The organism is Solirubrobacter soli DSM 22325 (assembly GCF_000423665.1).
Lineage (GTDB): Bacteria > Actinomycetota > Thermoleophilia > Solirubrobacterales > Solirubrobacteraceae > Solirubrobacter > Solirubrobacter soli.
On sequence record NZ_KE384069.1, the window covers coordinates 530274 to 585948 of the forward strand.

Below are 55675 nucleotides of genomic sequence, written 5' to 3' on the forward strand. Positions count from 1 at the left end.
CTCGGGTTGACGTCGGCCGATCGCGGGTTGTGCGCGCTCTCGCTCGCGCTTCCCGCCGCCCGGGTGGTCGATCTCTACGCGCCGCTCAGCGCGGGCGCGCAGGTCTCGATCCCGGAGTCGCCGGCGACGTTCCTCGACGACCTCGCCGAGGTCCAGCCGACCGTGCTGTGCGCCTCGCCGCGCGCGCTGGAGTTGCTGCGCAAGGCGTCCGATCGGCGGGCGAACGAGGCCAGCCGTATGCGAAGGCGTGCGTACGAGCGCGCGATGGGCAAGCTCGGCGCGCGGCTCGACAAGAACGATCGCGCGCGGAGCGTCGACGGCGCAAGGCGCGGGCGCGGGCCGGCGTATCTGCTCGTCGGCCGCTTCGTCGCCGGCAAGCTCGGCGTGCATCGTCTCCGCCGCATCGTCGTCACCGGTGGCCCGGTCGCGGCCCGCGACGCGCGGTTCTTCTGGTCGCTCGGCCTGCCGGTGCTGGAGACGTACGGGCAGGCGGAGACCGCGGGACCCGTCTTCGCGCAGGACTCGCTCGACGATGCCGGGACGGTCGGTCGCGCGCTGCCGGGCGTCGAGTGGCGGATCGAGCCCGACGGCGGGCTCGCGGTCCGCAACCCGGCGGTGGAGTGGCATCAGACCGGCGACCTCGCGGAGGACGCCGGCGACGGCCGCATCCGGGTGCGCGGGCGCCGCGACGACGTCGTGCGCTCCGGCGGCGAGGAGGTCATCGTCGCCGGGCTCGAGGCGGCGCTGTGCGACAGCGCGTTCATCCGCCGCTCGGTGGTCGCGCCGCTCAAGGGCGACGCGCTGACGGCGATCGTAGAGGTCGACCAGGACGAGGCCGCCCGCTGGGCCGCCGAGCGCGAGATCCACTTCTCCACCTACGGCTCGCTCGTCGCGCGGCCCGAGATCCACGACCTGATCTCCGACGAGGTCGCGGCGGCCAACGAGCGGATCGGGTCGCGCACCGCGATCGCCGACTTCATCGTGCTGCAACAGCAGCTCAGCGTCGCCGCCGGAGAGCTCACCTCCGGTCTCTCCGTGCGGCGGCGCGTGGTCATCGAGCGAACGTGCGGGTCGGCTACCTGATCGACACCAACGTCCTCGGCGGCGGCTCGCTGGAGGACATCGTCGAGGAAGGCCTGCTCGCGGAGCGGGCGGGCTTTCACTCGGTGCAGGTCCCCGATCGCCACGGGCGCCCTGAGTGCGCGTGGCCCGGGCCGGAGCAGCTGCTGACGATCCTCGCGCGCGAGACCTCGCGGGTGATGCTCGGCTCGTTCACGTTCGTCGGCACGCTCGTGCACCCGATGAAGGCCGCCGAGCAGTTCTCGGTGATCGACAACCTGTCCGGCGGGCGGCTGGTGACGACCGTGTCACGCGGCTTCCTGCCCGCGTTCTGGGACCAGTTCGGCGTGCCGCAGGAGCGGCTGCTCGGACGCTTGCAGGAGACGCTGCGGATCTGGCGATCGGCGCTCGCAGTGGAGCACGTCGAGCTCGAGGGCGAGTTCTGGGGTCACACGCGCGGCCGGCTCGCGCCGCCGCCGTACCAACCGGGTGGCTGGCCGATCTGGGGCGGCGGCAACGCGTCCCCGGCCGCGATCAGGCGGTCGGCCGAATACGGCGCGGCCTGGACGTGCGACCCGATGCCGATGACGCGCGACGCGTGGGACGAGGCCGCCGGGGCGTATCGAGAGCGGGCGGCCGACCTGGGCAAGCGGCCGTTCGTCGTCTTGATGCGCGACGGCTGGGTGGCGGACACGTTCGAGGAGGCCGCCGACGTGTTTGGCGAGCACTTCGTCCGGATCGCGCGCTTCTACCGGAAGACCGGCAACCTCGCGCGGCACCCCGGGATGGCCACCGACGCGGACATCACCGTGCGCAGCGTCGCGCCGCACCTGGTGATGGGCGACGCCGAGACCTGCATCGAGCGGCTGGTCGAGCTGCATGAGGAGCTGGGCGTCGACTACGTGGTCTTCTGCTGCCGGCTGACCACCGGCCCGTCGATGGAGGCCGCGCGCGAGCAGATCCTGCGCTTCGGCGAGGAGGTCGTCGCGCCGATCCACGCGCGCTACCCGGCACCCGACCACCCCGCGATCCCGGAGGCGTGCCGATGGTAGGTCGCGTCGCACTGGTGACCGGCGCCGCGGGTGGCATCGGCCGCGCGATCGTCGCCCGGCTCGCCGCCGAGGGCGCGATCGTGATCGCCACCGACCTCGTCGAGGCGGACGTCGAGGGTGCGGCGCGGTTCGTCCGCGGCAGCGTGGTCGAGGACGCCGAGGCGATCGTCGCCGCCGTCGGCGACCGCCTCGACATCCTCATAAACAACGCCGGCGTCGTCCGCGACGCGCCGCTGCACCGAATGAGCGACGACGACTGGCGGGCCGTCCACGACGTCGGGCTCTACGGCGCGTTCGCGATGTCACGCGCCGCCGCCCCGCTGCTGCGCGAGCCCGCCGAGCACCATCGCAAGGTCGTCAACATGGCGTCCAATGTCGCCCTGCACGGCGCGCCCGGCACCGCCAACTACGCGGCGGCCAAGGCGGGCCTGATCGGCTTCACGCGCTCGCTCGCCCGCGAATGGGCTCCCCGCCGCGTCAACGTCAACGCGGTCGCGCCGGGCCTGATCGCCGGGACCGCGATGACCGGCGCCAAGCCGGCGGAGCTGATCGCGCGCGTCGAGGCGCAGATCCCACTCGGCCGCGCCGGCACGCCCGAGGACGTCGCCGCGACCGTCGCCTTCCTCGCTTCACCGGACTCGGACTTCATGACCGGCCAGGTGCTCGAGCTCAGCGGCGGGCTCGAAGTCCCTAGCTGACCGCCGTCCCGCGCCCGATCTGCTCGCGCCACTCGTCCGACGGCCCGTTGTCGTCGTAGGCGTCGTGCCAGTTCTGCCACTCGTACGTCGGCGTCTGCGGGTAGCCCTCGGGCGAGTCCTCCCACGTCTCCTGGCGGCCGAGCGCGGTGATGTCGAGGTAGCTCCAGGTACTGCCCATCGCCTCGTCGCCGCGCTTCTCGACGAAGTAGGTGCGGAACACGCGGTCGCCGTCGCCGATGAACGCGTTCGTGCCATGCCACTCGTCGACGCCGAAGTCCGCGTCGAAGTCGTCGGTGAGCGTGAACCACGGGATGTGCTCCCAGCCCATCCGCGCCTTCAAGCGTGCGATCTCCTCCTGCGGCGCCCGCGAGACGAACACGAGCGTCGTGTCGCGGGCGTTGAGGTGCGCCGGGTGGGCGACCTGGTCGGCGACGTTCGAGCAGCCGACGCACGCGTGCTCCGGCCAGCCCATGACGCCGGGCTCGAAGAACGCGCGGTAGACGATCAGCTGCCGCCGGCCGGCGAACAGCCCGGCCAGGTCGGTCCGGCCTTCCGGGCCGATGAAGGCGTAGTCCTTCTCGACGGCCAGCCACGGCATGCGGCGGCGCTCGGCGGCCAGGGCGTCGCGCGCCCGCGTGTGCCGCTTCTCGTTGACCAGCAGCGCCTGGCGCGCCGCTTCCCACTCCTGGGATGAGACGATCTGAGGTGTGTGCATGTGTTACCCAAGGGTTACACAAGGGCACGTGAGATGCAACCTCTTGGTTACTCCTCGGTCAGCATCCTGAACGCGAGCCGGCGCGGGTGGCCCTGCCGGAACACCAGCGTGAGCCACAGCCGGCCGACGCCGTCGACGACGTCGATCGCGTCGATGTCACCGACGCGCACCGGCCGCAGGCCGACGTCGGCCAGCAGCGGCTCGGCGTCCTCCGGGCCACACCAGAAGAGGTCCGCGACCGCCCCGCCGATCGCCGGCTCGGCGAACAACTCGTATCCCAGCGAGTTGAACGCCCGAACGAACCGCGCGCCCGGCGCGTGCGCGTAGGCGTCCGGGTGGCTCAGGCGGCCCCCGCCGGTGTCGTTGGTCGCGTCGATCACGAGCCGCCCGTCGAGCGCGGCGCCGTATTCGGCGAGCAGGCCGGGGACGGCATCGCCGGGGGTGGAGAGCAGGACGGCCTCGGCGTGGGCGATCGTGTCGGCGACCGAGAGGGTCGCCGGCGGCTCCGGCGAGCGTGAGCTGTAGCGCACGTCGTGCCCGGCGCGCTCCCACGCCGCCCCGACGGTCCTGCCGATGTTGCCGCCACCGATCACGCCGATCCTGGTCATGACCCGACGATACGCCCGAGCCAGCGCGCGAGGATCGCCTCGAGCGCCTCGGCGTCGTCGGGGGCGAGCACCTCGAGGAGGCGGTGCTCGTTCGCCATGTGTTCGGTGAACGCGTCGTCGATGACGCGGCGGCCGGCGGCGGTCAGGCCGACGACCCGGCCGCGGCCGTCCTGGTCGTCGGCGCGGCGGGCCACGAGGCCGTCGCGCTCGAGGCGGTCGAGGCGCTTGCTGATCGCGCCGGTGGTGACCATCGTGTGCCGCGCGAGCTCGCCGGGCGCGCGCTCGAAGGGCTCGCCTGCCCGCCGCAGCGCCGCGAGCACGTCGAACTCGCCCTCGGAGAGCCCGTGGCGCCGGTAGACGATCTCGAGCTCCGCCGTCAGGTGGGCGGCGAGCCGGTGCAGGCGACCGATCACGCCCTGCGGGCGGACGTCGAGGTCGGGACGCTCGCGCGCCCACGCCGCCTGGATCTCGGCGACGCGATCGACGATCTCTTCCATGGAAGCTATATTACCTTCCATGGAAGCTAGTTGGCGCTGGCCGCTGATCACCGCGATCGCCCCGATCGCCTGGGGGTCGAACTACTGGGTCACGCGGCACGCCCTTCCGGCCGACTTCCCGCTCTACGGCGCGCTGATCCGCGCGCTCCCGGCGGGCCTGCTCCTGCTCGCGCTGCGGCCGCGGCTTCCTCGTGGCGCGTGGTGGTGGCGCAGCGCGCTGCTCGGCGCGCTCAACGTCGGCGCGTTCTTCGCGCTGATCTACGTCGCCGCGCAGCTGCTGCCGACCAGCGTTGCCTCGATGATCATGGCCACGTCGCCGCTCGGGCTGATGCTGTTCGCGTGGCTGATCGTCGCCGAGCGCCCGCGGGGCCCGGCGATCCTCGGCGCCGCGGTCGGCATCGCCGGCGTCGTGACGATGCTCGCGGGCGGCGCGGGCGCGATCGACCCGCTCGGCGTGCTCGCGTCGGTGGCGGCGATGACCATGTCCTCGGTGGGGTACCTGCTGGCCAAGCGCTGGGGTGGGGACGTCGACGTCCTGACGCTCACCGCGTGGCAGCTCGTCGCGGGAGGCGCGCTGCTGGCCGTGGCGGCAGTCGCGTTCGAGGGCGGTCCGCCACCCGTCGATGCCACTGCTTCGCTCGGCTTCGCCTACGTCTCCCTCGTCGCCACCGCGCTCGCCTTCGCGTGCTGGTTCGCCGGCCTGCGCCACCTCGACGCCGGGACGGTCGGCCTTGTCGGCCTCCTGAACCCGGTCACCGGCGTCCTGCTCGGCACCGTGCTGGCGGGCGAGGCGCTCGGCGTCCGGCAGGTCGCCGGCATCGCGCTCGTCTTCGCCGGCATCCTCACCGCTTCAACTTCACGGAGAGCGTCTTCGTGGTCCGGTTCCCGGCCGCGTCGGTGGCGACGACGGTCAGCTTTGCCTTCACGGGCTTCTTGAGCGCCTTCCGCGCCTTCGCGGAGAGCTTCAGCGTCAGCTTCGTGGCGCCGTTCTTGAGCTTCGCGCTCGCGGTCGACGTGTTCTTGCGGGTCGTCAGCGTGAGCTTCGCCGTGCCCGGCTCGTCCGACGTGAGGGTGAGCGCGACGCCCCTGCGGATGCTCGCCTTGCCGGCCTTGACGGTCAGTTTGGGCGCCGTCGTGTCCGCGGCGGCAGGCGGCGTCGGGGCGGCTGTCGCCGAAGGGGTGGGCGTTGCCGTGGGCGTCGGTGTCGCGGTCGCTGTCGCGGCGGGAGTGACGGTGATCGTCAGCGTCCGCTCGGCGGTCACGAACGCACCATCCATCCCGACGAACTTGATCTCGTCCGTGCCCACGTAGCCCGGGTCCGGCGTGTACGTCAGCTGCGTCCCGACGTGCGGGTCCACGACGCCGTGCACTCCGTCCTCGGCCTTGACCAGCACCGAGCCACCGTCGGGGTCGGTGCACGGGAACCCCAGCTTGACCGGCGTGTTCACCTCCGTCGTAGCCGTGCCGTCGGCGCAGCTCGGCAGGCTGTTGACGACGATGTTGATCGTCGTCTCCTGCGAGGTCTCGGCGCCCCCGTTGGTCACGGTGTAGCGGAGGTGGTCGACGCCGTTGAACGCCGGGGCCGGCGTGTACGTGCCCGGCAGGCCCGGGAGCGTGCCCGCGGTCGGCGCCGTCGTGATCGTGGCCGTACCGGGCTGGTCGCAGTTGGTCTGCAACTGGATCGGCACGCCCGGGGTCGTGTGCACGGTGGCGGGCAGGCAGACCGGGGGAGCCGCGGGCGCGCCGAAGGCGGCGAAGACGGCGGCCAAGGTCGCGATCATGTGGCGCTCCTGACGGGTTCGGGGGTCTCGGTGACGAGCTCCTCGACGGCGCGCACCAGCCCGACCCATCCGGAGAACGCGCGCGGCTCGTCGCTCGCCTCCAAACGGATCTGCCCGGTGGGAGCGGCGCCGTCGAAGCGGAGCTCGAGGCGGATCTGGTGGACTGGGCCTGGAATTGTCATCGGTACGGCGAAACGTTCGCCGTCCCGCGCCCTGGGGACATCTAGGTGGACCCGAGACGTGCACCCTAGGATTTGGTCCGTTGCCGTCGGAGCGCGACGCGGAGTCGTCGGGCATCGTCCTTGCGACGGAGGCGTCATCTGTCGTTCGGCGGAGGCGCGTCGCGGGGCAGTGGAGTACGTTCGACACGTGAGCCGCTTGTGGCCGCTCGTGCGCGGGCATGCCTTCGACCTGCTGGTCGTGATCGGCGCGATCGAGGCCGCGCTCGAGGCCGCCAGGTGGCACGAGCAGGCGCCGGCCCCTGCCACCTCGCTGTGGTTCGCCGCGCCCGCGCTCGCGAGCATCGTGCTGGTCCTGCTCGGCCGCCGGCGCTTCCCGTTCGCCGCTCCGGTCGCCGCCTGGGTGCTCGCGGCCGCGGTCTCGTTCGTCGACGGGGCGCTGACCGTCGACAACTTCGCCATCTTCGCCGCGGCGATGGCCGCGTCGTTCCTGCTCGGCAACGCCGCCGACGTGCGTCAGGGCCGGATCGGGCTGGCGGTCGTGGCCGGCGCGGCCGCGATCATCGTCTACAACGACCCGGACCACGTCGCCGGCGACTTCATCTTCGTCCCCGCGCTGTTCGCGATCGCCTGGCTCGGTGGCTTCGCCCTGCGTGCGGGCGCGACCCAGGCCGAGGCGGCCGAGCTGCGGGCGACGGAGGCCGAGCGCGCGGTGTTCGAGGAGCGGGTACGGATCGCCCGCGAGCTGCACGACGTCGTCGCGCACCACGTCAGCATGATGGGCGTTCAGGCCGGCGCCGCGCGGCTCGTCATCGATCGCGATCCCGACAAGGCGAAGGGCGCGCTGTCGGCCATCGAGACCTCGAGCCGGCAGGCCGTGGCGGAACTGCACAACCTGCTCGGGTTCCTGCGCCAGGCCGGCGACCGTGACGACGTCGCTCCGCGGCCCGGCCTCGGTGAGCTCGAACGGCTGGCGGCGAGCATGCGCGATTCGCGCCTGCTCGTGGACGTCACGATCCAGGGCGAGGAGCGGTCGCTGCCACCGACCGTCGACGTCTCGGCGTACCGGATCGTGCAGGAGGCGTTGACGAACACCGTCAAGCACTCGGTCGCCTCGCGCGCCGACGTCCATGTGCGCTACTGGCCGGATGCGGTGGAGGTCGAGATCGTCGACGACGGCCGCCCGAAGGCCGAAGCGTCACCCGCATCGACGGGCCTGGGGCTGATCGGCATGCGCGAGCGCGCCGCGCTGCACGGTGGGCAGCTCACCGTCGGGCCCGCGTCCGGCGGCGGCTTCGTCGTCAAGGCCAGGCTTCCCATCCCGGGAGGCGCGCGATGAGCACCACGGTGCTGCTGGCGGACGACCAGTCGCTCGTCCGCGTGGGGTTCAGGATGATCCTCGAGTCCGACCCCGAGATCGTCGTCGTCGGCGATGCGGCGACCGGCGAGCAGGCCGTGGCGTCGACGCGCCGCCTGCGTCCCGACGTCGTGCTGATGGACATCCAGATGCCCGGTGGCGACGGCTTGCAGGCGACCCGCGAGATCGTCGAGACGCCAGGGCTGGCCACCCGCGTGGTCATCCTCACCACGTTCGAGCGCGACGAGTACGTCTTCGAGGCGCTCCACGCGGGCGCCAGCGGCTTCCTGCTCAAGAACGCGCCGCCCGAGCAGTTGGTCGAGGCGGTGCGCGTGGTGGCCGCCGGCGACGCGCTGTTGGCACCGTCGGTCACGCGCCGCATCATCGAGGAGTTCGGTCGCCGACCCGTGGAGCCCGAGGTGCGTGCCCGGGTCGAGTCGCTGACGCAGCGCGAGCGCGAGGTGCTGATCCTGCTGGCGCGGGGGAAGAGCAACGCGGAGCTGGCCGCCGAGCTGTTCGTGAGCGAGGGCACGATCAAGACGCACCTGTCGAGCCTGCTCGCCAAGCTCGGCCTGCGCGACCGCGTCCAGGCCGTCGTGCTGGCCTACGAGAGCGGCCTCGTCACCCCGGGCCGGTAGCGGGCGCCTCCGTCGTCCGGCTGAGGCGGGGGCGACGAAGATCGGCCCTACGGCAGACCAGTGACGTGTCGTGTCGGCGATGACAGGACGGCGTCGCGGCCGGAGACTCAGGGCATGGCTCCAGTAGAGATTCGTGAACTCACCAAGCGCTTCCGCGGCGTCGCTGCCGTCGAAGCGCTCTCCTTCGACATCGAGGCCGGTCGTGTGACCGGCTTCCTCGGTCCCAACGGTGCCGGCAAGAGCACCACGCTGCGCGCGCTGCTCGGCCTCGTCCGGCCGACCGCGGGGACGGCCACGTTCGGCGGCCGGCGCTATGACCAGCTCGAGCGGCCCGCGGCCAGCGTCGGCGCGGTGCTGGAGGACGCCTCCTTCCACCCGGGGCGCAGCGGCCGCGATCACCTCCGGGTCCTCGCCGCCACCGGCCAGCTTCCGCCGCGCCGCGTCGACGAGGTGCTGTCGGCGGTCGAGCTCGACCACGCGGCGGACCGGCGGGTGAAGGGCTACTCGATGGGCATGCGCCAGCGCCTGGCCATCGCCGCCGCGCTGCTCGGTGACCCGAAGGTCCTGATCCTCGACGAGCCGACGAACGGTCTCGACCCGCCCGGGATCAGCTGGCTCCGCGGCCTGCTGCGCGAGCAGGCGGCAGGCGGGCGGGCGGTGCTGATCTCCAGCCACGTCCTCGCCGAGGTCGCGCAATCCGTCGACGACGTCGTGGTCGTCGCCCGCGGGCGCCTTCGCGCCCAGGGGACCCTCGAGAAGGTGCTGGGCGGCGACGACGGGCCGGCGACCGAGGTCCGCGCGCAGGACCCGGGGCGGCTGGCGGGCGCGCTCGCACGTCGCGGCCACCGCGTCGAGCGCGACGGTGACGTGCTGCACGTGCTCGGGGCGACCCCGGCCGAGGTCGGCGAGGTCGCCGTCTTCGAGCGGGTGCCGGTCCTCGGTCTCGCACCGCTCAGGCGGTCCCTGGAAGACGCGTTCCTCGCGCTGACGGGAGCTGCGGCATGATCGCCCTGCTGAAGGCCGAGCTGCTCAAGCTCCGCACCACCCGCACGTTCGCCGCGGTCGTCGGTACCGCGGCCGCGCTCTCGCTGATCCTCGTCGCGCTCGGGACGATCCTCGGCAAGGAGACCGACCCCGAAGCGCTGTTCACCAACGACTCGATCACCTACATCATCGTCCTGCTCGGAGCGATCGGCATGACCGGCGAGTGGCGCCATCGCACGATCACCGGCAGCGTGCTCGCGGCGCCGAACCGGCTCCGTCTGCTCATCGCCAAGGCCCTCGCCTACGGGTTGGCCGGCGTCGTGCTGACGCTGCTGGTGACCGTGGCGACCATGGCCGTCGGCACGGCGATCCTCGACGCGCGCGGCGACGCGACCCTCGGCGCCGGCGGCCTCGCCGACGTGCTCTGGCGCAACCTGGCCGTCGCCGCCGTTCTCGGCCCGCTCGGCGTCTGCGTCGGCGCCCTCGTGCGCAACCAGATCGTCACCGTGGTCGGGCTGGTCGCGCTGGCCGCGATGCTCGAGCCGGCGATCGCCCAGGTCGCCCCGGACGTGGGCCGCTTCGGTCCTCTGGCCGGCGCACCCGGCGGCATCCTCGGCGGCCCCGACGCCGCCGCGGGCGGACTGCTGGCGCCGGGTCTCGCCGCCGCGGTCCTGATCGGCTGGGCGGGCCTGGCGTTCGCGGCGGCCGCCTGGCGGCTGCAGCGCCGCGACCTCGTCTGACTCCTCCCCGAAACGAAAGTCATCCCCATGTCCTGCTTCCCAGCCAGACGGGCGGCCGCCGCATGCGCGGCCCTCCTCGGCGGCCTCGCGTTCGCCACAGCCACCGCCCGCGCCGACACTCCGTGTCCGGACGGCGCGCGCTGCGGCAAGCTGACCGTGCCACTCGACCGTGCCAACCCATCCGCGGGCACCGTCGACATCGCCTACGCGCTCGTGCCGCGGACCGACACGAGCCGTCCGGCGCTCGGCACGATCGTCCCGAACCCCGGCGGGCCCGGCAGCGGCGCGCTCGCCGAGGCCGGCGCATACGAGCAGCTGCTCGCACCGCTGCGCAAGCGCCGCGACCTGCTGCTGATCGACCCGCGGGGAACCGGCGAGTCCGGGGCCCTCGCGTGCCCGTCGCTCGCCGGCGTGAACCCGCTCACGGCCGGATTGGCGGACGTCGTGACGGCCTGCGGCGCCGACCTCGGGCCTCGTGCCGGCCTCTACGGCGCGGCCGCCACGGCCGACGACTTCGATGCCGTTCGGGCCGCGCTCGGCATCGACAAGCTCGACCTCTGGGGCGAGTCCTACGGCACCTTCCTGATGCCCGTCTACGCCGCCCGCCACCCCGAGCACGTCCGCTCGATCGTCCTCAGCGGGGCCTACCCGATCGCCTTCGACCCGTGGGGGCGCGATCTGGCCCGGGGCGCGCAGCAGGCCATCGACACCGTCTGCACCCGCACGCGTTCCTGCGATGGCCGGCGCGTGATCGCCGACATCGGCCGGCTCGCTCGGCGCCTGCGACGCCACCCGGTGCGGTTCACCGCTCCGACCTCCGGCGGGCCCGTCCGCCTCAGCCTCGGAGAGGCCGAATTGGCGATGGTCACGTACGCCCGGCTCGGCCCGGCGGTCTACGGCCTGCTGCCCGCCGCCGTCAGCGCCGCGCTGGACCACGACTACGCGCCGCTGAAGCGCCTGGCGGCGATGGCACGCCTGTTCCAAGGCGCGATCGTCACGCTGGACCCCGCGACCGTCAGCTTCGGCGAGCTCGCCGCGACCACGTGCCACGACTACCCGATGCCGTTCGACCTCGCCGATCCGCCCGCGAAGCGCCGCGCCGACTACGACCGTGCGCTCGCGGCGATCGACCCGGGCGCGTTCGGGCCGTTCTCCGCTTCCGCGTGGTCGCAGTCCGGGATCTGGGCGGGGGACGCGTGCCTGGGCTGGCCGGCGGACGCCACAGCGGGGTCACCGCTGCAGGGGCTGTCCTTCCCGGACGTCCCGGTCCTCGTGCAGTCCGGCGACCTCGACACGAACACGCCGATCGAGCAGGGTCGTGGGGCCGCGGCGCAGTTCGCGCACGCGACGTTCGCCGTCATCGCCAACGCCGGCCACACGCCTGACAAGACGCCCTGCGGGGCGGCGATGGCGGTCGACTTCGTCGAGCATCTGCGGACCGATCCGGATCGCTGCCGTCGCGCCGGCCGCCCGCCGGTCGTGAGTTCTCGCCCGGCGAGTCGCGCGGCGGAGCTGCCCGCGGCCGGCCGGGGCCCGGAGGGCCGAGCGGTCGCCGTGGCGCTCGCCACGATCGCCGACGCCCGCTCGATGGCCGAAGCGCTGCCGCTCTTCGGGACCGTCGGCGCACTGCGCGGCGGGGCCTACGTGCTCGCCGGCGACGCGGTCCGGTTCGACGCCGCGCGCGTCGTGACCGACGCCGTCGCCGACGGCACCTATGACGTTCGCTCCGGCCGCGCGCGGCTGCGGTTGCGCGGGCGCGGGGTGCCGTCCGCCCGGCTGACGATCTCCTCGACGCGCATCACCGGGACGGTGGCCGGCCGGCGCGTGACCCTTCGGGTCCCGCGTGCCGGTCGACCAGCCGCGTGAGCGTCGCGAGGAACGCGCGCTGCTCCGCATCTGGCAGCGGGGCGAGGAACGCCGACTGCGCGTTCTGCACGTCGCCGTCGGCTCTGGCCAGGACGCGCTTTCCGTGTGCTGTCAGCGCTACGAGGTTGCGGCGCCGGTCGCGCTCGTCGCGCACCCGCGTCGTCAAGCCGTCCGCGTCCAATTCGGCCAGCAGGCCGTGGAGGTCGCTGCGGTCGAGCCAGAGCCGGCGGCCGAGGTCGGCCTGCGTCGCCTCACCGTCCTCGGCGAGGGCGATGAGCACGCGGTAGTGGTGGCGCTTGAGGCCGTGGCCGGCGAGCGCGTCGGCGACGAGCCTGTCGGCGGCGTGCGACGCCTGGCCCAGCAGCCAGCTCGGCAGCGTGCGCAGTCGTTCCGGCGCGCGGTGGTCCACGCGGTCAAGCGTAGCCGTTGGACATCCCAACGTTCTCATGATACGTTGGTCACACCAACGTTGGATACACCAACGAATAAGGAGAACGCCATGACGCTCGCAGCCCTGTACGACCGCAACGAGATCACCGATGTGCTCGCCGGCCTCGGCCGCTGGCTCGACGACAAGCGCTGGGACCATGCCGACGAGGTGCTGACCGCCGACGTCCGCGCCACCACGCCGGGAGGGACCGCGGAAGGGCGCGAGGCGGTCGTCGCGCAGGCCCGTCGCAACCACGACGAGGTGACCCAGCATCTGTTCAGCAACGTCGTCGTCGACCTCGACGGCGACCGCGCGGACGTCAGCGCCGAGTCGCTGATCGCGCTCGGGCCGGAACGCCGGGTCGGGTCCCGCTACGCGCTCGCCTTCGTGCGGACGGCGGCGGGGTGGCGCATCGACGCCCTCACGGTGACGCCGGTGTGGTCCACGCCCGCCTGAGCCCCGTCAGAGGGTGATCCGCAGGCGCCGCACCTTCGCTCCCTCGCGAAGCGTCAGCGTGTAGGCGCCGCGGACGAGCGCACGCCGCGGCGTGAGCACGAGTTGCTTGCGCGTGGTGATCGAGCCGGTCGCGTACAGCACGCTGCCGTGGGTGAGGCGGGCGGTGCCCGTCGCGACGTACCTCAAGGTGCCGGTGACGGTCTTGGTCGTGCACTTCTGGCGGTTCTTCGCGCCCTTGACCGCCTTGCACGTCACGACCTGCACCGCGCCCGGGGCGCCCTGGGCGCCGGTCGCCCCCGTCGCTCCGGTCGCGCCGGTCGCCCCCGTCGGACCGGCGGGACCTGGCGGGCCCTGCACGCTCTGCGGCAGCGAGCCGCCCGTGCCGCTCAACGTCACCGGAGTCGTCGCGGCGTTCGCGTGCACCTGCAGCGTCGCCCGGCTCGGGCCGCCCGCGACGGGGAGGAACCGCACGCCGAACTCGCAGCTCGCGGCCGGGGCGACGGGCGCCTGGCAGCGGTCGCTGACGAGATAGTCCGCGCGGCCGTCGCCCGCCAGCGAGCTGCCGTCGACGAGCAGCGGCGCCGTGCCGGTGTTGGTGATCTTCAGCACCTGCTCGGCGCTGCCCTGCCCCAGCGTCTGGACGCCGGCGAAGTCGATCGCCTGCGTGCTCAGCGCGACCGTCGGGACCGCGTAGGTGAGCGCGACGCTCGCCGCGGCGGCGGTGGGCGTCGCGACGAGCGCGCCCTGGGCGACGAAGCTCGAGCCGCCACCGCCGCCGGCGCCGCTGCTGCCGGCGCAGGAGCCGCCGCCACCGCCGCCGCCGAAGGAGCCGCCGCCACCGCCGCCGCCCCCGTTGCCATTCGTGGGGCCCTGCCCTGTGCCGCCGTTGCCGCCGATGCCGGCTGAGCCGCCCGTGCCGGCCGTCGATCCGGCGCAGCCGCCGTTCGGTGCGCCGCCGGTTCCGCCGGCGGTGGCCGTGCCGGCGCCGCCGCCGACGGCGGCGACCGTCTGGCCGGGCGCGCCGGCGTCGCCCCCGTTGGAGCTGAGCAGCCCGCCCGCTCCGCCGCCGCCACCGGCGACGACCAGCAGCCCCGGGAAGCCGGGTGACAGCGTGGGTCGCCCGACGGTCGAGGCCCCGCCTCCGCCGGCCCCGGGCGCGGCGCCGACGGCCATCACGCCGGTGCCTCCGGCTCCGCCGCCGCCGATGCCTCCGGCGCCGCCGCTGGGCTGGCCGCACGATCCCGGCCCGCCGACGCCTCCGACGCCGATCAGGAGATGCTCGCCCGGCACGACCGTGATCGTCGAGCTGACCGATGCGCCGCGACCGCCGACGCCGGTGCAGCTGAAGAGGTCGCTGCCGCCCTTGGCGCCGATCGCTGTCACATCGATGCTCGTGACGCCGGCGGGCACGGCGAACGAGGTGACGCCGGGTGTCGTGAAGCTCACGGTGGTCGTCGCCGCGGACGCGACGCCGGGAGACGCGAGGGCGACCGCGACCGACAGGGGGAGTGACCAGGATCGAACCATGCGGGCGACCCTATCCAGGGCCGCCCGTGGTTACTGCTGGACGTCCGTTCAGTGGTCGGCGGCCGCCGCGGCCCCCGCGCGCAAGCCGAACGTGAGGATCGGGCCGAGCGTCCCGCCGGCGCCGGGATACGCGAATCCGAACAGCGAGGCGGCGACATTGCCCGCGGCGTACAGCCCGGGGATCGGCCCGGTGCCGTCGGCCGCGTGCACCCGCCCGTCGGCGTCGGTCCTCGGCCCGCCCTTGGTCGACAAGGCGCCCGGCAGCAGCTCGAGGGCGAAGTAGGGGCCGCCGTTCAACGGGCCGAGCTCGCCGATGAAGCGGTCATAGGGAAACGAGCCGCGGCCGAAGTCCGGGTCCTCGCCGCGCTCGGCGCCGTCATTGAAGCGGGCGATCGTGGCCTCGAGCGCGTCGGCGGGCACGCCGATCTCCGCCGCCAGCTCGGCGGGCGTCTCGCCGCGCGCGAGCCACGACGGGTCGGGATCGCGGCGGCCGAGCGGGCCGAGCCGGTAGCGCGAGCGGTACGCGCCGTCGAAGACCAGCCACGCGGGGATGTGCGGGAACGAGAACGTCGTCGCCTCGAAGTTGAGCATCGTGCGCCCGAAGTCGCTGTAGTTCTGGGCCTCGTCGATGAAGCGCCTGCCGGTCCCGTCGACGATCAGCGAGCCGGGGCGTGCGCGCTCGGTGAGGATCAGGCGCGCCATCGGCGTCCCGTCGATCGTCTCGCCCGGGAGCATGTACGCGGGGCACCACCAGGCCTCGCTCATGTTCCCCAAGGCCGCGCCCGCGGCCATCGCCATCCGCAGCCCGTCACCCTCGGCGGTCGGCGCGCCCACCGGCGCGAGCAGCGGTCCACGCAGGAAGGCCTTCGAGAGCTCGGGGTCGCGCTCGAAGCCGCCGGTGGCGAGGATGACGGCGTCGGCGTCGGGCCGCGTCCTGACCCGCACGCCGGTCCGGATCGTCACGCCGGCCTCCAGGCAGGCCTCGAGCAGGCCGGCGAGCAGCCCGCGGCCCATCGTCACGATGCCCTGCTCGATGCGGGCGCGCAGGGCGTCGCGGTCGATGTCACCCCCGGCGAGCTCGGCGTAGGTGATCGGCGCGGACACGTTGGGCGCGTCGCGCAGCAGGTCGGCGACCCGGGGCGTGGGGAGGAGCGGCTGCGGCTCCAGCGTGCGCCCGCCCTCCTCGCGCCCGCCCTCGAGGTGGGCGTGGTAGTCGGCGTACGGGATCGGCTGCCATTCGATCGGCGTGTGCTCGGAGAGGAAGTCGACCGCGACCCGCGCCTGCTGCACGAACACCTCGAGCAGCGCGTCGTTGGCATCGCCGAGCGAGATCGCCCGCAGGTACTTCAGTGCGAGCTCGGGCGTGTCGTCCTCGAGGAAGCGGTTGGCGGGGAACCAGCCGTTGCCACCGGACAGCGCGGTCGTGCCGCCGAGCTTCTCCGCGCGCTCGTACACCGTCACCTCGGCACCACCCAGGCGGGCGGCCAGCGCGGCGCTGAGACCCGCGGCGCCTGATCCGACCACTGCAACCGTTCGCATGCCGAAAACCTAACGTACGTTTGGTTGAAAGACAAGCCGCGATCTGGTTCACTGCGCGCCATGGGGAGACTGCCGCTCAGCGCGTGCTGGACGCTGCCCGACCATGTCGACCAGGCCGCGGAACGCTGGCCGGACCTCGAAGCGCTCGTGTACGGCGACGACCGCGCGACGTTCGCGGGCTTCGCCGAGCGGACGCTGACGTTCGCCGCCGCGTTGCAGGCGCGCGGCATCGTCCACGGCGACCGTGTCGGCGTCCTGATGGGGAACCTCCTCGACACGCTGGTGGCGATCTACGGCACGTCGCGCCTCGGCGCGATCCCCGTGCCGATCAACAACCGCTTCCGCGCGACGGAGCTCGAGCACGTCTTCGGCCACTCGGGCATGAAGCTCCTGATCACCGCCGCGGGCACGCTGCACGCCGAGGCGCGCAAGGCGTCCGACGACCTCCCGGCGGTCGTTCACGGCGAGCCCTCGTGGGACGCGTTCCTCGTCGGGGCGGGCGACGTGCCGAACGTGCTCGCGCGTCAGCGAAGGGTCGCCGTCGCCGACGTCGCGATGCTGATGTACACGTCGGGCACGACCGCGCACCCGAAGGGCTGCCGGTTGACCCACGAAGGGCTCGTGCGCACCGGTCGCGTCTTCGGCGAGGACCGGTTCCCGATGGTCGCCGGCGACCGCCAGTTCAACCCGCTGCCGCTCTTCCACCTGGCCACGATCCTGCCGTTCAACGGCTGCCTCGCGGTGGGGGCGGCGATGATCGGCATGGAGCACTTCGAGCCGGGTGCGGCGCTGCGGCTCCTCCGTGAGGAGCGCTGCACGGTCGCGTTCCCGGCGTTCACGCTGATCTGGCAGGCGATGCTCGACCACCCCGACTTCGCCGCTGCCGACCTGTCGGGGCTCCGGCTGGTCAATGTCAACGGCGACCCCGAGGTGACGCGGACCTTCGCGCCCCGCACGCCGGACACGGTCCAGATCTCGCCGTACGGCGCGACCGAGGGCGGCGGCGTGATCGCGCTCAGTCATCCCGGCGACACGCTCCAGGAGCGGATCGGCACCGCCGGGCGCCCGTTCGAGGGCGTCGAAGCGCGGATCGTCGACCCTGAGACCGGCGCGCCGGTGCCGCCTGGCGTGCAGGGCGAGATCACCTACCGCGGCTGGTCACTGTTCGCGGGCTACCACGAGGACCCGGCGGCGACCGCGGCCGCGATCGACGCCGACGGCTACTTCCATTCCGGCGACCTCGGCCGGCTGGACGAGCAGGGGCGCCTGAGCTACGACGGCCGCATCAAGGACATGCTCAAGGTGGGCGGCGAGAACGTCGCCGCGGCGGAGATCGAAGGGCTGCTCTCGCGGCACCCGGCGGTGTTCACCGTGCAGGTCGTGGCCGCGCCCGACGCCCGCTACCACGAGGTGCCGGCCGCGTTCGTCGAGCTCCGGCCGGGGGCGAGCGCGACCGAGCAGGAGCTGATCGATCACTGCCTCGGGGCGATCGCGACCTTCAAGGTGCCGCGCTACGTGCGCTTCGTCTCCGAGTGGCCGATGTCGGGGACGAAGATCCAGAAGTTCGTGTTGCGCGAGTGGATCGCGGGCGAGTTGCGCGACGCGGGGATCACGCAGGCGGCGAAGGTGCCGTCCGCGCGGGTCTGATCACGAAGGAGCCGATCGCGGTCGCCAGCAGGCGGCCCTCGTGGCGGATCTCGCACGCGGTCGCCGCGGTCCGGCGCGTCCGGCGCTCCAGCCGCGACCGGCAGACGACCTCGCCGGCCGCCGCCGAGTCGATGAAGTTGATCGCGACGTTCGTCGTCGCGCACATCTCGTCGGGCTGCAGTTGCGGCAGCAGCACCGAGGTCATGCCGTAGTCGGCGAGCGCGAACACGACCGGCCCGAGCAGCAGCCCGACGGCGTTGATGTGCTCGGGGCGGATCGTCAACCGCAGGTCGTCGGCCGACTCCCAGCGCAGGCCGAGCAACTGGGCGAACGCGTCGTCGATCATCCGGTGGGTGAGGCGTCGACGCCGCCGTCGACGACGATCCGCTGGCCGGTGACCATCGCGGCGCCGCACAGGAACCGCACGACCCTCGCCACGTCCGCCGGCTGCACCAGGCGCCCGAGCGGCTGCGTGGCATCGAGCGCGGACATGTCGTCGAGGCCGAGCTTGGCCTTGACCAGCTTCGCGCCCATGTCGGTGACGACCAGGCCCGGCGCGACGATGTTGACGCGCACGCCGTTGGCCACCTCCTCGTTGGCCAGCGAGAGCGCGAGCGCCTCGAGCGCCGCCTTGGCCATGTTGTACGGCGCGCCGTTGGCCTTCATCTTGTTCAGCTCGGAGCTGGAGATCGCGATGACGTCGGCGCGCTCGGCGGCGCGCATCCCGGGCAGCAGGCGCTGGACGAGCCGGTGCGTGGCGAACGTGTGCGTCGCCATCACCTTGGTGACCTCGGCGGGGTCGGTGTCGGCGACCGGCAGGCCGCGGGAGGCGATCCCGGCGTTGGCGACGAGGAGGTCGACGGCGCCGAAGTGGGCGAGCGCCTCATCGGCGAGGCGGTCGACGTCGGCCGGCTCGGACATCGACGCCTGGATCGCGATCGCGCCGTTGCCGGCTTGGGCGACCACGTCCTGCGCGGCCTCCTCATCGCGGCGGTAGTTGACGATCACGCTCGCGCCCGCGCCCGCCAGCTCGAGGGCGATCCCACGCCCGATCCCGCGGCTGGCGCCGGTGACGAGCGCGACCCGCCCGGCGAGCTCAGACATGCGCCGTTTCGAGCAGCTGCCGGACCTCGCGCATCGCCTTGAACGAGTAGACGGAGAGGTTCGCGTCGGCGAACGGCGTGATGTTCCAGAGCACGACGTCGCGCAGCCCCGCCTGCTGGTAGGCGCGGATCTGCTCGGCGATCATCTCCGGCGTGCCCGCGAGCGTGTGCTCGCGCACGATGCCGCCGGGGATGTGGGAGACGATCCGCAACGCCTCCTCGCGGGTGACGGTCGTCGGCATGAAGCTGTGGAAGCCCGTACCGCCCTCGAAGGGCGAGGTGGAGCCGTGGCGCGCGTAGGTCTCCGCGGGCAGGTCGACGGCGGCGAAGAGCATGCGGGTCATCGGCTCGTCGCAGAGTCGTTCGAGCGTCTCCTCGTCGGGGGCGCAGATGACGTAGGCGAGCATCGACGGCGTGATCGCGTCGGGGTCGCGCCCAGCGGTCTCGGCCGCCTCCCGGATCGCGGCCAGCTTGGTCGCGTAGGCGTCGGGCTTGATGTTCGTGGGCAGCCAGCCGTCAGCCAGACGGCCGGTGATCTTGAGCATCCGCGGCCCGTGCGCGGCGACCCACACCTGCGGCGGGACGCCCTCGTAGGGCTCGAGGCCCAGCACCGCGTTCTCGAGGTCGAAGAACTTGCCGTGGAAGTCGACCGGCTTGGTCGTGCTCCACAGCAGGCGCATGACCTTGATCGCCTCCTCGAGCACGCCGACCGGCTTGTCGAAGGAGAGTCCGTACGGTTCGATGTTCATCCGCTCGCCCGACCCGAGGCCGAGGATCGCTCGGCCCCGGGAGAGGTGGTCGGCGGTCAGCGCTGCCTGCGCGAGCATCGCCGGGTGCCGGCGGATGGTGTCCGTCACGCATACGCCGACCTTGATCGTCGAGGTCGCCGCGCCCGCCGCGCCCATCATCATCAGCGGGTCGAAGTGCACATGCGGGTTCTCCTGGTACTTCGCCAGCTCCGTCATGTCCTCGGTCCACACCGAGTCCGGGATCCACCCCATCAGGTGACACGGCCACCAGATCGCGTCGAAACCGTCCGCCTCCGCCCGCTGGGCGAACTCGATCGCCTTTGCGGCCGGCGGCATGATCCGTCCCGGAGCCCCAAGAGTCACGCGCATAACGAGAGACTACCAACCAACCGACTGTTTGGATATGCTGCCGTCATGGAGCGCGTCTCGGTCATCACCGGAGGGGCTGGAGGGATCGCGTCGGCGTGTGCCCGCCGCCTCGCGGACCGCGGCCCCGTGCTGCTCGCCGACGTCGACGCGGCCCGGCTCGAAGCGGCCGCCGCCGCGCTGCGCGGCCACGGCGCGACGGGGGGCGGCGACGACGCGCCCGCCCGCGGCGGCGACGCGCCCGCCCGCGGCGACGCGCCCGCCCGCGACGACGCGCCGGCCCGCGGCGCGGTCGTCCACACCGCGCTCTGCGACGTCTCCGACCCGGCTTCGGTCGCGGCCCTCGCCGCGCGGGCCGCGGTGCTCGGGCCGCTCGGCGCGCTCGTCCACACCGCGGGGCTCGCGCCGCCCGGCCCGCACGACCCGCGGCGGGTGCTCGACGTCAACCTCGCCGGCACCGCGCGCGTGCTCGACGCGTTCCTCGATCTCGCCACGCAGGGAAGTGTCGCGGTCTGCATCGCGTCGCTCGCCGGTCATCGCGCGTTCGCGGCCGAATACGACGACGTCCTCGCCGACCCGCTCGCGCCCGACCTCTACGACCAGCTCGACGGCGCCGACGTCCTGCGCACGTACTCGATCTCCAAGCGCGGGGTGATGCTCGAGTGCCGCCGCCGCGCCGCCGCCTGGGGCGCGAAGGGCGCGCGGATCATCTCGATCTCGCCCGGACTCGTCGTCGACACCTCGATCGGGCAGGCCGCGGCGACGATCCACGCCGGCGCCTACGCCGACCAGGCGGCGATGAAGCGGGCGGGCGTCGCCGCCGACATCGCGGGCGCGGTCGCGTTCCTCACGTCCGCCGACGCGAGCTACGTCACCGGCTGCGACCTGCTGGTCGACGGCGGCGTCGTCGCGCACACGCTGCACCATGCCGAGGTCTCCGACCGCGAGCGGTGGAACCGTGCCGGTCACTGAGGTCCGGACGCTGTTCGAGCCGGTCGCGCTCGGCCCGCTGCGGCTCCGCAACCGGCTCGTGATGGCGCCGATGGGGACGTGCCTGGACAACGGCGGGCACATCACCGACGAGGCGATCGCCTACTACGTCCGCCGCGCCCGCGGCGGCGTCGGGACGATCACCGTCGAGGGCTGTCTCGTCTCGCAGGAGACCGTCGGCCCGGAGCCGAAGATCAGCGGGCCCGAGTACCTGCCGGGCCTGAAGAAGCTCGTCGCCGCGCTCAAGAGCTACGACGTCACGGTCGGCGTCCAGCTGATGCACCCGGGTCGCCAGGTCGTCGCCGGCCCGGCGGTCGCGCCCTCGCCGGTCCCGCTGAACTCGCACGCGCCGGTCCCGCACGAGCTCAGCGCGGCCGAGATCGCGGTGATCGTCGACGACTACGCGCGTGCGGCGGACCTCGCGCTCGAGGCCGGTTTCGAGTTCGTGGAGGTCCACGGCGCCCACGGGTACCTGCCGTCGACCTTCCTCTCGCCGCTCGACAACCAGCGCCGCGACGACTACGGCGGCTCGCCGGCGAACCGCGCCCGCTTCAGCCTCGAGGTCGCGCGGGCGATCGTCGCCACCGGCGCGCCGCTCGTCTGGCGCATCAACGGCGAGGACGCCGTGCCGGGCGGCTTCACGCTCGACGAGTGCGTGCAGGTGTCGCACTGGCTCCAGGAGGCGGGTGCGATCGCGATCAGCGTCTCCGCCGGCACGTGGCACACGTTGCACGTGACGCTCGCGCCGATGTTCGTCCCCCGCGGCCACATGCGCCACTACGCGGCCGCGGTCAAGGCGGCCGTCGACGTGCCGGTGATCGCGGTCGGGCGCCTCGACGACCCCGACCTCGCCGCCGACGTGATCGCGTCCGGCGACGCCGACCTCATCCTCCTCGGCCGCACGCTGATCGCCGAGCCGGACTGGCCGCGCAAGGTCGAAGCGGCGCGCTTGAACGAGCTGCGGCCGTGCATCGCCTGCAACGCGTGCGTGGACCTCGTCGGCCGCGGCGAGATCGCCCGCTGCGCGGTCAACCCCGAGGCGGGGCGGGAGCTCACGTGGGCGGTGCCGCCGGCCGAGACGCCGCGCCGCGTGATGGTCGTCGGCAGCGGGCCGGCGGGGATGGAGGCGGCTCGGATCGCCCGGCTCCGCGGCCACGCGGTCTCGATCTGGGAGCGCGACGACCGCCTCGGCGGCAAGCTTCAGGTCGCCGGTCTGGCGCCGAGCAAGCGCGAGGTGCTGCGCTTCCGCGACTTCCAAGCTCGCCGGCTGGCGGAGGTGGGCGTCGAGATCCACCTGAACGCGGATGTCACCGCGGACGTCGTCGCCACGGAGCGCCCGGACGCGGTCCTGGTCGCGACCGGCGCCGAGCCGCTGATCCCGCCGATCCCGGGGATCGGATCGGCGCTCGTCGACGACGCCCAGCGCTTCCTGCGCGACGAGCTGCGGCCGGCCGAGGGCGAGCGCGTCGTCGTCGTCGGCGGGAGCGCCACGGGGTGCGAGACCGCCGAGCACCTCGCCGCCCTCGGCGTGCCGGTGACGATCCTCGAGATGCGCAAGGGCGTCGGGTTCGGGATCGAGGCGATCACGCGCCGTCACCTGATCCGCGCATTGAAGAAGCAGGGGGTGGAGATCGTCACGGGCGCGAAGGTGGTGATGATCGAGCACGACCACGTGCTCTACGAGGACCCCGACGGCGTCCAGCACGCCGTCGGAGCCGATCACGTCGCGCTGGCGATCGGCTGGCGCCCGGTCGGCAACCAGCTCGCCGACGAGCTCCACGACGTCGAGGTGGTGGTGCTCGGCGACGCATCGCGACCGTCGGACTTCGTCAGCGCGATCAATGCCGGTGCCGACGCGGGGCTCGCGCTGTGACCGGGCCGCTCGAAGGCATCAAGGTCATCGACCTCACGCGGCTCCTCCCCGGCGCGTTCGCGACCGCGTTGCTCGCGGACCTCGGCGCCGACGTGCTCAAGGTCGAGCAGCCCGGCATCGGCGACCCGATGCGGGCCTACGACCCGCGCTTGGGCGACTCGTCGGCGTTCAGCTGGGTCGCGGACCGCAACAAGCGCTCGATCGCGCTCAACCTGCGCGACCCGCGTGGGGTGGAGGTCGTCCACCGGCTCGCGCGCGACGCGGATGTCGTCATCGAGGGCTTCCGGCCGGGCGTCGCCGACCGGCTCGGCGTCGGTTACGACGCGCTGAAGGCGACCAACACACGGATCGTGTTCTGCTCGCTGTCCGGCTACGGCGCGGGCGGGCCGCTCGAGCGTGAGGCCGGGCACGACATCAACTACCTCGGCCGCGCGGGGGTGCTCAACGGCGCGCCGCCGCGCGTCCAGATCGGCGACCTGTCCGGCTCGCTGATGGCGGTCGCCGGGCTGCTGGCCGCGCTCGTCCGCGCGCAGCGGACGGGGGAGGGCGACCACGTCGACATCTCGATCACCGACGCCGCGTTCGCGCTGCACTCGATCCACCTCGGCGCGCAGTTCGCCGCCGGCGCGCCGTCGGACCTGCTCAACGGCGACTACCCCTGCTACCGCGCCTACGCCTGCGCCGACGGCAAGCGCCTGTCGGTCGGCGCGCTCGAGCCGCCGTTCTTCGCCGAGCTGTGCGCGGCGCTCGGCCGTCCCGACCTGGTCGCGACCCAGTACGACCCGACCGCGAACGATCTCTGGGAGAAGCTGTTCGCCGGCCGCTCCCGCGACGCGTGGCTGGCGCTGCTGGCCGGGCGCGACACGTGCGTCGGGCCCGTCAACGACCTCGGCGAGGCGAGCGCGGACCCGCAGCTCAACCACCGCGGGATGGTCGTCGAGCTCGACCACCCGGAGCTCGGCCCGCTCAAGCAGGTCGGCCTGCCGATCAAGCTGCGCGAGCGGCCCGGGTCGGTGCGCACGCCCGCTCCCGCGCTGGGCGAGGCGACCCGCGAGCGGCTCGCCGCCGCCGGGTATGCCGAGGAGGAGATCGAGGAGCTGCTGGCCGACGGCGTCGCCGCCGCGCCGCCCGAGAGGATGCCCGCGCCGCAATGATCACCTTGACCGACGACCTCCTCGGGCCGGAGATCACCCGCGACCCGTACCCGTACTTCGCGGCCCTGCGCGAGCACGACCCGGTCCACTACTCCGAGGCCCACCGCGCGTGGCTCGTCACCCGCTATGACGACAACGTCGCCGCGTTCGCCGATCCCGCGCTGTCCTCGAACCGCGTCCGCCCGCTGCTGGAGAAGATGACGCCGGAGAAGCGGGCGGCGGTCGGGCCGGTGTTCGAGATGATGGCCGACTGGATGGTCGTCTCGGACCCGCCGGTCCACACGCGGCTGCGGCGTCTGGCCACGGTCGCCTTCCACCCGAAGAAGTTCGTCGCGATGGAGGGGCGGATCCGCGAGCTCGTCGACCGCTACATCGACGACTACGTGGCCTCCGGCCAGGAAGACCTGATCGCGAACTTCTCCTTCCCGCTGCCGGCGACGATCATCTGCGAGCTGATCGGCGCGCCGGTCTCGGACGCGGAGAAGATCAAGGCGTGGTCGGAGGACCTCTCGCAGGTCGCCTTCGGCGCGGGCGGCGAGGCGCGCGGAGACCGCCACGCGCGGGCGACCCGCGGGCTCGAGGAGATGCTCGCCTACTTCGAGGGTCTGCTCGAACGCGCGAAGGCGGACCCGTCGGGCGAGGACATGATCTCGAGCATCCTGCGCGGCGACGGCTCGGGCGACCACCTCACCGACGACGAGATGAAGGGCATGTGCGCCCTGATGATCTTCGCCGGGCACGAGACGACGATGAACACGATCGCCGCCACCGTGTACCAGCTGCTGACCCACCCGGACCAGCTCGCGCTGCTCAAGGCCGACCCCAAGATGGCCGGCAAGTCGGTCGAGGAAGGCCTGCGCACCGAGGGCGCGATCAAGGTCCTCCAGCGCTGGGTCGTGCGCGACACCGAGCTGCGCGGCACTCCGATAAGGGCCGGACAGCGGGTCTTCCTGGTGATCGGGTCGGCCAACCGCGACCCCGCGAAGTTCGACCGCCCGAACGAGTACGACATCACCCGCATGCCGAATCCGCACATCGCGTTCGGCAAGGGCGTCCACACCTGCATCGGCGCGATGCTGGCGCGGATCGAGCTGCGGGTCGCGGTCGCGCGGCTCTTCGAACGGCTCCCGAACCTCCGCCTCGCCGACCCGGCGTTCACCCCGGAGTGGAACCCGAGCGTGGCCTCAAGGTCGATGCGCGAACTGCCGCTGAGTTTCGACCAAACTTAAAGACGGCCTGGCCCGCTTTAGGTTGACGCGGCCTGAAGCGTCGTGACGATGTCGGGCGCGTTCGGCGCCTTCTGGTAGCACTCGACGTGGTAGCCGTCGGGGTCGATCAGGTAGGCGACCTTCGAGCCCGCGTGCGGGCCGTCCTCGATCGTCACGACCTCGCCCGCGCGGCTCGTGAAGCCCTTGTCGAGCATGCGGGCGTGCAGGCCGTCGAGGTCCTCGACGAACAGGCACATGTGCCCCGCGCCGTAGTCCGACGGCCGCGCGCTCGCGCCGTGGCGCTCCAGGCCCTGGAACTCGAACAGCTCGACGAAGCTCTCGGTCCCGGGCACCTTCAGGAACGCGACCCGCACGCGCGACGGGTCCTGGTTCCAGATCCGGCGGGCGTACTGGATCGCGCTCTCGCCCAGGAACGCGACCTCGAGGCCGAGTCCGTCGCGGTAGAAGCCGAGCGCGACGTCCATGTCCTTGACCGTCACGCCGGCGTGGAAGAAGCCGGTCACGCCCATGTCGATCCTCCGTTGCGGTAGCGGTACGTGCCGTCGTCCTCGGTCACGCGGGTGACGTGGCCGGACCCACGCAGGAAGCGCAGGTACGAGAGCATCTCGGTCATGTGGCCGGTGGCCGGCAGGTCGGCCTCCTCGCCCCAGATCCGCGTGGTGATCTCGTACGCGCCGGCGGGACCTTGCTCGACCGCCTTGCGGGTCGCGTCGAGGCGCTGGGCGAAGCCCTCGCGGGTCAGCTCGATCGTCGCGCCGACCTCGGTGATCGGGCGGCCGTGGCCGGGGAGCGCGAGCCGCGCGTCGATCGCGTCGAGCGCCTCCAGCGAGGCGAACGTCTCGGCCAGCGGGTCGGGCGTGTAGCCGTAATCGAGCCACGGGACGAACGCGGGGCAGATGAGGTCGCCGACGATCGCGACGTCGTCGCGGATCAGGCACACGTGGCTCGGCGAGTGACCGGGGGTCTCGAGGACCGTGAACCCGCTGACGGTCACGCCGTCGGTCAGGTCGTGCGTGCGCGTGACCGGGCCGAGCGCGCCCTCGAGCTCCTCGTCCGCGGTCCGGTAGACCTCGAGCCGCTCCTCCGGCACGCCCTCCTGACGAGCGCGGCGCTCGCGGGCGGCGATGATCCGGTCGGTCTCATTGACCGCCTCGTAGAAGTGGGCGTCGTTCGGGTGCGACCACACCTCGGCGCCGCTGCGTTCGACCACCAGCTGGGCGAGGCCCATGTGGTCGGAGTGCACGTGGGTGAAGAGCAGCCGGCCGACCTCGTCGAGCGAGTGGCCGGTCGCCCGCATCGCCACCTCGAGCGCCTCGGCGCAGGTCGGATGGCCGGCGGTGCCGCAGTCGACCAGCGTCAGCTCGCCGCCCTCGACCACGTACGCGTTGACGTGGCTGATCTGCTCCCAGGCGAGCGGGATCCGCAGCCGCCACAGGCCCGGCAGGATCTCGCGCGCGCCGGCGCTCGCCGGGTCGACCTCCCAGTCCGGGGGCGGCGGCCCGGCCATCTACGGCGTCGCCTCGGGGAACCAGCGCAGGAGCGCGGCGGCGATGTCGGCGGGCGGCTTGTCCAGCAGCTCGACGACGTTGCCGTCCGGGTCCTGCACGTAGATCACCCGCGCGCGTCCGAAGCGGTCGACCTCGGGCCAGATGCGTTTGCCGCCCGCGGCCTCGACGCGCGTCAGCGTCGCGTCGGTGTCCTCGACCAGGACGGCGAGGTGGGGGAGGCGGGCGTCACGCGCCCGCCTCGCCCAGTCCGGCACTTCGTCCCCGGTGAATTCGAAGAGCTCGAGCATCGCGTCGCCCACCGCGAGCATCGCGAGCCGCAGCTTCACGCCCTCGTGGCCCATCGCCTGGACCGCCCCTGGACCCTCGAACGCCAGGGGCATGACCATCCAGCGCGCGCCGAGCGCCGCGGCGTAGAACGCGCCCGCCCGGTCGAGGTCGGAGACCTGCAGGCCGACGTGGTGGACCGACGCGGACATGCGATTTAGTCTACCGAATGTTTGGTCGAATCACTGCCGTGCCTTCGACGACCCGCCCGCGGCCTTCGACGTCGAGCCAGACGCGGCACTCGATCGCTTCGGCGCTCTCCGAGAGCACCTCGCCACCCGCCACCGCTCGATCCTCCGCGAAGACGTTGCCCAGCAGGCGGAAGCTGAGCGTGGTGATCGTCGCGTCCGGGAACTCGGCGCGCAGCAGGTTGACGACGTAGCTGCAGTTCGCCGGGCCCTGATTGACCTCGCGCTCGCCCATTCCGAGCCGCCTGACGAGCTCGCGGTCGAGGTGGATCGGTTCGGGTCCTCGAGCACCTCGGCCAGGTCGGCCATGCGCCCGGCGCTGACGGACTCGACGACGAACGGCTTCATCGCACCGGGAGGATGTAGGTGGTCGTCGCCGCGGCGGCCTCGCCCGCGTCGTCGGAGAGCGCGACCCGCATCCGCATCAGGTCGAACGCGCCGGTCCTGCGGCCCGTCTTGCGCTCGACGCCGAGGATCGCGCCGGTGGCGATGTACGTGCGGCCGACCTCGATCGGCCGCGTGAGCTCGAACTCGATCCCGCCGAGCATCGGCCCGTCGTCGACCATGCTGCACCCGACCGAGGCGAAGACCTCCGTGAGGTCCATCCCCATCCCGTGCAGCCCGGACGTGAAGATCCACAGGGCGTCCACGGACGGGTCCGCGTCGGGATCGCCGAGCACGGCGCCGGCGAACCGGCGACGCTTGTCCTCGGTCAGCACGAAGGTGCCCGGCGCGAGCTCGGTCATTTGACCAGTCGCCAGAGACCCGGCGCCAGCGCGCCGGCGAGGATCGCCTTCACGATGCCGCCCACGATGAAGATCGTGAAGCCGTAGTGGATCGCGTCGCCCCAGCTCATGCCGGTCGCGACCTTCAGCCACGGCACCCCGATCGCGAAGATCGCCAGCTGCCCGCCGGCGAACGCCAGGAACGCCATCACCGGGCGGCGGTCGGCGCCGCGTTCTGCCAGCGCGCCGACGATGTACGCCGCGAGGATGAACCCGACGATGTAGCCGCCGGTCGCGCCCCAGATCACGTCGACGCCCTGTGCGCCGTCGCTATAGACCGGCAGGAACAGCCCGAGCACGAGGTAGAGCGCCTGCGAGGCCGCCCCGCGGCGCGCGCCCAGCGCTCCACCGGCGAGCACGACGGCCAGCGTCTGCCCGGTGATCGGCACCGGCGACGGCGGGACCGCGATCGAGATCTGCGCGCCGAGGACGGTCAGCAGCGCACCACAGAGGATCAAGGCCGCGTCGCGGACGCGCGCACCGGGAATCGCATCGGCAAGAACCGCCCGCGGGGCGGGCGGGGCGTAGACGGTGGAGCTCATGCCGCGCGAGTCTACCAACCGTTTGGTCATCAGAAAACGTCAGATCATAAAGCCGGCCTGCTCCCTTTTAACCGACGTTTAAGGTAAAGCCCACCTAAGGGGTCTGACCCTTTAGGTGGGGTTTAGGTTCGCGGGTGGATCGCCTCGAGCTCCGTGAGGGCGTGGGCGGCGCCTTCGAGGAACTGCCAGGCGTCGTCGATCTGCTCGCGGTCGCCGACGATCCCGAAGTCGACGCGGTCCTTGTACGACACCACCGTGATGTTCAGGCCGACGCCGTCGACGATCACGCTGACGGGGAAGTTGGACAGCAGCTCGGCGCCCGCGCAGTAGAGCGAGGACCGCGGGCCGGGGACGTTGGAGATCACGAGGTTCAGCGGCGGGCGGGTGCGGCTGAGGATGTCGACCGTGTTGCGCGCGGCCAAGGAGGCGACGGTGGGCGGGATGAACGCGGTCGCGTCGGTCAGGAGCGAGGCGGGCAGCGCGGAGTGGCGCTCCTTCGCGCTGCGCAGGTACTCGTGGGTGCGGCGCAGGCGGGTGGCCGGGTCCGGCTCGTTGGTCGGGATCGGCACGATCATCATCGAGATCCGGTTGCCCCAGGCGCCGCGCTCGTCGCGGCGGCGGACCGACATCGGGATCATCGCCACCAGCGGGTCCTCCGGCAGCGCGTCGCGCTCCATCAGCCAGTCGCGAACCGCGCCCGCGCACAGCGTCACCACGACGTCGTTGACGGTGGTGCCGAACTCGCGCCGGACCTGGCGGACGGAATCCAGCGACAGCGAGCCGAACGCGAACCGCCGGTGCGCCGACACCGGGCCGTTGAACGGCGTCTTCGGCGGGCGCGCCTTGGTCACCTCGAGCACACCCGCGCTCTCGTCGGACCCGAGCGTCCGCCGCACCCGCGAGTAGACATGCGAGAGCGTCGGCACGCCCGGCAGCGCGTTGGCGCCCGGGAGGTCGGTGAACCCCGCGATCGTGGTCGGGAGCGAGCGCAGCGCCCGCAACGGCTGGCGGGGAATGCCCCGCAGGCCGCGCGCGAGCATCTCGCGGTCCCGCGGCAGCGGGGCCGCCGGCCGAGGATTCGCCGGCGGCGGGTCGAGGACGCGCCCGGTCGGCTCCGGGTCCAGCAGCACGGCCATGATCTCGTTGCCCGAGATCCCGTCGACCGCGGAGTGGTGGATCTTGGTCAGAAGCGCGACCCGCCCGCCCGAGAGCCCGTGGATCACGTACAGCTCCCAGAGCGGCCGGCGACGGTCGAGCGGCCGCCCGAACACCCGCTGCACGGTCTCGGCGAGCTGCTTGTCGTCACCCGGCTCAGGCAGCGCGGTCTCGCGGATGTGGAACTCGAGGTCGAAGTCCGGATCGTCGACCCAGTACGGCAGGTCCAGCCCCAGCGGAACCTGCACCAGCCGCCACCGCAGCGGCGGCAGGAGGTGCAGCCGCTCCTCGAGCAGTTGCTTGACCTCCGCCTCGCCGAGCTTCCCGCCCGGCGCGGTCGACGGGTCGTAGATCCCCAAGAACGCCACGTGCCCGTAGATCCGGGCCGACTCGACATTGAGGAACTGCGCGTCGAGGCTGGTGAGCTGCCGCATCGGAGTCAGCTTACGAGTGATCCGAAGACGGGGCGGTACCCGAAGAAGAGGGCGTGAGGATCGCGATCGTCGGCGCCGGCATCTCCGGCCTCGCCACTGCTCATCTGCTGCACCCGCGGCATGAGATCACCGTTTTCGAGGCCGGGCCGCGGCCTGGCGGGCACGCCAACACGGTGCGGGTGGACACCGAACACGCCACGCACCACGTGGACACGGGCTTCATCGTCTTCAACGACCGCAACTACCCGAGCTTCGAACGGCTGCTGACGGCGCTCGACGTCCCCTCGCAGCCGTCGGACATGAGCTTCGGGGTCTCCGACGGCGGCGACTTCGAGTACAACGGCGCGTCGCCGAACGGGCTGTTCGCCAAGCGTTCGCACCTGATCACGCCGTGGTTTCACCGCATGATCGCGGACCTCGTGCGCTTCAACGCCAACGCGCGGCGGCTTCTGGCGCGCGGGGAGGAGGACCCGTCGCTCGGCCACTGGCTCGACCGCGGCGGGTACTCGCGGGCGTTCATCGACCGGCTGATCGTGCCGCAGGCGTCCGCGGTGTGGTCGGCGGATCCGCGCCAGATGTGGACGTTCCCGGCGCGCTTCCTCGTCGAGTTCTTCGCCAACCACGGGATGCTCGGGTTCGCCGAGCGCCCGCAGTGGCGGACGGTCGTGGGCGGCTCGCGCACCTACGTCGACGCGGTCACGCGACCGTTCGCCGAGCGGCTGCGCGTCAACTCGCCGATCGCGGCGATCGCCCGCGACGAGGACGGCGTGACCGTCACGCCCCAAGGGCAGGCGCCCGAGCGCTTCGACGAGGTCGTCCTCGCCACCCACTCCGACCAGGCGCTGCGGATGCTCACGGACGCGACCGACCGCGAGCACGAGATCCTCTCCGCGATCCCGTATCAGCCCAACGAGGCGGTCCTGCACACCGACCGCTCGCTGCTGCCTCGCCGCCGCCGCGCGTGGGCGAGCTGGAACTACCACCTCCTGCACGAGCCAAAGCCGGTGACAACGGTCACGTACCACATGAACCGCCTGCAGGCGCTCACCGCCGACCGCGAGTTCTGCGTGACGCTCAACCGGTCAGAAGCGATCGATCCGGCCAAGATCCTGCGCACGATCTCCTACGCGCACCCCGTGTTCACGCCCGCCGGCGCCCGCGCGCAGGCCCGCCATAACGAGATCAGCGGGCGAAACCGGACGCACTACGCGGGCGCGTACTGGCACTGGGGCTTCCACGAGGACGGCGTCGTCAGCGCGGAGCGCGTGGCCGAGCGCTTCGGAGGGCGCCTGTGAGGACGATGTACGCCGGGACGATCCGGCACCGGCGTTTCGCCGTCGCAAAACACGAGTTCCGCCACCGGATCGCCTTCGCCTACGTCGACCTCGACGCCCTGCCGGAGCGCTTCGGCGTCGACGCGCCGATCGCCTCGGTCACGCACCTGGCGATGCCGCGCTCGCTCGGCGTCGGCTTCAACCCGGTGTCCTTCTACTACTGCTTCGACGACGCAGGCGAGCTCACCCACGTCGTCGCCGAGGTGACCAACACGCCCTGGGGCGAGCGGCACGCGTACGTCCTTCCCCACGGCCAAGGCCACCCCGAGAAGGCGCTGCACGTGTCCCCCTTCATGGCGATGGACCACGAGTACGCGGTCCGGGCGACGGTCCCGGGCGAGACCCTCTCGGTGCACATCGAGAGCCGCCGCGCGGGGGAGCTCGCCTTCGACGCCACGCTCAACTTGAGGCGGCGGCCGTACAGCCGCCGCCTCCTCGTCGGCGCCTCGATCCGCACTCTGACCCTGATCTACGCCCACGCGGTCGCGCTCAAGCTCAAGGGCGCGCCGTACTTCCCGCATCCGGAGGCCTCGTGAAGCCGTTCGCCCACGCCCTTGCGACCGCCCTGCTCGAGCGCATCGAGGACGGCCAGTTGACCGTCGTCGAGGACGGCATCCGCCGCACGTACGGCGCCGGCCCGCCGCAGGCGACCGTGGTCGTGCGCGACCCGCGCACGTGGGCGGCGCTGCGCAAGGGCGGGAAGGGCCTCGCGGAGTCCTACGTCGACGGCTGGTGGGACTCGCCCGACGTGACCGCAGTGATCGAGGTCGCCGCCCGCAACCTCGGGGGCATCGACGCGCTGCGCCGCCGGCTCACGCCCGTGCGCGAGCCGTGGCAGCGCGCCCGCGCGTTCCTGCGCCGCAACACCCCGCACCGTTCGCGCGACGACATCGCCGCCCACTACGACCTCGGCAACGACCTCTTCGAGCTGATGCTCGACGAGACGATGATGTACTCGTCGGCGATCTTCGCCCGCCGCGACCAGCCGCTGGAGGAAGCGTCGCGCGCGAAGCTCGACCGGATCTGCGACAAGCTCGACCTGCAGCCGTCCGACCACGTGCTCGAGATCGGCACCGGGTGGGGTGGCTTCGCCGTGCACGCGGCGCGGACCCGCGGGTGCCGGGTGACGACCACCACGCTCTCGCGCGAGCAGCGCGAGCTGGCGCTCGAGCGCGTGCGCGCCGCGGGCCTCGAAGGCCAGGTCACGGTCCTGCTCGACGACTACCGCGAGCTCACCGGCGTGTACGACAAGCTCGTCTCGATCGAGATGATCGAGGCCGTCGGCTGGAAGGACTTCGGGACGTTCTTCGACCGCTGCGCCGCGCGACTGCGCCCCGACGGCGTGATGGCGCTGCAGGCGATCACGATCGACGACCGCCTCTACGACGTGGAGAAGGCGCAGCGCTCGTTCATGAACTCGCTGATCTTCCCGAACGGGTGCCTGCCGTCGGTCGAGGTGATCGCGCGCAGCGTCGCGCGTCATTCTGATCTGCGGATGGTCGACCTCGAGGACATCACCCCGCACTACGCGGAGACGCTGCGGCGCTGGCGGGCGAACGTCGAGGCGCACGCTCCCAAACTCGCCCAGCTCGGCTACGACGAGCGCTTCCAACGGCTCTGGACGCTCTACCTCAGCTTCTGCGAGGCGGGCTTCACCGAACGCCGCATCGGCAGCGTGCAGATCGTGCTCGCCAAGCCGCGCTGGCGCGGGCGCCTGGCCACCGCCGAAGCGTCTGTGGCGCCGTCGGCCGTCTCGGGGGTCGGGGCATGAGGCCCGCGGCCGTGGCGGTGCTCGGGCTCCGCGTCGCCTACGGCGCGGCGCTGGTCCTCGCACCCGAGAAGGTCACCCGTTCGTGGCTAGGCCCGATCGGCGATCCGGCCAAGGTCGCCCTGCGCGGGATCGGCGGCCGTGAGATCGCCGTGCATGGCCTGGCGATCGCCGCCGCCGTGCGCGGGAAGCCGCTCGCGCCGTGGCTGCTGGCCAGCATCGCGGGCGATCTCAATGACATCGCGGCGACGTTCGCGGGGCGGCGGGGCATCCCGGACGGCGCGCCGGCCAAGACCGCGATCGTCGCGGGCGGCTCCGCCGCGCTGACGGCTGCCATCCTCGCCGCCGAGCGATGAGACACGGCACACCCGCCATGCCCGTGCGCCGCCCGCGGGGCTCGTGATCGCCTATACGCGCACCGGCAGCGGCGAGCCGCTCGTGCTGCTGCACGCGCTCGGCACCGACCGGCACATGTGGGATCCGGTGATCGAGCGCCTGAGCGCCGAGCGGGAGGTCTACGCCGTCGACATGCCGGGGTTCGGCGAGTCCGCGCCCATCGAGCCGTCGGCCCCGGCCGACCTCGCCCGCGCCGTCCACGAAGGCCTCGGCCTCGACCGCCCGCACGTGGCCGGGAACTCGCTCGGCGGGTGGGTGGCGCTCGAGCTCGCGCTCGCCGGCCACGCACGCAGCGTCACCGCAATCGCACCGGCGGGGATGTGGGAGCGGCCGCTGCAGCCCAAACGCGCCGCCGCGCGGCAGCTCGCCCGCGCCCTGCGGCCGGCGCTGCCGACGCTCCTTCGGAGCGAGCGCGGCCGCCGGCTCGCGCTCGGCGGCACGATCGCGCGCCCCGAGCGGGTGCCGTACGCGGCGGCGCTGCAGCTCGTGCGCGCTTACGCGAACGCGCCCGGCTTCGACGCCGCCAACGCGGCGATGCGCGCCGGCCACTTCCCGCGGCTAGCCGAGATCGACGTCCCGCTCACGCTCGCGTGGCCCGAGCACGACCGGCTCGTCGGCCGGCCCCGCTCCGTTCCCGCCGTCGCGCACGAATTTCGCCTCCGCGGGTGCGGGCACATGCCCACCTGGGACGATCCCGAGCTCGTCGCGGACGTGCTGCTGGCGGGCAGCACGCTCACGCCAGGCGACGTTGAACTCGCCGCCGAGCAGGATCGCGATGCTGGCTAGGTAGGCCCAGATCACCGTCGCCACGACGGCGTTGACGGCCTGGCCGATCAGCTCGACGTTCGCGTCCCCGCTGGCGACGCCGAGCGAGTCGCGCATCCCGGCGGTCAGCCGGAACGCCGCGGCGGCGATGATCCACAGCGCCGCGCCGACGATCGCACCCGGCAGGCACTCGCGGGCGCAGTGCTTGACGTTCGGGCTGTAGCGGTAGAGGAAGACCAGGAACGCGACGACCATCAGCAGCAGGAGCGGCCAGCGCAGGAGCGACCAGGCGAACGCGTACTCGTCGCTGAGGCCGATCCGGCGGGCGAGGCCGCCGTCGGGATCGCCGAGCGGTCCGGTGACCATCAGCTCGACGCTGGCCGCCACGAGGCCGACGGAGATCAGGGCGAACGCGAGCGCGATGAAGCGCTGGATCACGGTCGTGCGCCCGTGCTCGACGTGGTAGACGTGGTCGAGCGCGTGCGCGGTCGACATGAACAGGTGGCTGGAGAGCCACCAGGCGACCAGCAGGCCGATCGCCGCGACGCCGCCGCGCGGCTGCGCGAGTTGCGCGTGCACGAACGGCGCGATCACCTTGTCGGCCAGCTCCGGCCCCATCAGCGTGCGCACGGCCTCGACCGAGGCGTTCTCGGCCTTGGCCACCGTGCCGGAGCCGATCACCCCTTCGCTCAACCCGAGCGCGGAGCCGACCGCGACCGTCGAGGGCACGAGCGTCAGGACGGCGAAGAACGCCATCTCGGCGGCATGGCCGGTGGTGCGGTGGGCTTTGGCGGCGAGGCCGGCCCGGACCGCGACCGACCACGCCTTGTCGTCGTTCACGTCGACGTTGGGAACGTGCACGCGAATCTCTCCTCTGGCGTGAGAGGAGTATCGCGCACTTTGTGACGTTTGCTACGCCACGATCGCGTCGATCGTCACCGCGCCGCGGGCACGGGCCACCGAGACTCGGTGGTGCCCGTCGCGGATCGCGTACTCGTCGCCGACCTGGACGACCTCGATCGGGCCGAGGCCGGGTCCCGTGTGCTCGGCGACCCAGACGCGCAGCCAGCGGTTCCGCATCCTCGAGGTCGGCCGGAACTCCGAGTCGAACTCGCGGGCGCGGCCCGGCTCGAGCGTGCCGGTGATGGCCTCGAGCGGGATCTCGCGCACCTTGCCGCCGCCGGAGCGGGTCGCGACCGGGTCGTCGTGGACGAGCAACTGCGCGCACTCCGCGCAGCGGCGCATCAGGATGCGGACCAGCGAGGCGCGCCGGCGCCGGCTCACGGCCTGGCCGAAGCGCTTCTCGCCCTCCATGTGGCTCAACGCGACGTGGTGGTGCGAGTACATGTCTATGAGAGTCGCAACGGTCTCCGTTTGATGCAGTGGGGTCTGCACGCGGTGGTGCGTGCGGTTTCCCGGCCTGCTACTGGTTCAGAGGTGAGTGAACGAACAGTGCGCGTGACCGTGTGGGGTGAGAATCTCCACGAGCGCGAAGAGCCCGCTGTGCAGGCGATTTACCCGGACGGGATGCACAGCGCGATCGCGGCGGGGCTCACCGAGTCACTCGGCGGGCGGGTCGAGGTTCGAACCGCGACGCTCGAGCAGCCGGAGCATGGTCTGACTCAAGACGTCCTCGACGCGACGGACGTGTTGACGTGGTGGGGGCACAAGGCGCACGAGCAGGTGGCCGACGAGGTCGTGGCGCGCGTGCAGCAGGCGGTGCTGGGCGGCATGGGGCTGCTGGTGCTGCACTCCGGCCACTACTCGAAGATCTTCCGCGCGTTGCTCGGGACGCCGTGCGACCTGCGCTGGCGCAACGACGGTGAGCGCGAACTGGTGTGGACGGTCGAGCCGTCGCACCCGATCGCGGCGGGCGTGCCGAACCCGATCGAGATCGAGGCGCAGGAGATGTACGGCGAGCCGTTCGCGATCCCGCGGCCGGACGAGCTGATCTTCATCTCGTCGTTCGCCGGGGGTGAAGTGTTCCGCGGCGGGTGCACGTGGGTGCGGGGCGCGGGGCGGATCTTCTACTTCAGCCCGGGCGACCAGGAGTACCCCGTCTACCACCACCCGGACGTGCGGCGGGTGCTCGCGAACGGCGTCCTGTGGGCGGCGCCGCGGCTGCGCTCGGCACCCGCCGGCTCGCCGGAGTCGGCGGTGGGATGGTGGAAGTGAAGGTCGGCGTCGTCGGGGTCGGCTGGGCCGGCCAGCAGCACATCAAGGCGTATGCGGCGATGGAGGGCGTCTCGCTGATCGGCATCGCCGGCCTGGAGGAGGAGACCCGCGAGGAGCTCGCGGCGGAGTTCTCCGTGCCGCACTCCGTGGCGCGCTGGGAGGACCTGCTCGAAGTCGACGGGCTGGAGGCGATCAGCGTCGCGGTGCCGACGTTCCTGCACGCCCCGATCGCGATCGCCGCCCTCCAGCGCGGCATCCACGTCCTGTCGGAGAAGCCGATCGCGCTGGACGGCGCGCAGGCCGCGACGATGGTGGCGGCCGCGCGGGATGCCGGCAGGGTCCTGCAGGTCGCGTTCAACCATCGCCGCCGCGGGGACGTCAAGAAGCTGCGCTCGCTGATCGAGGAAGGGCGGCTCGGGCGGCCCTACTACACGAAGGCGTGGTGGCTGCGGCGCACCGGGATCCCGACGCTCGGCTCCTGGTTCACGCAGTCCTCGCTCGCGGGCGGCGGGCCGCTCGTGGACATCGGCGTGCACGTGCTCGACTACGCGCTCTTCCTGCTCGGCAACCCGTCGGTCAAGTCCGTGTCGGCGTCGACCTACGACCTGCTCGGCACGAACGGCTTCGGCGGGTCTCCTGAGTCCTCGAAGTCGGGCGCCGGCGGCGACTTCGACGTCGAGGATCTCGCGACGGTCTTCATGCGGCTCGACGACGGCGGGACGTTGCTGCTCGAGGCGTCGTGGGCGATGCACCGCGCGGACGGAGACCAGTTCGGCGCGACCGTGTACGGCACCGAGGGCGGCGCCGAGTGGTCCGTCGACGACTACGTGCCGGTCGGCTCCTTGAAGCTGTTCGGGGACATCGACGGGCGGGCAACGGCGCAGTCGTTCCGGGCCGACGTCGGCGGTGCGCACGCGGAGGTCGTCGCGGACTTCGTCGCGGTCGTCCGCTCGGGCGAGTGGGCGGGGCATGACGGAAGCGCCGCGGCGGCGCTCGCGCGGGTCGTCGACGCCGCGTACCTGTCCGCCCGCGAGCAGCGCGAGGTGGCGTTGTGAGGTTCGTCGTCCTTGGGGCGGGCGCGATCGGCGGGGCGCTCGGCGGCGGCCTGCACCGGGCGGGCCACGACGTGCTGATGCTCGCGCGCGGGGCGTCGGCGGACGTGCTGCGCTCGGCCGGGCTGACGCTGCAGACGCCGGACGCGGACGAGGTCCTGCACGTGCCGGTCGGCTCGGTCGAGGACGTGCGCGACGGCGACGTGGTGATCCTGGCGGTCAAGTCGCAGGACACCGCTGCGGCGCTGGACTCGCTGGCGGGGCGCGACGTGACGATCGTGTGCGCGCAGAACGGCGTCGCGAACGAGGCCGAGGCCCTGCGCCGCTTCGATCGCGTCTACGGCGTCTTCGTGTGGCTGCCGGCGCAGCACCTCGAGCCGGGCGTCGTGCAGATCTACTGCGCGCCGGTGATCGGCACGCTCGCCGTCGGACGCTTTCCGGCGGGTACGGACGACCTCACGGCCGAGTTGGCCCGCGTCTTCACCGACGCCGGCTGCGACGTCCACGTCTCGGACGACATCATGCGGCTCAAGCGCGGCAAGCTGCTCGGCAACCTGATCAACAGCATCCAGGTGGTCGTCGGCGACGGCGACGAGGCCGAGGAGCTGCACGAGCTCGCGATGGACGAGGCCCGCGCCTGCTTCGCCGCCGCCGGCCTGCACTGGGAGGACGACACCCACCGGCTCGGAAACATGTCGCCGCCGCGCGAGGTCCACGGCGCCGGCCACGCGTTCTCCTCGACCTGGCAGAGCCTGCAACGCGGCGCGAGCCTCGAGACCGACTACCTCAACGGTGAGATCGTCCTGCTCGGCCGCCTCCACGGCGTCCCGACACCGGTCAACGCCGACGTCCAACGCCGCGTCGCAAACCTAAAGCCAACCTAAGGTGTCAGGCACTTCAGGTTGTCTTTAGGGGCAGTCTGGCGCGCAGCAGCGCGGCTTTTGCCGAACCATGTCTGTCCCCGGCGCGTCTGAAGCGTTCGGAGAGGCCGAGGAGGGCGGCGAAGGCGAGCTCGTGGGTGCAGTGGCGGCGCAGGCTCCAGGGGTCGGCCGTGGTGCCGTCCATCGTCGCGTCGACGAGCCAGAGGCGTTCGCCGTCGGCGAGACCCGCGTACCAGCCGGTGGGGGCGGAGAGGACGTGGACTGGGAGGCCGGCCCGGCGACCGACCTCGGCGACGACCGACGCGAGCATCAGCGGGTGTCCCGCATGGGCCTCGAGCGCCGCGTCGAACCACAGGCCGGCGACGCTCGCGCGGTCCGCGTCGAAACCCGGATCGGTGTCGAGGACGTTGGCCAGTCGCGCGGCCGCGACACGGAGATCGCCTCCGGCGAGGCCGAAGAGGGGGAGGGCGAGCTCGTCCAGGCGCTGGTCGGCGGCGTCGGCGTCGACGTCGCGGAACTCGGCCGCCAGAGCGAGCATCAGGTCGGCGATGGGCGGGCAGCCACCGCTCGCCAGGTGGGTGAAGCCATCCATTTCCGACCAAACGTATCAGGATTTATTAGGTCGCCCTAACACGCGGTGGCCGGATAGCTTGCGCGCGTGCTCCGAGGTCTGGTCGTTCTCGTCGTGCTGCTCGTCGCCGCGCCCGCGGCGCGTGCGGACACGATCGTCTTCCGGCGCGGCTCGGACGTCTGGCGGATGTCCCCGGATGGGAGCGGCCAGACGAAGCTCACTCCGAGCGAGCGGCGGTACGAGTGGCCGTCGGCCGCCGACGACGGCACGCTGGTCGCCTCCGACGAGACCGGGCGCCTGTGGCGGATGACGCTCGACGGCGTCGCCCTCGGCGGGCCGATCCCCACCGCCGCGACCTTCGCCACCGACGACGCGCCCGCCGAGACACCCACCCACGTCCGCATCTCGCCCGACGCCACGAAGATCGCCTACGACCAGGTGATCGACGGCGACCCGACGACACTCTGGACGCCCGCGACGGCCACCGGCCTCGACTTCCCCGGCCAGGAGGACGGGCAGGCGTTCCTCGTGGACCCGTCGTGGATCGGCAGCGGCGCGCTGCTGTTGAGCCGCGACGTCGCGTCGCAGGATCCCGGCGCGACGTTCTCGCGCTACGCCCTCGGCCCGGACGACAGCGAGGAGCCGTGGTTCAGTGACGGCGCCGCCACATGGGCGACCGGCTTCGATGCCGCCGCGTCACGCGACGGGAGCCGCATCGCGGTGCTCGAGGACGACGCCGCCGACAACGACGGAACGCCCACGCGCGTCGTCCTGCGGCTGTTCGCCGGCCCGGAGCCGACCTTCCGTTGCGAGCTCGGACTCACCGCGACCGACGACGTCGAGTCCATCAGTCCCACGTTCTCGCCCGACGGCACCCGCCTCGCCTGGGCCGAGCCCGACGGCATCCACGTCGCCACGCTCGGCGCCCTCACCGACTGTGCCGCGATCCGCGAGCAGGTCGTGACCCTCCCGGGCGCCTGGGAGCCCTACTGGACGCCCGCGACCCCCGCCGCGGCCCGCCCCGGCGCGCCCACGACGACCACGCCCGCGCCGTTGACGCTCGACGTGAAGACTCGGGCGAGGCCGCACCGTTCGACCCTGCGCAAGCGCGGCCTGCGCGTCCGGGTCACGGTCAGCGCGCCGACCACCGTCCGCCTCTCCGTCAAGGTCGCCGGAACGAAGCGGTTCGCGGCCGTCACGACCCGCAAGCTCGACAACGCGGGCACGACGACCATCACGGTGCGGCTGCGGAGCGGGGCGCTGCGCGCGGCGACGCGACTCGTGCTGCACGTGAGCGCGCCCGGCGCCACGCCAGTAGATAAAGGGGTCAGGCCCCTTTAGGTTTTTACGTTCAAAGTGACGTCTCGCGGTCCCGGGCCCCATGTGTCCGGGAGCTTGAAGCCGTCCTGCAACGGGTCGGTGGGGTCGAGGACGAGCTGGTGGAAGCCGGTGATCCAGGCGCGGCCGGTGATCGCCGGGACGATCGCGTCGACGTCGCCCACCCGCGTGCGTCCCACGATCCGGCCGGTGAAGCGGGTGTCGATCACGCTCTCGGCCACGTAGCGCTCGCCCAGCGTCCCGCGCCGGTCGAGCACGGCGAGCCTCGCCGACGTCGCGGTGCCCGTGGGCGCGCGGTCGAGGCGGCCGGGGGAGACGACGGTCGCGTGGCGGGCGTCGCCACCCACCCGCGGCGGGGCGACGAAGACCACGAACGACAGGTACGACAACGCGGGCTCGAGCGGGTGGACGATCGAGAGCTGCTCGGCGGCGTGCGGGCGGATGCGCTCGCCCAGCTCCGCCAGCGCGCGGGCCTCATCCGGCACGATGTCGAACCCGAGCGCGGCCGCGTCCACGAACGCGCACCAGGCGCCGCCGTAGGAGACGTCCACGCGCAGCGTCTCCACGTCAGGCACCTCGACGACGGCATCGAGAGCCGTGCAGAACGACGGGACGTTCTCGAACGTGATCGGGCCGACGACCCCGTCCGCCACCTCCGCCGACACCCGCACGAGCCCCGCGGGCGCCTCCAACACCATCGACGTCACAGGCTCGACCAGCTCGACCATGCCCGTCTCGAGCAGCACCGCGGCCGTGTTGATCGTGTTCGTCCCCGACATCCCCTCGTAGGACGAGGACTCCATGATGATGAAGCCGGCGTCGGCCTCGGGGTGCGCGGAGGGCAGCACGAGGTCGGCGGACAGCGGCGCGGACCCGCGCGGCTCGAAGAGGCAGAGCCGCCGGAGCCAGTCGCCCTCGCGCTCGAGCCACAGCGCCTTCTCCAGCATCGTGGTGCCCGGGACGTCGAGGACGCCGCCCACGACGATGCGGCTCTGCTCGCCCTCGGCATGGGCGTCGACGCAGTGGATGACCCTGGCGGTGCGCATCCGTGGCACGCTACCGGGCGATGCTGGAGGGGAAGATCGCGATCGTGACGGGCGCGGGGTCGGGGATCGGCCGCGCGACCGCGCGCCGGTTCGCGCGCGACGGAGCGACGGTGATCGCCGCCGACGTCGACCTGGACGCGGCGCGCGAGACGTGCGCCGGGCTGGAGCAGGCCACCCCTGCACGCGCCGACGTGACCGATCGGGCCGACGTGGAGCGGCTCGTCGCGCCCCACGAGCGCATCGACGTCTACTTCAACAACGCCGGCGTGCCCGCCCGCATCCGGCCGCTGGCCGAGCTCACCCGCGAGGAGTGGGACCGGACGCTGGACGTGAACCTGACGGCGCTGTTCGTCGCCGCCCAGGTCGTCGCGCCACGACTGAAGGGCGGCGTGCTGCTCGTCACCGCCTCGATCATCGCCAACCGCCCGCGCCCCGGCCTTGCGGCGTACGTGGCGTCCAAGGCCGGCGTCGTCGGGCTCGCGAAGGCCCTCGCCGTCGAGCTCGCGCCCGAGGTGCGCGTCAACGTGATCAATCCCGGCCCCGCCAACACGCCGATGCTCGACCGGTTCGGCTTCGGCACCGACCCCGCCCAGGCGCTCCCGCTCAAGCGCCTGATCGAGCCCGAGGACATCGCCGGCGCCGCCGCCTACCTCGCCTCCGACGACGCCAGGGCGATCACCGGCGCGGTCTTCAACGTCGACGCGGGGCGCGACCTGTGAGCTCCTTCATGGCGGTCGATCCCTCGACCGGGCACGAGTTCGCTCAGCTCCCCGAGACGAGCGACGAGCTGCTGCACGAGATGGTCGAGGACGCCCACCGCGCGCTGAACGTCGAGCATGACTGGCGAACGCCGAGCGTCCGCGCGAGCGCATTGACGCGGCTCGCCCGCCGGATCGAGGCCGAGGAGCGCACGCTCGCCGAGTTCGAGACCCGCGACACCGGCAAGCCGCTCAAGCAGTCCAAGGCCGACATCGCCGCCACCGCCCGCTACCTCGACTACTACGCGGGCTCGATCGAGCGCCTCGAAGGCCGCCAGATCCCCCTCGGCCCCGACGTCCTCGACTACACGGTGCGCGAGCCGTGGGGCGTGTGCGCGCAGATCATCCCGTTCAACTACCCGCTCCAGGTCACCGCCCGCTGCGCCGCGCCCGCCCTGGCGGCGGGGAACGCGGTGATCGTCAAGCCGTCCGAGCTGGCGTCCGTGACGCCGCTGCGCTTCGCCGAGTTCGCGCTGGAGGCGGGCGTGCCGCGCGGGCTGATCCAGGTCGCGACCGGCGACGGCGCGACCGGCGCCGCGCTCGTCTCCCACCCCGGGGTCGACCACGTCACGTTCGTCGGCAGCGCCGCCACCGGCTCCAAGGTCGCCGAGGCCTGCGCACGGCGGCTCGTCCCGATCGAGCTCGAGCTCGGCGGCAAGTCGCCCAACGTCGTCTTCGCCGATGCCGACCTCGAGAACGCCGTCCCGGCGATCGTGAACGCCCTGATCCAGAACGCGGGCCAGAGCTGTTCCGCCGGGACGCGGCTGCTGGTCGAGCGAAGCGCCTTCGACGCCGTCACGACGGCCGTCGCCGCCGCGCTCGACAAGGTCACGATCGCCCCCGGCATCGAGGACAAGGACCTCGGCCCACTGATCTCCGAGCGCCAGCTCAACCGCGCGCTCAGCCTGCTCGACGCCGCCCGCGAGCAAGGCGCCGACGTCCGCGGCGGTGAGCATCGCGGCGGCCTCTTCCTCACGCCCGCGCTGGTCACCAGCGTCACGCCGGACATGGAGATCGTCCAGGAGGAGGTCTTCGGTCCCGTGCTCACCGCGAGCGCGTTCGACGACGACCGCGACGCGATCGCCCAGGCCAACGCCACGCCGTACGGGCTCGTGGCGGGCGTGTGGACGCGCGACCTCAGCCGCGCGCACCGCGTCGCCGCCGGGATCAAGGCCGGCCAGGTGTTCGTCAACCGCTACGGGGTCGGCGGCGGCGTCGAGCTGCCGTTCGGCGGCATGAAGCGCTCCGGCATCGGGCGCGGCAAGGGCATCGAAGCGCTGCTCGCCTACTCGCAGATCAAGAACGTGTGCATCGGCCTATGAACGTCGTCGACGCCGTCGACGAGCTCACGGACGAGCTGATCGCGCTCCTCCAGGCGCTGATCCGGATCCCGACGGTCAACCCGCCCGGGAACGCGTACGACGACTTCGTCACGGCGTTCCGCGCAACGCTGGACGGCTACGGCTACACCACCGAGGTCCACACGGTGCCGGACGAGGACCTCGCGACGCTCGCCCCGCTGGGAGAGGGCCTCCCGCGCCCCAATCTGATCGGCACACTCACCCGCGGCAGTGGCCCGACCGTCCACCTCAACGGCCACTACGACGTCGTCCCGGTCGGCAACGACTGGACCCGCGACCCGTTCGGCGGCGAGCTGATCGACGGCTGGATCCACGGCCGCGGCGCCGCCGACATGAAGAGCGGCCTGGCGGCGCAGGTGATCGCCGCCGAGGCGGTGCGCCGCGCCGGGTTCAGCGGGACGATCGTGCAGAGCGCGGTCCCCGACGAGGAGACCGTCGGCGTGCGCAACGCCGGCATGGGCTGGCTGGTCGAGCAGGGCCTCGTCAAGGCCGACGCGCTGATCATCACCGAGCCGTTCGGCCCGCACGGCGTCGGCATCGGCCACAAGGGCGCGATCTGGGGCGAGATCACGATCCACGGCAAGCAGGCGCACGGGTCGAGCCCGCGGCTGGGCGTCAACGCGATCGAGGCGATGGCGCGTTACCTGGCGGCGATCGACCGCGACCTGCGCCCGAAGCTCGACGAGCGCACCACGACCTACGGCGTGACGCCGGACGAGCCTCGCGCGACGCTCTCCTTCGACACGATCGCCGGCGGCGCGGCGACGAACATCGTCCCGGACCGCTGCACCGTGACCTTCAACCGCCGGCTCGTCCCCGGTGAGGACCTCGACGAAGCGCGGCAAGAGCTGCTCGCGCCCCTCCAGGACCAGCACTACGACTACCGCGAGTTCTATTCGACCGAGCCCGTCCTGGTCTCACCCGAGGAGCCGGTCGTCCAGGCCGCGCTGAACGCCGTACGACAGCTCGGCCTGACGCCTCAGCTCCTGATCTCCGCCGGCAGCGACGACCAGCGCTTCGTGGTCAACGGGGCCGGGATCACCAACTCGGTGATCTACGGCCCCGGCACCACGGCGCTGTCGCACATCTCCGACGAGCGCATCTCGGTCGAGGACCTCGTGCTCGGCACCAAGGGCCTCGCGCTGATCCTAAGCGCCGAACTCGCTCGGGTCTGACACACCCTCCTCGAGCCACGTGTAGCGGCCGTCGAGCAGGTTCATCGCGGTCTTGTAGCCCTGGTCGTCGTCGTTGGACCAGAGGTCGTGGAAGAGGCCGTCGGCGCGGCGGCGGGCCTGGGCGCAGAACATGTCCGCCAGCTCACGGGCCGACTCGGCTCGCTCCGGGGACTCCTGGGCGATCGTGTCCGCGTAGACGACCGCCGCGGAGATCGCGAACAGCTCGGCGCCGATGTCGACGATCCTGCCGAGGAACGACTGGCGCTGCTCGAGCTTGGCCTGCCAGCGGCCCATCGCGTAGAACGTCGAGCGGGCGAGCTTGCGCGACGAGCGCTCGGCGTAGCGCAGGTGCGAGGCGAGCGGGCCGAACTCGTCGAAGGCATGCGGCTTGTTGCCGTCGCCCACGGCCAGCTTCGGCAGCCACTTGCCGTAGAAGGCCCCGGCGGCGACGGCGCTCTTGGCCTTCTCGCCCAAGGGCGTGTCGGCCTCGAGGATGTCGCCCGCGACCTGCAGGTGCTGGTCGACGGCCTCGCGCGCGATCAGCAGGTGCATGATCTCGGTCGAGCCCTCGAAGATGCGGTTGATGCGCATGTCGCGCAGCGCCTGCTCGACGCCGATCGGCTTCTCGCCGCGGGCCTTCAGCGACTCGGCGGTCTCGTAGCCGCGGCCACCGCGGACCTGGACGAGCTCGTCGAGCACCTTCCAGCCGAGCTCGGAGCCGTACAGCTTGGCGATCGCGGCCTCGATCCGGACGTCGTTGCGCTTCTCGTCGGCCAGGCGCGAGGCGACGTCGAGCATCGCCTCCAGGCCGAAGGCGCTGGCCGCGATGAACGCGTTCTTCTGCGCGACGGCGTCGTGCTTGCCCACCGGGCGTCCCCACTGGACGCGCTCGGAGGACCACTCGCGCGCGATCTTCGTCGCCCACTTGGACTGCCCGACGCAGATCGCGGGCAGCGCCAGCCGCCCGGTGTTCAGGGTCGACAGGGCGATCTTGAGCCCCATGCCCTCCTTGCCGATCAGGTTGCCCGCAGGCACGAAGACGTTCTCGAGCTTGGTCACCGAGTTCTCGATGCCCCGCAGGCCCATGAACTGGTTGCGGTGGGTGACGCTGACGCCCTCGGACTTGTACTCCAGGACGAACGCGCTGATCCCGCCGCGGTGGCCTTCGGACTTCGGCACCCGCGCCATCACGACGACGATGTCGGCGATCACGCCGTTCGTCGCCCACAGCTTGGTCCCGTTGAGCACGTAGCCGCCGTCCACCGGCTCCGCGGACGTCGCCACGCGCGCGGGGTCGGAGCCGACGTCCGGCTCGGTCAGCAGGAAGGCGGAGATGTCCGTCCGGGCGACGCGCGGGAGCCACTCGCGCTTCTGCTCATCCGTGCCGAACATCCGCAGCGGCTCGGCGACGCCGATCGACTGGTGCGCGGACACGAGCGCGCCGAGCGCGCCATGCCACGTGCCGATCATCGTCAGCGCGCGGTTGTAGTAGACCTGCGAGAGCCCGAGCCCGTCGTACTCCGGCGCGACCTTCATGCCCATCGCGCCGATCCGCTTGAGCCCGGCGACGACCTCGTCCGGGATCTTCGCGTCGCGCTCGATCTTCAGCGGGTCGACCTCGGTCTCGAGGAACTGCCGCAACGTGGCGAGGAAGCGCTCGCCCTTCTCGACGGCCTCGGCGTCCAGCCGCGGCTGCGGATGGATCAGGTCGAGGCGGAAGTTGCCGAGGAAGAGCTCCTTGCCGAAACTCGGCAGCGTCCAATCCTGCTCGCGCGCGGCCTCCGCGACCTGCCTTGCTTCCTGCTCCGTGACATTCGTGGTGGCCATGACCTACTCCCAGGCGTAGTTTCAGCGTATGTCGCACATATCATCCCGTTCACGGGTGCTGGCCGTCGCGGTCACGGCACTCGCGAGCTGGGGCGCCCCGGAGCTGGCCGCGGCGCATCCTGATCCCGCCACGCCCGGGGCTCCGAGCGTCGGCGACCGCCTCTTCCCGGGTCTGGGGAACGGCGGGTACGACGTCGAGCATTACACGCTCGACTTCACGTACGCCAGCGCCGCCTCTGTGCAATCCGTCGCAGCCAGGGCGACGATCGAGGCTCGCGCGACACAGGCGCTCTCGCGGTTCGATCTCGACTTCGACGGCGATTCCGTCCAGGGGGTGAGCGTCAACGGGCGGACGGCGGCGTTCGCCCGCTCGGGCGAGGAGCTCGTCGTCACGCCGAGGTCCTCGCTGCCCGACCATCGCGACTTCACGGTCGAGGTCGCCTACACCTCGGGGCCACGTGACATCCCGCCGGACGCGGACCTCAACACCGTGTTGGGCACCGCCTGGTTCGCAACCCCTTCAGGCTCGATCACGGCGGCGCAGCCGAGCCGCGCGCACCGCATCTTCCCGTCCAACGACCACCCGTCCGACAAGGCCTCCTTCACGATCCGCGCCGACACCCCCGCGGGCTCGGACTTCACCGCCAACGGCGAGCTCGTGGCCAAGACGACCCGCGCCGGCCGCACCCGCTGGACCTACGAGGAGCGCGAGCCGATGGCGACCGAGCTGATCCAGCTCGCGTTCGGGAACCACACGCTGAAGGTGCGCGGCTTCCACCGCGGGATCTTCATCCGCGACCTGGCGCCGACCGCCGAGCTCGACGCGCTCGAGCCCGCCTACTCGCGCGAGCTCGACCACCTCGACTGGATGATCGCCCGCGTCGGCCGCTACCCGTTCCGCTCCTACGGCACGTTCGCGTCCGACGCGACGTTCCCGTTCGCGCTCGAGACCCAGACGCTCTCGCTCTACCCGGACTTCCTGTTCCTGCCGCCGTTCCCGGCCGCGATCTATGAACCGATCATGGTCCACGAGCTGGCGCACATGTGGTTCGGCGACGACGTCGCGCCCGCGCGCTGGAGCGACGTGTGGCTCAACGAGGGTCATGCCACCTGGTACGAGTGGAACTACGGCGACGAGTTCTTCGGAGCGAACTTCGAGGACCGCATCCACGGCGCCTACCAGGCCGGTGACCAGTTGCGCGCGCTCTACGGCCCGATCGCGCAGCCGAAGTACGGCGCCGACGACATCGCGAAGATGTTCAGCCCGAACATCTACGACAGCGGCGCGGTCGCGTTGTTCGCCCTGCGCCAGGTGATCGGCGAGCGCGCGTTCAACCTGCTCGAGCGCGCATGGGTGACACTCGGGAGCCGCCGCTCGCTGACCACGCAGGACTTCATCGCGCTGGCGTCGGTGATCGGCCATCGCGACCTGCGCTCCTTCATGAACAACTGGCTGTACTCGACCAAGACGCCGCCGATGCCGGGGCATCCGGAGTGGACGGTGGACCCGGCCGGTGCGGCCGCTCCGCTGCGGGCGGCGGCGAGCCCGGCGGAGGTGCTTCTGAAGCGCTGACCGAAACTCAGGGGTGGGCGCATGCGTTCAACTGGCACATGCGTCCACTTCTCGCCCTCCTGTTCGTGCTCGTCCTCGCCGCTCCCGCGCAGGCCGCCGGACCGGAGGTCGGGATCGCCGACGACCGCGTCCTGCTCGCCGGCGGGCCCGAGGCCGACGCCGCCATCGCGGAGTGGCAGCAGCTCGGCATCCAGCAGGTGCGCATCTACGCGCTGTGGTCGCGGATCGGTGGACCGTCGGCGCAAGCGCCGTATGAGTGGGACCAGCTCGACCATGCGGTGGACCGCGTCGTCGCGGCGGGCATGCAGCCGCTGCTGACGATCACCGGACCTGGCCCGCTGTGGTCGAGTCGCCGGTCCGAGCGCGGCGACCCCCGGTGGGACCCGGACCCGGCGCTGTTCGCCGACTTCGCCGGCGCGGTCGCGGCCCGGTACGGCGACCGGGTCGACCGCTACGTGGTCTGGAACGAGCCGAACCTCGGCTCCTGGCTGCGCCCGCAGGCCTCGTGCTCGCACCACGTCTGCACACCGATCTCGCCGCACCTCTACCGCGGGCTCGTTCGCGCCGCGTACCCCGCGATCCACGCCGCCGACCCCGGCGCGCAGGTCCTGATCGGCGCGATGTCCTCACGCGGCTCGACGTTGAACAGCGAGAACTCGACGCTGCGGCCGATGGCGTTCCTGCGCGCCCTCGGGTGCGTGGACGCCCGCTTCAAGACACTCCGCAGCGGCCGCTGCGCGGGCTTCCGACCCGCCAAGGGCGACGGCTTCGCCTTCCACCCGCACGGCGTCCTGACCGCGCCCGACAAGGCGTTCCCGAACCCCGACGACGTCTCACTCGCGTCGCTCGGACGGTTGGAGAGCGCCCTGGACAGGATCCAGCGCGGGGGAGGCCTCCAGGCCGGCACCCGCCGCTTCGACCTCTACATCGACGAGTACGGCTACCAGACCAACCCGCCCGACCGTGTCTCCGGGATCTCGGCGACGACGCAGAACGCGTGGCTGCAGCGCGCGGCCTACCAGGCCTGGCGCGACCCGCGCGTGAAGCTCTTCACCCAGTACCTATGGCGTGACGAGCCGCTCGCGTCCGGTTACTCCGGTTGGCAGTCGGGCCTGCGCTACGCGGACGGCCGTGCCAAGCCAGCCTTGAAATCGTTCCCGACGCCGTTCGTGCTGGACGCCGCCCGCGGACGCCTGTGGGGACAGGTCCGGCGCCGCGACACGAATGTTGTCAAGGTGGAGAGACGCTTAGCGGGAAGCTCCACGTGGAGGGTGGTCGCGACCCGTCGCACCGACTCCCGCGGCTACTGGAGCTGGACCACGCGGTTGCTCAGGGGCGCCTCATATCGTTATGTGGCAGCGAACGCCACGAGCGCCGCTTTGAAGCGGGGGTAATGTTCTGGCCGATTGGCCGGTCCGTCTGATACCGCTTCACAGCTGCAGGCACTCGCCGCGCTGCAGAATGTCACCGCCGCCATCTCCGGCGCCGCGACGCCGGAGCAGGTCGGACAAGCCGTCGCGGAGCACGGCGCCCGCGCGCTGGACGGGTCGGGCGGCGTGGTGTTCGCGCTCGAGGACGGGCTCCTGCGCGTGATCGGCCGGTGGGGCGACGCCGAACGGTTCCTGCAGGGCCGCACGTCGCTGCCTCTGGCCGCCCGCACGCCCTCGGCGACCGCCGCGCGCGAGCGCCGGACCGTTGCGGCCGCCTCGTTCGATCCGTTCCCCGACATCTCGGCGCGGCCGAGCCAGGCGGTGTGCGGCGTGCCGTTGCTGGCGGGCGACGAGGTGCTGGGCGCGCTGGGCGTCAGCCGCCCCGAACCGTTCGACGATCCCGAGCTCGAGCTGCTCGAGGCGCTCGCCGGCCAGAGCGCGCTGGCGCTCGAGCGCGCGCGGCTCTACCGCCGCCAGCAGCTGGTCAACGACCGCCTGCACCGCCTGCAGACCGTCACCGCGGGGCTGGCGCGGGCGCTCACGCCGAGCGAGGTCGCCGCGACCGCGGCGGCACAGGGCGCGGAGGCGCTCGGGGCGAGCACGGCGTGGGTCGCGCTGATGGACGCCTCCGAGCGCTCGCTGGAGCTGGCGCACGCGGCGGGGCACGAGCCGGAGACCCGTGCGCGGTTCGCGTCGCTGCCGCTGGACGCGGCGCTCCCGCTCTCCGTGGCCGCTCGCACCGCGACCCCGATCTGGCTCGAGAGCCCGGAGGCGATCTTCGGCAGCTACCCGCGCTTCGCCGAGGTCCGCCCGCAGGCGCAGTCCGCCGCGCTGCTGCCGCTGGTCGACGACGGCGCCGTGCTCGGCGCGATCGGCCTCGTGTTCGACTTCCCCGTCGTCTTCACCGCCGACGACCGCGACTACCTGGTCGCGCTGACGCGGCTCTGCGGGCAGGCGCTCGGGCGGGCGCGGCGCTACCAGGCCGAGCACGACCTCGCGGCGACGCTGCAGCACGCGCTGCTGCCGGAGTCGCTGCCGCGGGCGGACGGGCTCGAACTCGCCGTCCGCTACCTGCCGGCCGCCGACGGCACCGCCGCGGGCGGGGACTTCTACGACGCGATCGAGCTGCCCGGCGGGCGGCTGGGGATCGCGGTCGGCGACGTGGTCGGCCACGGCCCGGCGGCCGCCGCCGCGATGGGCCAGCTGCGCAGCGCGCTGCGGGCGTACGCGCTCGAAGCCCGCCCGCCCGCCCGGGTGATGCAGCTGCTCTCGCGGTACGCGGACGGCGTCTCGGGCGCGCGCGGGGCGACGCTCGCCTACGCCGTGCTCGACCCCGGCGCGCACGAGGTCCGCTACTGCTGCGCCGGGCATCCACCGCCGCTGCTGGTGTCGCCGAACGGCGACACCCGGTTCCTCGAGGGCGCGCGCGGCGTGCCGCTCGATCGCGCGCTCGGCCAGGTGTACGAGGACACGACGGCGCTCGTGACCGAGGGCTCGACGCTGATCCTCTACTCCGACGGCGCCGTCGAGCGCCGCGGCGAGGCACTCGACGTCGGCATGGGCCGGCTGGCCGTCGCGGCCTCCACCGCCGCGAGGCTCACCCCCGAGGCGCTCTGCTCGGCGGTGCTGGACGCGCTGTTCGAGGAAGGCCGGCACCGGCGCGACGACGTCGCGCTGCTGGCGGCGCGGGCCTTGCCGCTGATGGTCGCCCCGCTGCACCTGTGGTTCCTGGCACGCGCGGACCAGCTCGCGGTGGTGCGGCAGGCCATGCGCACGTGGCTGGCGGGTGCCGCCGTCGACCCCGGGGATGCCGAGCTCGTCGTGCTGGCGGCGGGCGAGCTGTGCGCGAACTCGGTCGAGCACGCGTACGCTCCGGACGTGACCGACGCGGCGGTCGAGGTCGCCCTCGCGCGCGAGCCGGGCGGCGTGCTGACGCTCGTCGTGCGCGATCGCGGGCGCTGGCGGCCACCGCCCGCCGATCCGGGATTCCGCGGGCGCGGGCTGAACATCGTGCGGGCGCTGATGCACGCCGTCGACGTCGACGAGGGCGCCGACGGCACGACCGTCAGCACCCGCTACAAGCCGGGCGGCGCGCCGCCCATCACGCTGCCGGAGATCGAGCCGGCGGCCATCGAGGTGGATCGCAGCGCCGCCGTGCCGGTCGCTCGCCTGCGCGGCGAGATCGACGGCGCCAACGCCGACGCGCTCGAGCCGGCGCTGCTCGAGCTCGCTCCTGGGCCGGTGATCGTCGACCTCAGCGAGCTGGCGTTCCTGGCCAGCGCCGGGCTGCGGGTGCTGTTCGGGCTGGCCAACAAGTGCGTGCGGATCGCGGTCGTCGCGCCGGTCGAAGCGCCGTTCCGGCGCGCGCTGGACGTTGCCGAGCTGTCGAAGGTGGCGTACGTCGCCGACAGTCCTCATGAGGCGCTGGAACACTTCGCGCTCTGAATGATCGTCGACTGCGCCCACTACCGCGACGGCTTCCGTCAGCACGAGGGCAAGATGGCCCCCGAGGACGCGGCGCTGATCTGCAAGCAGGATCCGGGGTTCGTGTGGCTGGGCATGGTCGAGCCCTCCGAGGAGGAGCTCGTGCGCGTCCAGGACATCTTCGGCCTGCATGAGCTCGCGGTCGAGGACGCGCAGAGCTTCCACCTGCGGCCGAAGGTCGAGGCCTACGAGGGCGACATCACGTTCGTCGTCCTGCGCACCGCCCGCTACGTCGACGACCGCGAGGAGGTCGAGTTCGGCGAGGTCTCGATCTTCGTCGGGCCGGGCTTCATCATCACCGTCCGCCAGGGCGTCGCCGCCGACCTGCACGTGGCGCGCCTGAAGCTCGAGGCGCGGCCGCATCTGCTCGAGGAAGGGCCGGCCGCGGTGCTGTGGGCGATCCTGGACAAGATCGTCGACGACTACGCGCCTGTGGTCGAGGGCCTCGAGAGCGACATCGAGGAGGTCGAGCACACGGTCTTCGCCGGCACCCACGCGCCCACCCACCGGATCTACCTGCTGCGCCGCGAGGTCTCGGACTTCTACCGCGCCGTGCACCCGCTGCTCGGGCCCGCCGCCGCGATCACCCAGGGCGGCGTCCTGGCGATCAGCGACGGGCTGCGCCAGTACTTCCGCGACGTCGACGACCACCTGAAGCTCGTCAACGAGGAGATCCTCGCCCAGCGGGACCTGCTGAGCACGATCCTGCAGGCGAACATGGCGGTCGTCTCCGCCGAGCAGAACGAGGTCGTCCGGCGCATCTCCGCGTGGGCGGCGATCATCACCGTCCCGACGTTCATCGCCTCCTTCTACGGCATGAACTTCGAGCACATGCCGGAGCTGAAGTGGGTCGGTTCCTACCCGGCGGCGGTGCTGCTGATGATCGTCGCGGGCGTGGTGCTGTGGCGAGGGTTCAAACGCGCTTCGTGGCTCTGAGCGTGCGCGGGGCGGTGATCGACCCCGCTCCGAACGCCCTACGGTGAGGGTGATGAGCAGCAACGGGAAGATCCGGGGTGGAGACATCCGCGCCGCGGGCATCGAGGACGGGCCGGTGATGGGTGTGGCGCTGCGCTGCATGCCTCGCGCCGTCAAGCAGCTCGGCCGCGACGAGGCGCTCGCCCGGTTGGCCGACGTGGCCGCCGCTCCGGCGGAGCACATGTCGGACCCGCACTTCGCGCAGGTCGCGGAGCGGCTCATCGAGGCGGCGGCCGAGGCCGAGAAGCGGTTCGTCGAGCGTGACGCCCCGGCGCCGATGGTCAGCTACTGCGGCGACGTCGACCCGGGCGCGCTCGAGCAGATGCGCAACTCGCTGCGGCTCCCGAGCGCCCTGCGCGGCGCGCTGATGCCGGACGCGCACCGCGGCTACGGGCTGCCGATCGGCGGCGTGCTGGAGACCGAGGGGACCGTGATCCCGTACGCCGTCGGCGTCGACATCGCCTGCCGCATGAAGCTCTCGATCGTCGACATCGACCCCTCGGCGCTCGACGACGGACGCCACCTCGAGGACGCGCTGCTCAAGGAGACCGCGTTCGGGACGGGCGGCTCGCTCAAGCGCCGCGCCGACCATGAAGCGATCCACGACGAGCGCTGGCGGTTGACGCCGTTGGTGCAGCGCGTCCGCGACCGCGCGTGGAAGCAGCTGGGGTCGAGCGGGAGCGGCAACCACTTCGTCGAGTGGGGCCTGCTCACCTTGCCGTCGCCTGACCTGGGGCTGCCGGCCGGGCGCTACGTGGCGCTGCTGTCGCACTCGGGCAGCCGCGGCGCGGGCGCGCAGATCGCCGGCCACTACTCCAAGCTTGCGCGCGAGCTGCGCCCGGAGCTGCCCAAGGAGCTCTCGTACCTGTCGTGGCTCGACCTCGACCACGACTCGGGCCGCGAGTACCTCGCGCTGATGCAGCTGATGGGGGAGTACGCCTCGGCCAACCACGCGGTCATCCACGAGCGCGTGACAGGCAGCCTGAAGGCCGAGGTCCTCGCCGGCGTCGAGAACCACCACAACTACTTCTGGCAGTACGAGCGCGACGGCCGCACCGTCGGCGTGCACCGCAAGGGCGCGACGCCGGCGGCCGCGGGCGAGCTCGGCGTGATCCCGGGCTCGATGGCCGCGCCCGGCTTCGTCGTGCGCGGCAAGGGCGCGCCAGACAGCATCGAGTCCGCCGCCCACGGCGCCGGCCGCCGCATGAGCCGCACCGCGGCCACGCAGCAGTTCAACTGGAAGATGATCACGCCCGTTCTGAAGGAGCGCGGCGTCAAGCTGCTCTCGGCGGGGATCGACGAGAACCCGTTCGCCTACAAGGACATCGAGGAGGTCATGGCCCAGCAGACCGACCTCGTCGACGTCATCGCCCGCTTCGATCCGCGCATCGTCCGCATGGCCGACGCGGGCGAGCGTCCCGAGGACTGACCCTTCGCCTGCCCGCCCGGCCCTTGCCCAGCCAGTGCGGAACGGCGTAGTGTCCCGCCATGCCCGGACCACTTGGACGCCGCCCACCAACCGACTGGACGCACGTCGACAAGTACCCGCTGATGGCGAGCATGGTGCCCGCCAAGCCCACGCCGGTCGTGATCGGCGTGAACTGGTACGTCGAGTTCGACGCGCCGGTGAAGGACGATCAAGGCCACTACTGGATCGCCCGAGACGGCAAGCTCTCGACGGTCCGCGGCGGGCACTGCGTGTGCCTGAAGCCGAAGGGGACCAACGACCCCGACGCCTGGTGGGACTTCTACAACCAAGGCGAAGAGGGGGCTTGCGTCGGGTTCGGGATCAGCCGCCTGACGTCACAGCTCAACCGCAAGACCTATGACGGCTTCTGGCTCTACCACGAGGCCAAGAAGATCGACGAGTGGCCCGGGGAGGACTACGACGGCACCTCGGTGCGCGCCGGGCTGGACGTGCTGCGCAAGCGCGGCCACTGCGTCGTCGACGGCGGCAAGACCAGCCCGGAGGCGGTCGGCGAAGGCATCAAGGCCAACCGCTGGGCGCGCTCGATCGACGACGTGCTGACCACGCTCGGCTACGGCGGCCTCGACTACGTCGACGTGCTCAACTCGTGGGGCCGCGGGTTCCCGCACCTCACCCGCATGCCCGCGACCGTCCTCGAGCGGTTGTGGAAGGAGGACGGCGAGGTGGGGTTGGTCACGGACCGCTGAGTACGCAGATCGTCTTGAAGTCCGGGTCGCTCGCCCCGTGCAGGCGGGCGCCCACGGCCTTCAAGGAGCGCAGGTACTCGATCACCTCGTCGGTGATCCGCTCGCCCGGCAGCAGCACGGGGATGCCGGGCGGGTAGCCGGCGATCGCCTCCGCGCTCACGCGGCCGACGGCGTCGTCGACGGCGACGACGTCCGACTCGCCCAGGAACGCGTCGCGCGGCGGCATCACGACCTCGTTCTCGAACGTGCCGGTGGCGAGCGTGACCTCCTCGGTGATGCCCGGCCGCTCCATGCGGGAGGCGATCGACGTCAGGTCGTGGACGAAGCGCTCGAGCTCGCGCGGCATCTCGTCGATGCCGAGGACGAGCACGATCGTGGCCTGCGTGGCGAGCTCGACCTGGGTGTCGAAGTTCGAGCG

Annotated in this window: 56 protein-coding genes and 1 pseudogene (2 of these 57 only partly in view); 33 read left to right on the forward strand and 24 right to left on the reverse strand. The window is 72.4% G+C overall.

Translation table 11 applies throughout. From position 1 onward, the window contains the following. The 3 genes in view from G569_RS0131990 to G569_RS0132000 are tightly spaced (each overlapping or abutting the next) and all read left to right on the forward strand, a layout consistent with a single transcriptional unit that may run on beyond the window. Positions 1 to 1083, forward strand: the 3' portion of a protein-coding gene (locus tag G569_RS0131990; protein WP_084285879.1) for an AMP-binding protein. 642 nt of this gene lie to the left of the window's left edge; the window shows 1083 of its 1725 coding nt (coding positions 643-1725); its start codon lies beyond the left edge, outside the window; its stop codon occupies positions 1081 to 1083. Beyond that, complete coding sequence (locus G569_RS0131995; RefSeq protein WP_028066445.1) at positions 1065 to 2111, forward strand: LLM class flavin-dependent oxidoreductase; 1047 nt, start codon at positions 1065 to 1067, stop codon at positions 2109 to 2111. The genes G569_RS0131990 and G569_RS0131995 overlap by 19 nt, the downstream gene beginning before the upstream one ends. Continuing rightward, positions 2105 to 2809: an SDR family oxidoreductase gene (locus G569_RS0132000; protein ID WP_084285880.1), complete on the forward strand. Its 705-nt coding sequence runs from the start codon at positions 2105 to 2107 to the stop codon at positions 2807 to 2809. Before G569_RS0131995 ends, G569_RS0132000 begins: the two co-directional genes overlap by 7 nt. Here G569_RS0132000 and G569_RS0132005 read toward each other — a convergent pair. From G569_RS0132005 to G569_RS0132015, 3 genes are read right to left on the reverse strand one after another with little or no spacing between them, the layout of a single operon-like run. Continuing rightward, a complete protein-coding gene (locus tag G569_RS0132005) occupies positions 2802 to 3524 on the reverse strand; it encodes a DUF899 domain-containing protein (protein ID WP_028066447.1) in 723 nt (240 codons plus the stop codon). The two genes, G569_RS0132000 and G569_RS0132005, sit on opposite strands and share 8 nt — an antisense overlap. Positions 3525 to 3571: 47 nt before the next feature. Further along, positions 3572 to 4132: an NADPH-dependent F420 reductase gene (locus G569_RS53280; protein WP_053227279.1), complete on the reverse strand. Its 561-nt coding sequence runs from the start codon at positions 4130 to 4132 to the stop codon at positions 3572 to 3574. Continuing rightward, positions 4129 to 4629 carry a MarR family winged helix-turn-helix transcriptional regulator gene (locus G569_RS0132015; protein WP_028066448.1) on the reverse strand — a complete coding sequence of 167 codons (501 nt, stop codon included), beginning with the start codon at positions 4627 to 4629 and terminating at the stop codon, positions 4129 to 4131. The genes G569_RS53280 and G569_RS0132015 overlap by 4 nt, the downstream gene beginning before the upstream one ends. A gap of 19 nt (positions 4630 to 4648) precedes the next feature. Between G569_RS0132015 and G569_RS53285 the strand changes: the two genes are divergently transcribed. Then, the gene (locus G569_RS53285) at positions 4649 to 5566 is read left to right on the forward strand and encodes a DMT family transporter (RefSeq protein WP_064750493.1); all 918 of its coding nucleotides are present in this window, start codon (positions 4649 to 4651) and stop codon (positions 5564 to 5566) included. Here G569_RS53285 and G569_RS63220 read toward each other — a convergent pair. Then, positions 5472 to 6410, reverse strand: coding sequence for an Ig-like domain-containing protein (locus tag G569_RS63220; RefSeq protein WP_157592458.1), 939 nt, complete (start codon positions 6408 to 6410; stop codon positions 5472 to 5474). The two genes, G569_RS53285 and G569_RS63220, sit on opposite strands and share 95 nt — an antisense overlap. Further along, complete coding sequence (locus G569_RS0132040) at positions 6407 to 6592, reverse strand: hypothetical protein (RefSeq protein WP_028066451.1); 186 nt, start codon at positions 6590 to 6592, stop codon at positions 6407 to 6409. The genes G569_RS63220 and G569_RS0132040 overlap by 4 nt, the downstream gene beginning before the upstream one ends. A 187-nt stretch (positions 6593 to 6779) precedes the next feature. Between G569_RS0132040 and G569_RS0132045 the strand changes: the two genes are divergently transcribed. The 5 genes from G569_RS0132045 (at position 6780) to G569_RS53300 (ending at position 12174) form a co-directional block, all read left to right on the forward strand. Next, positions 6780 to 7928 carry a sensor histidine kinase gene (locus tag G569_RS0132045; protein WP_064750494.1) on the forward strand — a complete coding sequence of 383 codons (1149 nt, stop codon included), beginning with the start codon at positions 6780 to 6782 and terminating at the stop codon, positions 7926 to 7928. After that, entirely contained in the window at positions 7925 to 8584 is a 660-nt protein-coding gene (locus tag G569_RS0132050; RefSeq protein ID WP_028066453.1) for a response regulator, read from the forward strand. Before G569_RS0132045 ends, G569_RS0132050 begins: the two co-directional genes overlap by 4 nt. Positions 8585 to 8698: 114 nt before the next feature. Continuing rightward, a complete protein-coding gene (locus G569_RS53295) occupies positions 8699 to 9589 on the forward strand; it encodes an ABC transporter ATP-binding protein (RefSeq protein ID WP_037500429.1) in 891 nt (296 codons plus the stop codon). After that, the gene (locus G569_RS0132060) at positions 9586 to 10308 is read left to right on the forward strand and encodes an ABC transporter permease (RefSeq protein WP_028066454.1); all 723 of its coding nucleotides are present in this window, start codon (positions 9586 to 9588) and stop codon (positions 10306 to 10308) included. The genes G569_RS53295 and G569_RS0132060 overlap by 4 nt, the downstream gene beginning before the upstream one ends. Positions 10309 to 10335: 27 nt before the next feature. Beyond that, a complete protein-coding gene (locus G569_RS53300; protein ID WP_053227280.1) occupies positions 10336 to 12174 on the forward strand; it encodes an alpha/beta hydrolase in 1839 nt (612 codons plus the stop codon). Here G569_RS53300 and G569_RS0132070 read toward each other — a convergent pair. Further along, complete coding sequence (locus G569_RS0132070) at positions 12107 to 12583, reverse strand: MarR family winged helix-turn-helix transcriptional regulator (protein ID WP_028066455.1); 477 nt, start codon at positions 12581 to 12583, stop codon at positions 12107 to 12109. The genes G569_RS53300 and G569_RS0132070 overlap by 68 nt on opposite strands. A 90-nt stretch (positions 12584 to 12673) precedes the next feature. Here G569_RS0132070 and G569_RS53305 point away from each other — a divergent pair, with 90 nt between their 5' ends. After that, positions 12674 to 13060, forward strand: a complete 387-nt coding sequence (locus tag G569_RS53305; RefSeq protein ID WP_053227282.1) for a nuclear transport factor 2 family protein — start codon at positions 12674 to 12676, stop codon at positions 13058 to 13060. Positions 13061 to 13066: 6 nt separating this feature from the next. Here G569_RS53305 and G569_RS59430 read toward each other — a convergent pair whose 3' ends face one another. Further along, positions 13067 to 14587 (reverse strand): choice-of-anchor D domain-containing protein, encoded by a 1521-nt coding sequence (locus G569_RS59430; RefSeq protein WP_053227283.1) that lies wholly within the window; start codon positions 14585 to 14587, stop codon positions 13067 to 13069. A 48-nt stretch (positions 14588 to 14635) separates the two neighbouring features. Then, positions 14636 to 16126: an FAD-dependent oxidoreductase gene (locus G569_RS0132085; protein ID WP_028066456.1), complete on the reverse strand. Its 1491-nt coding sequence runs from the start codon at positions 16124 to 16126 to the stop codon at positions 14636 to 14638. A 60-nt stretch (positions 16127 to 16186) separates the two neighbouring features. Between G569_RS0132085 and G569_RS53315 the strand changes: the two genes are divergently transcribed. Next, positions 16187 to 17773 carry a class I adenylate-forming enzyme family protein gene (locus G569_RS53315; protein WP_053227285.1) on the forward strand — a complete coding sequence of 529 codons (1587 nt, stop codon included), beginning with the start codon at positions 16187 to 16189 and terminating at the stop codon, positions 17771 to 17773. On the opposite strand, the gene G569_RS0132095 is transcribed toward G569_RS53315, so the two are convergent. The 3 genes from G569_RS0132095 to G569_RS53320 are packed head-to-tail and all read right to left on the reverse strand — an operon-like array spanning position 17736 to position 19961. After that, positions 17736 to 18119: a PaaI family thioesterase gene (locus G569_RS0132095; RefSeq protein WP_028066457.1), complete on the reverse strand. Its 384-nt coding sequence runs from the start codon at positions 18117 to 18119 to the stop codon at positions 17736 to 17738. The genes G569_RS53315 and G569_RS0132095 overlap by 38 nt on opposite strands. After that, a complete protein-coding gene (locus G569_RS0132100; protein WP_028066458.1) occupies positions 18116 to 18877 on the reverse strand; it encodes an SDR family NAD(P)-dependent oxidoreductase in 762 nt (253 codons plus the stop codon). The genes G569_RS0132095 and G569_RS0132100 overlap by 4 nt, the downstream gene beginning before the upstream one ends. Then, a complete protein-coding gene (locus G569_RS53320; RefSeq protein WP_053227286.1) occupies positions 18870 to 19961 on the reverse strand; it encodes an LLM class flavin-dependent oxidoreductase in 1092 nt (363 codons plus the stop codon). Before G569_RS53320 ends, G569_RS0132100 begins: the two co-directional genes overlap by 8 nt. 78 nt (positions 19962 to 20039) lie before the next feature. Here G569_RS53320 and G569_RS53325 point away from each other — a divergent pair, with 78 nt between their 5' ends. The 4 genes from G569_RS53325 to G569_RS0132125 are packed head-to-tail and all read left to right on the forward strand — an operon-like array spanning position 20040 to position 25237. Next, the gene (locus G569_RS53325) at positions 20040 to 20963 is read left to right on the forward strand and encodes an SDR family oxidoreductase (RefSeq protein ID WP_053227287.1); all 924 of its coding nucleotides are present in this window, start codon (positions 20040 to 20042) and stop codon (positions 20961 to 20963) included. Next, complete coding sequence (locus tag G569_RS0132115; protein ID WP_028066459.1) at positions 20950 to 22854, forward strand: NAD(P)/FAD-dependent oxidoreductase; 1905 nt, start codon at positions 20950 to 20952, stop codon at positions 22852 to 22854. Before G569_RS53325 ends, G569_RS0132115 begins: the two co-directional genes overlap by 14 nt. Continuing rightward, complete coding sequence (locus tag G569_RS53330; protein ID WP_053227288.1) at positions 22851 to 24008, forward strand: CaiB/BaiF CoA transferase family protein; 1158 nt, start codon at positions 22851 to 22853, stop codon at positions 24006 to 24008. The genes G569_RS0132115 and G569_RS53330 overlap by 4 nt, the downstream gene beginning before the upstream one ends. Further along, positions 24005 to 25237 (forward strand): cytochrome P450, encoded by a 1233-nt coding sequence (locus G569_RS0132125; RefSeq protein ID WP_028066460.1) that lies wholly within the window; start codon positions 24005 to 24007, stop codon positions 25235 to 25237. The genes G569_RS53330 and G569_RS0132125 overlap by 4 nt, the downstream gene beginning before the upstream one ends. Before the next feature lie 17 nt (positions 25238 to 25254). Here the strand turns inward: G569_RS0132125 and G569_RS0132130 are convergent, their stop codons facing one another. The 7 genes from G569_RS0132130 to G569_RS53355 form a co-directional block, all read right to left on the reverse strand. Continuing rightward, positions 25255 to 25740, reverse strand: coding sequence for a VOC family protein (locus G569_RS0132130; protein ID WP_169542289.1), 486 nt, complete (start codon positions 25738 to 25740; stop codon positions 25255 to 25257). Continuing rightward, positions 25737 to 26744: an MBL fold metallo-hydrolase gene (locus G569_RS53335; protein WP_053227289.1), complete on the reverse strand. Its 1008-nt coding sequence runs from the start codon at positions 26742 to 26744 to the stop codon at positions 25737 to 25739. The genes G569_RS0132130 and G569_RS53335 overlap by 4 nt, the downstream gene beginning before the upstream one ends. After that, the gene (locus tag G569_RS59435; protein ID WP_053227290.1) at positions 26745 to 27221 is read right to left on the reverse strand and encodes a VOC family protein; all 477 of its coding nucleotides are present in this window, start codon (positions 27219 to 27221) and stop codon (positions 26745 to 26747) included. Between the two features lie 10 nt (positions 27222 to 27231). After that, on the reverse strand, positions 27232 to 27492 hold the full coding sequence (locus G569_RS53345; RefSeq protein ID WP_053227291.1) for a hotdog family protein: 261 nt from the start codon (positions 27490 to 27492) through the stop codon (positions 27232 to 27234). 109 nt (positions 27493 to 27601) lie between these two features. Then, positions 27602 to 28003: a hypothetical protein gene (locus tag G569_RS59440; RefSeq protein ID WP_053227292.1), complete on the reverse strand. Its 402-nt coding sequence runs from the start codon at positions 28001 to 28003 to the stop codon at positions 27602 to 27604. Next, on the reverse strand, positions 28000 to 28584 hold the full coding sequence (locus tag G569_RS0132155) for a biotin transporter BioY (protein WP_028066462.1): 585 nt from the start codon (positions 28582 to 28584) through the stop codon (positions 28000 to 28002). The genes G569_RS59440 and G569_RS0132155 overlap by 4 nt, the downstream gene beginning before the upstream one ends. A 122-nt stretch (positions 28585 to 28706) precedes the next feature. Then, complete coding sequence (locus G569_RS53355; protein ID WP_037500432.1) at positions 28707 to 30173, reverse strand: WS/DGAT/MGAT family O-acyltransferase; 1467 nt, start codon at positions 30171 to 30173, stop codon at positions 28707 to 28709. 53 nt (positions 30174 to 30226) lie between these two features. Here G569_RS53355 and G569_RS0132165 point away from each other — a divergent pair, with 53 nt between their 5' ends. Genes G569_RS0132165 through G569_RS65680 form a run of 5 tightly spaced genes read left to right on the forward strand, consistent with a single transcriptional unit; the run spans position 30227 to position 34457 of the window. Next, positions 30227 to 31468, forward strand: a complete 1242-nt coding sequence (locus G569_RS0132165) for an NAD(P)/FAD-dependent oxidoreductase (RefSeq protein ID WP_028066463.1) — start codon at positions 30227 to 30229, stop codon at positions 31466 to 31468. A 5-nt stretch (positions 31469 to 31473) separates the two neighbouring features. Beyond that, on the forward strand, positions 31474 to 32043 hold the full coding sequence (locus tag G569_RS0132170; protein ID WP_037500435.1) for a DUF1365 domain-containing protein: 570 nt from the start codon (positions 31474 to 31476) through the stop codon (positions 32041 to 32043). After that, positions 32040 to 33278 (forward strand): SAM-dependent methyltransferase, encoded by a 1239-nt coding sequence (locus tag G569_RS53360; RefSeq protein ID WP_053227293.1) that lies wholly within the window; start codon positions 32040 to 32042, stop codon positions 33276 to 33278. The genes G569_RS0132170 and G569_RS53360 overlap by 4 nt, the downstream gene beginning before the upstream one ends. Then, a complete protein-coding gene (locus G569_RS53365; protein ID WP_157592459.1) occupies positions 33275 to 33631 on the forward strand; it encodes a hypothetical protein in 357 nt (118 codons plus the stop codon). Before G569_RS53360 ends, G569_RS53365 begins: the two co-directional genes overlap by 4 nt. 43 nt (positions 33632 to 33674) lie before the next feature. After that, positions 33675 to 34457 (forward strand): alpha/beta fold hydrolase, encoded by a 783-nt coding sequence (locus G569_RS65680; RefSeq protein ID WP_084285885.1) that lies wholly within the window; start codon positions 33675 to 33677, stop codon positions 34455 to 34457. Here G569_RS65680 and G569_RS0132185 read toward each other — a convergent pair. Further along, positions 34446 to 35192: pseudogene (locus G569_RS0132185) on the reverse strand (YihY/virulence factor BrkB family protein); the annotation flags it as partial. The gene G569_RS65680 and the pseudogene G569_RS0132185 sit on opposite strands and share 12 nt — an antisense overlap. 156 nt (positions 35193 to 35348) lie before the next feature. Then, complete coding sequence (locus G569_RS53370) at positions 35349 to 35783, reverse strand: hypothetical protein (RefSeq protein WP_053227295.1); 435 nt, start codon at positions 35781 to 35783, stop codon at positions 35349 to 35351. Positions 35784 to 35813: 30 nt separating this feature from the next. Between G569_RS53370 and G569_RS53375 the strand changes: the two genes are divergently transcribed. The 3 genes from G569_RS53375 to G569_RS53380 are packed head-to-tail and all read left to right on the forward strand — an operon-like array spanning position 35814 to position 38547. Further along, positions 35814 to 36611: a ThuA domain-containing protein gene (locus G569_RS53375; protein WP_084285886.1), complete on the forward strand. Its 798-nt coding sequence runs from the start codon at positions 35814 to 35816 to the stop codon at positions 36609 to 36611. Next, positions 36599 to 37666: a Gfo/Idh/MocA family protein gene (locus G569_RS0132200; RefSeq protein WP_028066466.1), complete on the forward strand. Its 1068-nt coding sequence runs from the start codon at positions 36599 to 36601 to the stop codon at positions 37664 to 37666. The genes G569_RS53375 and G569_RS0132200 overlap by 13 nt, the downstream gene beginning before the upstream one ends. Further along, on the forward strand, positions 37663 to 38547 hold the full coding sequence (locus G569_RS53380; RefSeq protein ID WP_053227296.1) for a ketopantoate reductase family protein: 885 nt from the start codon (positions 37663 to 37665) through the stop codon (positions 38545 to 38547). Before G569_RS0132200 ends, G569_RS53380 begins: the two co-directional genes overlap by 4 nt. A gap of 13 nt (positions 38548 to 38560) precedes the next feature. Here G569_RS53380 and G569_RS0132210 read toward each other — a convergent pair whose 3' ends face one another. Continuing rightward, positions 38561 to 39136 carry a transglutaminase family protein gene (locus G569_RS0132210; protein WP_028066467.1) on the reverse strand — a complete coding sequence of 192 codons (576 nt, stop codon included), beginning with the start codon at positions 39134 to 39136 and terminating at the stop codon, positions 38561 to 38563. Positions 39137 to 39202: 66 nt separating this feature from the next. Between G569_RS0132210 and G569_RS0132215 the strand changes: the two genes are divergently transcribed. Further along, positions 39203 to 40456, forward strand: coding sequence for a TolB-like translocation protein (locus tag G569_RS0132215; protein ID WP_028066468.1), 1254 nt, complete (start codon positions 39203 to 39205; stop codon positions 40454 to 40456). Here G569_RS0132215 and G569_RS53385 read toward each other — a convergent pair. Beyond that, entirely contained in the window at positions 40453 to 41499 is a 1047-nt protein-coding gene (locus G569_RS53385; protein ID WP_053227297.1) for a proline racemase family protein, read from the reverse strand. The two genes, G569_RS0132215 and G569_RS53385, sit on opposite strands and share 4 nt — an antisense overlap. A 2-nt stretch (positions 41500 to 41501) precedes the next feature. Here G569_RS53385 and G569_RS0132225 point away from each other — a divergent pair, with 2 nt between their 5' ends. Genes G569_RS0132225 through G569_RS0132235 form a run of 3 tightly spaced genes read left to right on the forward strand, consistent with a single transcriptional unit; the run spans position 41502 to position 44793 of the window. Then, complete coding sequence (locus G569_RS0132225) at positions 41502 to 42218, forward strand: SDR family NAD(P)-dependent oxidoreductase (protein WP_028066469.1); 717 nt, start codon at positions 41502 to 41504, stop codon at positions 42216 to 42218. A gap of 8 nt (positions 42219 to 42226) precedes the next feature. Continuing rightward, on the forward strand, positions 42227 to 43579 hold the full coding sequence (locus G569_RS0132230) for an aldehyde dehydrogenase family protein (protein ID WP_037500889.1): 1353 nt from the start codon (positions 42227 to 42229) through the stop codon (positions 43577 to 43579). Beyond that, entirely contained in the window at positions 43576 to 44793 is a 1218-nt protein-coding gene (locus tag G569_RS0132235; protein WP_037500441.1) for a M20 family metallopeptidase, read from the forward strand. The genes G569_RS0132230 and G569_RS0132235 overlap by 4 nt, the downstream gene beginning before the upstream one ends. Here the strand turns inward: G569_RS0132235 and G569_RS53390 are convergent. Further along, complete coding sequence (locus G569_RS53390) at positions 44767 to 46620, reverse strand: acyl-CoA dehydrogenase family protein (protein WP_053227298.1); 1854 nt, start codon at positions 46618 to 46620, stop codon at positions 44767 to 44769. The two genes, G569_RS0132235 and G569_RS53390, sit on opposite strands and share 27 nt — an antisense overlap. A 55-nt stretch (positions 46621 to 46675) precedes the next feature. Here G569_RS53390 and G569_RS53395 point away from each other — a divergent pair, with 55 nt between their 5' ends. From G569_RS53395 to G569_RS0132270, 6 genes are read left to right on the forward strand one after another with little or no spacing between them, the layout of a single operon-like run. After that, on the forward strand, positions 46676 to 48193 hold the full coding sequence (locus tag G569_RS53395; RefSeq protein ID WP_053227299.1) for a M1 family metallopeptidase: 1518 nt from the start codon (positions 46676 to 46678) through the stop codon (positions 48191 to 48193). A gap of 38 nt (positions 48194 to 48231) precedes the next feature. After that, entirely contained in the window at positions 48232 to 49587 is a 1356-nt protein-coding gene (locus G569_RS0132250; protein ID WP_028066472.1) for a glycoside hydrolase family 1 protein, read from the forward strand. Between the two features lie 12 nt (positions 49588 to 49599). Beyond that, complete coding sequence (locus tag G569_RS59445) at positions 49600 to 52068, forward strand: SpoIIE family protein phosphatase (RefSeq protein WP_053227300.1); 2469 nt, start codon at positions 49600 to 49602, stop codon at positions 52066 to 52068. Then, positions 52069 to 53043, forward strand: coding sequence for a magnesium and cobalt transport protein CorA (locus tag G569_RS0132260; RefSeq protein WP_028066473.1), 975 nt, complete (start codon positions 52069 to 52071; stop codon positions 53041 to 53043). A gap of 52 nt (positions 53044 to 53095) precedes the next feature. Next, complete coding sequence (locus G569_RS0132265) at positions 53096 to 54511, forward strand: RtcB family protein (protein ID WP_157592460.1); 1416 nt, start codon at positions 53096 to 53098, stop codon at positions 54509 to 54511. Positions 54512 to 54570: 59 nt separating this feature from the next. Beyond that, entirely contained in the window at positions 54571 to 55257 is a 687-nt protein-coding gene (locus tag G569_RS0132270; protein ID WP_028066475.1) for a hypothetical protein, read from the forward strand. On the opposite strand, the gene G569_RS53405 is transcribed toward G569_RS0132270, so the two are convergent. Next, positions 55244 to 55675 carry the 3' end of an aminotransferase class I/II-fold pyridoxal phosphate-dependent enzyme gene (locus G569_RS53405; protein ID WP_169542290.1) on the reverse strand. It continues 1041 nt past the right edge of the window, so 432 of the gene's 1473 nt are visible here — the last part of the coding sequence; its start codon lies off the right edge, out of view; its stop codon occupies positions 55244 to 55246. The genes G569_RS0132270 and G569_RS53405 overlap by 14 nt on opposite strands.

Coding starts and splice junctions, on each gene's coding strand:
- G569_RS53295 (WP_037500429.1), top strand. CDS start 8,699: ATGGCTCCAGTAGAGATTCGTGAACTCACCAAGCGCTTCCGCGGCGTC.
- G569_RS0132235 (WP_037500441.1), top strand. CDS start 43,576: ATGAACGTCGTCGACGCCGTCGACGAGCTCACGGACGAGCTGATCGCG.
- G569_RS0132155 (WP_028066462.1), bottom strand. CDS start 28,584: ATGAGCTCCACCGTCTACGCCCCGCCCGCCCCGCGGGCGGTTCTTGCC.
- G569_RS59440 (WP_053227292.1), bottom strand. CDS start 28,003: ATGACCGAGCTCGCGCCGGGCACCTTCGTGCTGACCGAGGACAAGCGT.
- G569_RS0132060 (WP_028066454.1), top strand. CDS start 9,586: ATGATCGCCCTGCTGAAGGCCGAGCTGCTCAAGCTCCGCACCACCCGC.
- G569_RS0132250 (WP_028066472.1), top strand. CDS start 48,232: ATGCGTCCACTTCTCGCCCTCCTGTTCGTGCTCGTCCTCGCCGCTCCC.
- G569_RS0132005 (WP_028066447.1), bottom strand. CDS start 3,524: ATGCACACACCTCAGATCGTCTCATCCCAGGAGTGGGAAGCGGCGCGC.
- G569_RS0132085 (WP_028066456.1), bottom strand. CDS start 16,126: ATGCGAACGGTTGCAGTGGTCGGATCAGGCGCCGCGGGTCTCAGCGCC.
- G569_RS0132100 (WP_028066458.1), bottom strand. CDS start 18,877: ATGTCTGAGCTCGCCGGGCGGGTCGCGCTCGTCACCGGCGCCAGCCGC.
- G569_RS0132230 (WP_037500889.1), top strand. CDS start 42,227: ATGGCGGTCGATCCCTCGACCGGGCACGAGTTCGCTCAGCTCCCCGAG.
- G569_RS53280 (WP_053227279.1), bottom strand. CDS start 4,132: ATGACCAGGATCGGCGTGATCGGTGGCGGCAACATCGGCAGGACCGTC.
- G569_RS59430 (WP_053227283.1), bottom strand. CDS start 14,587: ATGGTTCGATCCTGGTCACTCCCCCTGTCGGTCGCGGTCGCCCTCGCG.
- G569_RS0132210 (WP_028066467.1), bottom strand. CDS start 39,136: ATGGATGGCTTCACCCACCTGGCGAGCGGTGGCTGCCCGCCCATCGCC.
- G569_RS0132170 (WP_037500435.1), top strand. CDS start 31,474: ATGTACGCCGGGACGATCCGGCACCGGCGTTTCGCCGTCGCAAAACAC.
- G569_RS63220 (WP_157592458.1), bottom strand. CDS start 6,410: ATGATCGCGACCTTGGCCGCCGTCTTCGCCGCCTTCGGCGCGCCCGCG.
- G569_RS53355 (WP_037500432.1), bottom strand. CDS start 30,173: ATGCGGCAGCTCACCAGCCTCGACGCGCAGTTCCTCAATGTCGAGTCG.
- G569_RS53285 (WP_064750493.1), top strand. CDS start 4,649: ATGGAAGCTAGTTGGCGCTGGCCGCTGATCACCGCGATCGCCCCGATC.
- G569_RS0132015 (WP_028066448.1), bottom strand. CDS start 4,629: ATGGAAGAGATCGTCGATCGCGTCGCCGAGATCCAGGCGGCGTGGGCG.
- G569_RS0132260 (WP_028066473.1), top strand. CDS start 52,069: ATGATCGTCGACTGCGCCCACTACCGCGACGGCTTCCGTCAGCACGAG.
- G569_RS0132000 (WP_084285880.1), top strand. CDS start 2,105: ATGGTAGGTCGCGTCGCACTGGTGACCGGCGCCGCGGGTGGCATCGGC.
- G569_RS0132125 (WP_028066460.1), top strand. CDS start 24,005: ATGATCACCTTGACCGACGACCTCCTCGGGCCGGAGATCACCCGCGAC.
- G569_RS53325 (WP_053227287.1), top strand. CDS start 20,040: ATGGAGCGCGTCTCGGTCATCACCGGAGGGGCTGGAGGGATCGCGTCG.
- G569_RS53335 (WP_053227289.1), bottom strand. CDS start 26,744: ATGGCCGGGCCGCCGCCCCCGGACTGGGAGGTCGACCCGGCGAGCGCC.
- G569_RS53345 (WP_053227291.1), bottom strand. CDS start 27,492: ATGGGCGAGCGCGAGGTCAATCAGGGCCCGGCGAACTGCAGCTACGTC.
- G569_RS0132200 (WP_028066466.1), top strand. CDS start 36,599: ATGGTGGAAGTGAAGGTCGGCGTCGTCGGGGTCGGCTGGGCCGGCCAG.
- G569_RS53305 (WP_053227282.1), top strand. CDS start 12,674: ATGACGCTCGCAGCCCTGTACGACCGCAACGAGATCACCGATGTGCTC.
- G569_RS53320 (WP_053227286.1), bottom strand. CDS start 19,961: ATGCCGCCGGCCGCAAAGGCGATCGAGTTCGCCCAGCGGGCGGAGGCG.
- G569_RS53370 (WP_053227295.1), bottom strand. CDS start 35,783: ATGTACTCGCACCACCACGTCGCGTTGAGCCACATGGAGGGCGAGAAG.
- G569_RS0132095 (WP_028066457.1), bottom strand. CDS start 18,119: ATGATCGACGACGCGTTCGCCCAGTTGCTCGGCCTGCGCTGGGAGTCG.
- G569_RS0132265 (WP_157592460.1), top strand. CDS start 53,096: ATGAGCAGCAACGGGAAGATCCGGGGTGGAGACATCCGCGCCGCGGGC.
- G569_RS53300 (WP_053227280.1), top strand. CDS start 10,336: ATGTCCTGCTTCCCAGCCAGACGGGCGGCCGCCGCATGCGCGGCCCTC.
- G569_RS53365 (WP_157592459.1), top strand. CDS start 33,275: ATGAGGCCCGCGGCCGTGGCGGTGCTCGGGCTCCGCGTCGCCTACGGC.
- G569_RS53390 (WP_053227298.1), bottom strand. CDS start 46,620: ATGGCCACCACGAATGTCACGGAGCAGGAAGCAAGGCAGGTCGCGGAG.
- G569_RS53315 (WP_053227285.1), top strand. CDS start 16,187: ATGGGGAGACTGCCGCTCAGCGCGTGCTGGACGCTGCCCGACCATGTC.
- G569_RS53375 (WP_084285886.1), top strand. CDS start 35,814: ATGCAGTGGGGTCTGCACGCGGTGGTGCGTGCGGTTTCCCGGCCTGCT.
- G569_RS0132270 (WP_028066475.1), top strand. CDS start 54,571: ATGCCCGGACCACTTGGACGCCGCCCACCAACCGACTGGACGCACGTC.
- G569_RS53385 (WP_053227297.1), bottom strand. CDS start 41,499: ATGCGCACCGCCAGGGTCATCCACTGCGTCGACGCCCATGCCGAGGGC.
- G569_RS0132040 (WP_028066451.1), bottom strand. CDS start 6,592: ATGACAATTCCAGGCCCAGTCCACCAGATCCGCCTCGAGCTCCGCTTC.
- G569_RS0132050 (WP_028066453.1), top strand. CDS start 7,925: ATGAGCACCACGGTGCTGCTGGCGGACGACCAGTCGCTCGTCCGCGTG.
- G569_RS59435 (WP_053227290.1), bottom strand. CDS start 27,221: ATGTCCGCGTCGGTCCACCACGTCGGCCTGCAGGTCTCCGACCTCGAC.